Here is a 55,398-nt window from a genome sequence, read left to right as displayed (position 1 = left end):
CACCACGGCGTCCACCGCGTCCTCGTGCACCCGCAGGATCGACAGCCGGGTATGCCCGAGCGAGTCGAACGCACCCGCCTTGGCCAGTGACTCGATGACCCGTTTGTTGCAGGCCACCAGCGCCGACTTGTCGAGGAAGTCGCCGAACGACGCGTATTTCCCCTTCTCCCGCCGTGTCGCGATGATCGATTCGACGACGTTCGCGCCGACGTTGCGCACCGCGCCCAGCCCGAACCGGATCGCGTCCCCCACCGCCGAGAACCGGAGCCCCGATTCGTTGACGTCCGGCGGCAGCACCTTGATCCCCAGCCGACGGCATTCCGAGAGGTACACCGCCGACTTGTCCTTGTTGTCCCCCACCGAAGTCAGCAGGCCTGCCATGTACTCGGCGGGATAATTCGCCTTCAGGTACGCGGTCCAATAGCCGACCAGGCCGTAGCCCGCGGCGTGGGACTTGTTGAACGCGTACCCGGCGAACGGCAGGATCGCGTCCCAGAGCGCCTGCACGGCATCGAGGGAGAACCCGTTGGCGAGCATGCCGTCCCGGAATCCCTCGAACTCCTTTTCCAGTACCTCTTTCTTCTTCTTGCCCATCGCCTTGCGCAGCACGTCGGCGCGGCCCATGGAATAGCCGGCGACGTCACGCGCGATCCGCATGATCTGTTCCTGGTACACGATCAGGCCGTGCGTCTCGGCCAGGATCTCGCGCAGCGGCCCGGCCAGCTCGGGGTGGATCGACTCGATCGGCTGCCTGCCGTTCTTGCGGTCCGCGTAGTTGTTGTGCGTGTTCATCGCGATGGGGCCGGGGCGGTACAACGCGTTCACCGCGATGATGTCGCCGAATCCGGTCGGCCTCAGCCGGCGTAGCAGATCCCGCATCGCGCCGCCGTCGAGCTGGAAGACGCCGAGACTGTCACCGCGGGCGAGCAGTTCGTAGGTCGCCGGATCCTCGACGCCGAGCGTGTCGAGGTCGATCTCCTCGCCGCGGTTGGCCTTGATGTTGTCGAGCGCGTCGCCGATGACGGTGAGGTTCCGCAAGCCCAGGAAGTCCATCTTCAGCAGGCCGATGGCCTCGCACGACGGGTAGTCCCAGCCGGTGATGACCGCGCCGTCGTCCCGCCGCCACAAGGGGATCGCGTCGAGCAGCGGCTCACTCGACATGATGACGGCGCAGGCGTGCACCCCGGCGTTGCGGATCAGTCCTTCGAGCCCGCGCGCGGTGTCGAAGATCTTGGCCGCCTCGCCGTCTCCTTCCAGCAGCGCGCGGACCTCCGCCGCTTCGGCATAACGCTCGTGGCCGGGCTCCACGATCCCCGCCAGCGGGATGTCCTTCGCCGCGACAGGCGGCGGGAGCGCCTTGGAGATCCGGTCCGCGATCGCGTAGCCGCTCTGTCCATAGTGGACGCGGGCGGAATCCTTGATCGCCGCCTTCGTCTTGATGGTACCGAAGGTGATCACCTGGGCGACGTGCTCGGCGCCGTACTTGTCGGTGGCGTACCGGATCATCTCGCCGCGACGACGGTCGTCGAAGTCCATGTCGATGTCCGGCATGGAGACCCGTTCGGGATTGAGGAACCGTTCGAAGAGCAGCCCGAGGTCGATCGGGTCCAGATTGGTGATGCCGAGCGCGTACGCCACGAGCGAGCCGGCCGCCGAACCGCGGCCGGGCCCGACGCGGATGCCGACGCGGCGGGCATGGTTCATCAGGTCCGCGGTGATCAGGAAGTACGCGGGGAAGCCCTTTTCGGCGATCACGCCGATCTCGAAGTCGGCACGGGCGAGGTAGGCGTCAGGAACGCCGTCCGGCAGGCGGCGGCGAAGCCCGGCCGCGACCTCTTCGCGCAGCCAGGATTCCTCGTCGTGTCCCTCGGGGACCTCGAAGGCCGGCATGCGGTCGACGTGCCGGTAGACGTCGTCGTAAGGCTCGATCCGTTCGGCGATGAGCAGCGTGGAATCCGCCGCGCCCGGGACTTCCGTGTCCCAGTACCGGCGCATCTCCTCCGCGGACTTGAGGTAGTAGCCGTCGCCGTCGAACTTGAACCGGCCGGGATCGTCGAAGGTCTTGCCGGACTGGACGCACAGCAACGCGGAATGCGCCGCCGCCTGATCCTGGGTGACGTAATGCGAATCGTTGGTGGCCAACGGTTTCAGGCCGAGCCGACGGCCGATGTCGAGCAATCCGTCCCGCACGGACCGCTCGATCGGAAGACCGTGGTCCATCAGTTCCAGGAAGAAGTCGTCAGCGCCGAAGATGTCGCGGTAATCCGAGGCCGCCTGGATCGCCTCTTCCCGCTGGCCGAGCCGGAGCCTGGTCTGCACCTCGCCGGACGGGCATCCGGTGGTGGCGATGATGCCTTCGTGGTGCCGCGAAAGGAGTTCGCGGTCCATCCGGGGTTTGCGGTAGTAACCCTCCAGGCTGGCCAGCGAGGACAGTTTGAACAGGTTCCGCAGCCCTGTCGCGTTCTCCGCGAGCATGGTCATATGCGTGTAGGCGCCGCCGCCGGAGACGTCACCGCCGTCGCCACGCCGCCCCCAGGACACCGGCTTCTTGTGGAAGCGGGACTCGGGCGCGAGGTATGCCTCGATACCGATCACCGGTTTGAGCCCGGCCCGGACGGACTGCCGGTAGAACTCGTCGGCGCCGTACATGTTCCCGTGATCGGTCATGCCCACCGCGGGCATGCCGAGCCGATGGGCCTCCTCGAACAACGGCGCGATCTTGGCCGCGCCGTCGAGCATCGAGTATTCGGTATGAACGTGCAGGTGCACGAAGGAGTCCACCGGCCACTCCCCACGGTTGTACGATTCCGGTCCGACGCGGCGATTGGACCCAAGGCGCACAGGCGTTGTCCAACAAGCGACACGCGGCGATCGACAACCGGAAGTTGTAGGGGGAGACAGTGGAGCTGGACCTGGGCGCGGTGCGCGCGTTCGTCGCGGTGGCCGAGGACCGGTACTTCGGCGAGGCGGCGATCCGGCTGGAGGTCAGCCAGCAGGCGATCTCGAAGCGGGTCGCGAAGCTCGAAGCCGATCTCGGCGTACGTCTGCTGGCGCGGACACGCGGCGGCGCCGAGCCGACCGAAGACGGCGAGGAGTTCCTCAAACACGCTCGCGCGCTGATCAACCTGGCGGATCAGGCCGTCGAGCGGCTTCACGGCAGGCGCCGTCCCCTGCGTGTCGACGTCCTCGGCACGCGGCTGGCGACCATGGAGGTGATCCGGGCGTTCCACGCCGACCACGACGACGAACTGGAGCTGGTCACGCCCGGGCTGGGCGCGGTGCGCCGGTCGATGCTGCCCGAGACCGTCGATGCCGCCTTCGCGCGCGTCAGCACCGCGCCGGAACCGGGCATCGGCCGCACGCCCGCCTACCTGGAGCCGGCGAACCTGCTGGTCGGTCGGCGGCATCCGCTCGCGCGGCGGCGGCGGGTCGCGATGGCGGAACTCGACGGCATGACGGCGTGGATGCCCTACAACGCGCGGGCCAGCGAATGGGCGGAGTTCTGGCAGGAACTGTGCCCCGAGTTCGGCATCCTGGTCGACACCGACGGCCCGAACTTCGGGCTCGAACACCACATCGAGGTACTCGGCACGTCGAAGGACCGGCTGGGTTTCGTCGGCGCGAAGATGCACGTGCCCTGGCATCCGGACGTCGTCCAGATCCCGCTCGCCGACCCGACGCCGGTGTACCCGTTCTCCCTGCTGTGGCGGCACGAGAACCGGCACCCCACGCTGCCGCTGCTGATCGAGCACGTGCGGTCCGGGTACCGGCCGTTCGACCCGGAGCGGCAATGGCTCCCGGCGTCGGATCGGGAGGCGATGAGCGCGGGTCAGTGAGGTCGGCTCCGGGATCGGCGCGCCTTCACGGACGACGATGGAGGAATCGGGACACTGAACGTCCCACTTCCTCCATCGTCGTCCGTGAAGGCTCAGCCGACGATGTCGATCTCGAAGTCCACGTTCGAGCTGTACTCGAAGTCGGCCCACACCGCGCCCGGCAGGTGGTACCGCCGGTGCGAAACCGTCTTCGGGTTGAATCCGGGCGTCTGCATCGGATTCCCGCCGACTCCCACCTTGTCGCTGCCCCAGGCGTAGATGTTGCCCTGCCATACGGGTGCGTCGGTGATGCCGTCCCCGTCGACTCGCGGGCGGACGATGATCGCGGCCGTCTCGCTGCCGGAGAGCAGCAGCCGCACGGACGTGACGGACGGGCTGGCCGGAATGGTCCTGCGTTCCATGAGTTCTGTCGTCGCCTTCCGCTTCGGGGCGGCGCCGCCGCCGGTCAAGTGGGCGTTCGTGTAGGACTCGTTGAGGTCGACACTGCTCGCGCGGATGCCGGGCACCTGGCCGGCGTCCGAGTACTGGTGCACGTCGTAGTGGCCCGCGGCGGCATCCGGTTTGGCGCCGTAGCGCGCGATCCAGATGACGAGGTCCCGCACGCCGAATCGGTCCGGGCGCAGCATCTTGGCGAGCGAGTTGTTCAGGTAGATGCCTGGCCGGAACCCGTGTCCGGCCACGCGGTTGCAGAACCTGATCGAGAAGTCGCGCTTGCGCGCGTCGGGGATGTTCGGCGTCCCCGAACCGGGCGGGTTGTCCTCGAGGTCGAGCATCGGGACGCATCCGGTCGCCCCGAGCCGCCGGACCTCCGCGATGAACACGTCGGCCTGCGCCTCCGGCGACGGACTCGCCTGAGCGAAGTGGTAGCCGCCCACCGGGATCCCTGCGGATCTGGCTCCGGCCACCAGGGCATCGCCGGTGTTGCGGCCGCCGTTCGGCAATCCACCACCGTCGGTGAGCTTGACGAAGACGAACGTCACGCCATGATCCTTGACGGCCTGCCAATTGGTAACGGACTGAAAGCGGCTGTAGACATCTATTCCCAGCGCCATCGTTACAGCCTGGCGGGTGTACTGGTTGGGCAAAAGGGCCTAGTGGGCGATAACTGGTACGTCCGATTCGCCCTTTTGGGCGGCCACTCCTCGGCTGACGCGGCTCACCCGTACCCGTACTGTGACGACATGGCGTCTCGAAGCCCCTTTCGCTGGATGACCCGGTGGGCGGACTGGTTCGAAGAGCGCGGCGTCTACGTCCCCGGCGAGGAGAGCCGGGCGGTCGATCCGATGCGCGATTTCGGCTGGCTGATCGTGGCCTGGGTGTCCGGTCTGGCGATCTTCATCCTGTTCTTCGCCTTCGCCGTCTGACCGTCGCCGGTGTGCCACCGAGGTGACGACTGTCACTAGCCGTACCCTTCCGATCACGGATCGGCCACGGCTGTACACCAGGTGCGCCTCAACCCGGCCGTGCCGCTCCTCTCGGCTGCGGAAGACCGTCACTCTGGACTCTTCGGCACTAATACCTACCTCGAACGGCCCACTCGCACCTCCGACTGGAGTAACCGCACATGGCGCCCCCGCGCACCCCGAAGCTCTTGATCGCCGCCTGCTCACTGATGCTGGCGGCCGCCTGCGGGGTTCCGGCACCGGAAAAAGGGGCCGCCGCACTCGGCGCGGACGCCCCGAAGCAGGGAGTCGCCGCCACTCTCACGGAAGGTGATCTCGCGTTCGGTGCCCCGCATCGGTTCGCGACCGGGGTCACGATCTCCGTGTCCGCACCGAATTCGTTCCGTCCCAGCGCGTCGGCGTACCCGCAGAGCCCCCGCGCGGTGGCCTTCGGCATCGACGTGACGAACGCGGGCGACGGCACGTACCGGCTCTCCGGCCTGTCCGTCGCGGGCGAGATCGACGGGGAGACCACGGCGGTCAAACAGGTCGTCGACCCGGTGCAGGGCTACAACGGCGTCGCGGACGCCGGCAAGGACGTGGCGCCGGGCCGGTCGGTCCGGCTGAATCTGGCGTTCGCCGTTCCGGACAAGCCGGTGCGGCTGCGCCTCCAGGTGCGGCCGAGCCCCTCGGAGCCCGTCGCCGCGAAGTACTGCGGGAAGGTCTGACGCCGCCGGTTCGCTACCGTGTGCGTCATGACCGAGCAGCGACTCTCCCCCGGCGACAAAGCGCCCGACTTCACCCTCCCCGACAGTGAGGGCAACGACGTCAAGCTCAGCGACTTCCGCGGCGAATCGGTCGTCGTGTACTTCTACCCGAGCGCCGGCACGCCAGGCTGCACGAAGCAGGCGTGCGACTTCCGGGACAGCCTCGCGCAGCTCAACGACGCCGGTTACCGCGTGCTCGGCATCTCGCCGGACAAGCCCGCCAAGCTCGCGAAGTTCGTCGAGGCGGAAGGGCTGACCTTCCCGCTGCTGTCCGACACGGAAAAGACCGCGCTCAAGGCGTACAGCGCCTTCGGCGAGAAGAAGAACTACGGCAAGGTCTACGAAGGCGTCATCCGCTCGACGTTCGTCGTGGACCCCGAGGGCAAGATCGCCGTGGCGCAGTACAACGTGCGCGCCACCGGCCACGTCGCGAAGCTTCTCCGGGACCTTTCCCTGGCGTCCTGACGATGACGGGGCTGGAGGGACCCGCACTCAAACTGGGCGGCAGTATCGCCACGCACGCGGCGAAATCCTGGCTGCGACGACGGCGTAAGAAGACCGAGCGCGAGTCGAGCCTCGCCGAACTGGCGACCGACGAACTCAAGGGGCCGCTGGAGAAACGCAAGCTCGAGAACCTGGTGGAGACGATCGGCCTGCAGGTGGCCGAGGAGCTGAAGCCGGTTCTCACCGCACGGTTCTCGACACTGCCTGAGAACGAGATCACCGCGGCGTTCCTCGCTGTCGAGGACACGCTCGGCAAGGTCGATCTCTCCGATGAAGCCCTCTTGGCGGACGACGCCGACCCGGAACTCCTGGCCCGGCGCGTCCGCGAACAGTTCCCCGCTCGCTCGGCCCTGCTCGCCGAGCGGGCGGCGGACCTGTACGAACTGGCGCTGGACCAGGCATGCCGTCACCTCGTGCTGGTGGTGCGGCATCTGCCGTCGTTCCAGCCGGCAACGCTCGCCGAAATCTTGGGACGCCTGTCCCGCCAGTCGGACCAGCTGGACCAACTCCTCGCGCGGATCCCGAAAACGAGCCTCACCGCACCGACCGGGACCAACCATGACGAGGAGTTCCGGGCCGAGTATTTGAGCCTGATCGCGCGGAAGCTGGACAAGCTCGACCTGCTCGGGCTGACCAAGGACGACCAGCCAACGCTACCGCTGACGGTCGCCTACCTCAGCCTTTCCGTCTCCTCGGAAAGATCGCGCGACGACGACCGGCCGAAAGACTGGTTCGAGAAGCACCCCGGTCGCCGCGACGGCACGACGATGCGGGCGGAGAGCGCGATCGGCGAAGAGCATCGGATACTGGTCCGAGGCGAAGCGGGTTCCGGCAAGACCACCCTGCTGAACTGGCTCGCGATCAGCGCCGCGGGCAGCCGATTCACCGGGAAGCTGTCGTCCTGGAACGGATTCGTCCCGTTCCCGATCCGGCTGCGGAGCTTCACCTCCGGCGAGCTCCCCGGCGCCGAGCACTTCGTGGCCCACGCCGCCCCCACGCTCGCCGGACGCGCACCCGCCAACTGGGCGGACCGTGTGCTGCGAAGCGGGAAGGCGATGATCCTGGTCGACGGTGTCGACGAGGTCGAAGCGCCTCGCCGCCGGAAGGTCAAAGACTGGCTCCAGGAACTCGGGTTGACATATCCGGAGGCACGGTTCGTCGTCACCTCGCGGAGCGCGGCCGCCGACCATCGTTGGCTGTACCAGGAAGGCTTCGGTTCCGTTCTGCTGGAACCGATGAGTCCCACCGACATCCACGCCCTCGTCGACAAATGGCACGAGGCGGCCGTTTCGGTCCGCCCGGAAGAAGATCTCGACGGTGCACGGCGACGGCTGCTGAGCCAGCTGAACAACCGTCCACATCTGCGCACGCTCGCCTCGAGTCCGTTGCTCTGCTCGATGTTGTGCGCGTTGAACTGGGCGCACCGCTCGGAACTGCCGCGTGACCGGATGGACCTGTACCGCAAGGCGCTGTCGATGTTGCTGCACATGCGGGACACCGCGCGCAACATCACCGTCCTGCTCACCGAACAGCAGAAGCAGATCCTGCTCGGGCATCTGGCCTGGCGGCTCACCTCGGGCGGCAAGGTGGAACTGCCGAAGGACGAAGTCCTGGAGCACATCGCCTATCGGCTGCGCTGGCTGCCTCATGTCGACCACAGCCCCGAAGAAGTCTTGGCGCATCTCCTCGAACGCAGCGGAGTCCTGCGAGAACCGGTGAGCGGCCGGGTGAACTTCGTGCACCGGACCTTCCAGGAGTTCCTCGCCGCCAACGAAGCCACCGAGGCACGCTATCTGGACACCCTGATCGCGAACGCGCATCGGGACACCTGGCGCGAGACCGTGATCATGGCCTGCGGTCACGCCAAACACCATCAGGCCGACAAGCTGCTCACCGAGATCCTCGATCGCGCCGAAGCCGAGTCACGGCACACCCGTCGCTTGCGGCTGCTCGCGGCGGCCTGCTTGGAAACCGTCAGCAACGTCGATCCGGCGGTGATCGAACGGGTCGAACAGGTCATCCGAGTACATCTCGTCCCGCCACGCGACCTTCGCGAAACCCCGTCTCTCGCGTCTGTCGGCCCCCGGCTCCTGCGCTATCTCCCGGAAACCATCGACGGGCTCAGCGACGCGGCCGCCGCCGCGACCGTCCGGGCGGCCACGCTCACCGCGGGCGACGACGCTCTCCCGCTTCTGCGCACCTACGCCCGGGACGACCGGGAGGGAGTCCAAGAGCAACTCAGTGAGGCATGGCAATACTTCGACCCGGAACGGTTCGCCAAAGAAGTCCTCGCCGATTCACCCTTGCGGAAAGGAAAAGCGCGGGCTCGCGCCGGCAGGCTGGTTCCCCATGCGAAGCTGCTTCACCATCTCACTCATCTCTCGGTGGATCTGCCCACTTCGGAGGAACACGTCGACCTCGGGTTGATTTCCGGAGCGCCTGCCCTGCGCGAGCTGGACATCACCTTCGACGACAAGACGGTCGTGGACTTGGCGCCACTGGCGGAACACCCGGAGCTGACGAAAATCAGCCTGCTCTTCGCGAAGAAATACACGGGTCTGCGAGTCCTGAAGTCCTTGGAGAAGCTCGAAGAACTGACACTCTTTCGCGACACACCGTGGCGAGGGCTCGACGCGATCGGGAAGCTGTCACAGGTGAGAGACCTGTCTCTCGACCGGTTGCAGTCGGTCCCCAGTCTCGACGCACTCGCGTCGATGAAATCACTCAAAAGCTTGTCGATATGGGAATGCTCCGCGCGTACCCTTCGGGCGACCCGTCAACTGCCCGACATCGATGATCTGGCGATATACGCGAACGAAAGTTCAGGAATCACTCCACAGATTCTCGCTGAAACCTTCCCGCGGTTGAACCATCTCAGGCTCAGTTCCATGATGACAGGCGACATCGCCTGTTTGGCCGACTTGCCTCTGATCGCACTTCACATCACTTTGTGCAGGCGGACTGATCTGCGACCACTCGCCGCGCATCCCACGTTGAAGTACTTGGCCGTGGTGGCCAACAAGACCTTACTGGACGTCAGCCCGCTGGCGGAGCTGGAAATAACTCTTCACCTGCGCCATGCGGGCAAAGTGACCGGCCTGGACGAACTCGGCCCCGGCGTGACGGTGATCCGCTGACGAGTCGTGAGTGACGTTTCGGGTCAGAACCCGAAACGCCACCCACGACCAGCTCAACCAGCCAGCTTCCGAAGCTCTCCCAGCAACGCCCGCAACGCCTTCCCCCGGTGCGAAGCTTCGTCCTTTTCGGACGGTTCCAGCTCAGCCGAAGTCCGCGTCCCACCCTCGGGCACGAAGATCGGGTCGTAGCCGAATCCGTTGGCACCCCGGCGTTCCCGGATCAGTGTGCCGCGCCATTCCCCGCGTACGACGGTTTCGTCGCCACCGGGGACGACGAGCGCGGCCGCGCAGACGAAGGCCGCGCCCCTGCGCTCGTCGGGGGTGTCGGACAGCTGCGCCAGGACGAGGTCCAGGTTCGCCTCGTCGTCGCCGTGTTTGCCCGACCAGCGGGCCGAAAGCACGCCCGGCATGCCGTTGAGCGCGTCGACGGAGATGCCGGAGTCGTCGGCGATGGCCGGGAGACCGGTCGCGGCGGCCGCGTCCTGCGCCTTCGCGAGCGCGTTGCCTTCGAAGTCCGGAGCGGTTTCGGGCGCTTCGGGGAACTCGGGGACGTCGGCGAGTCCGATGACCTCGATGCCCTCGATCCCCTCCGCCACCAGGATGCGCCGGAGTTCGCCGAGCTTCTTCGCGTTGCGGGTGGCGAGAAGCAGCTTGGTCACTTCGCGCCCTTCTTCTTGTCCGGGCGCGGCTCGGGAAGCTCGCCGGGATACGGCAACGCGAGGGCTTCGGTCTGGAGCCGGGTCAGCTCTTCGCAACCCGCGAGCGCCATGTCCAGCATCGTGTCCAAAGTGGACCGCGCGAAGGTGGCGCCCTCACCGGTGCCCTGCACCTCGATCATGGTGCCCGCGTCGGTGGCGACGACGTTCATGTCGACCTCCGCGCGCGAGTCCTCTTCGTACGGCAGGTCGAGGCGCACACGGCCGTCGACGACGCCCACGCTCACCGCCGCGACCGAGGCCGAAAGCGGCTGCGGGTCGGCGAGGCGGCCCGCAGCGCCGAGCCAGGTGACGGCGTCGGCGAGTGCGACGTAGCCGCCGGTCACCGCGGCCGTGCGGGTGCCGCCGTCGGCCTGGATGACGTCACAGTCGATGACGATCGTGTTCTCCCCCAGCGCCGCCAGATCGATGCAGGCGCGCAGGGACCGGCCGATCAGCCGGGAGATCTCGTGCGTGCGGCCGCCGACGCGGCCTTTGATGGATTCGCGATCGCTGCGGGTGTTGGTCGCCGACGGCAGCATCGCGTACTCGGCGGTGACCCAGCCGAGGCCGGAGCCTGCCCGCCAGCGGGGGACGCCTTCGGTGACACTCGCCGCGCACAGCACCCGGGTGTCGCCGAACTCGATCATCACCGAGCCCGCGGGCCACCGCTGGAAGCCGCGGGTGATCTTGATGTCGCGAAGCTGGTCGTCGTTCCTGCCGTCTTTTCTCGCCACGGCCGCCACTCTAGAACCCCGCGTCAGAGGTCGTAGACGGCGCCCTGCTCGACCAGCTCGGCCTCGGGGAACGCGATGGCCGCCTCGGCGAGGACCACGTCGCGGTCGGTCCAGGGCGCGACGTGGGTGAGCAGCAGCCGCCCCACCCCCGCCTTACGGCCCAGCTCTCCCGCTTCCTTGCCGGACAGATGGACGCCCGGAGGCCGGTCGGGCGAGTCGGTCCAAGACGCTTCGGACAGCAGAACGTCGGCGCCGCCGGCGAGGTCGGTCAAGGTGTCGCAGACGCCGGTGTCACCGGTGTAGGCGAGTGTTTTGCCGCCGTGCGAAACGCGCAGGCCGAACGCCGGGGTCGGATGGTCGACCGGGACCGCGGTGACCTCGAACGGCCCGATCTCCATGGTGCTTTCCCGCAGGACGTCGAAGGCGAAGACGTCGGAGAGATCGGTGGTCGCCCGCTCCGCCTCGTTCGCCGCGTAGGCGTGGGCGAGCCGCTCGTGCACATCCGAGGGCCCGTACACCGGCAGCCGTCGCGGCCTCGCCGGATACGGCAGCTCGGGGTGGTAGCGCCGCAGCACGGTGAGCGCGCTGACGTCGGCGCAGTGATCGGGATGAAGGTGAGAAAGGATCAGCGCGTCCAGATCGAACGGGTCGCGCAGGGCCTGCAACCTGGCGAGCGTCCCGTTGCCGAGTTCGAGCCCCAGGACGAACCCGTCCGCCTCGATCAGATAGCCGGACGCGGCGGCGTTGGGCCCGGGGATGCTGCCGGAGCAGCCGAGGATCGTGAGACGCACTGTGACACCTTAAGCACGGAATCGGCGTTTTTACGCGCTGGTGGGAGCCAGCACACCCGGAGCGAAACCCATGAACCGCTGAGCGAGCCTCGTGAACGGCTCGGCGGATCCGGTGGCGACGAACTCGTGCCGCGGCGGGGTGTCGCGCTCGGCCAGGAGGTCGGCCTCGGTGAGGACGCGCACGAGGTCACGCGCGGTTTCCTCGGCGCTGGACACCAGCGTGACGTCCTGGCCCATGACGATCTGCAGCACCCCGGACAGCAACGGGTAGTGCGTGCAGCCCATGACCAGCGTGTCGACCTGCGCGTCCAGCAGTGGTTCCAGATAGCCCTGCGCGAGCCCCAGCACCTGGCGCCCGGTGGTGATCCCGCGTTCGACGAAGTCCACGAACCGCGGGCACGCGACGCTGGTGATCTCGACGTCCTGTGCGGCGTTGAAGGCGTCGTCGTAGGCGCGGGACCGGACGGTGCCCTCGGTGCCGATCACCCCGATGCGGCCGGAACGCGTGGCGGAAACGGCCCGCCGCGCGGCCGGGAGGACGACCTCGATCACGGGGACGTCGTAGCGCTCCCTCGCGTCGCGAAGGCAGGCGGCGGAAGCCGTGTTGCACGCGATGACCAGCGCCTTCACCCCGCCGTCGACGATGTCGTCCAGTGCTTCCAGCGCGTACTGGCGTGCCGTCGCGATGGGAAGCGGACCGTACGGGTTGCGGGCGGTGTCGCCGACGTAGCGCAACTGCTCACCGGGCAACTGCTCCAGGATCGCCCTGGCGACGGTGAGCCCGCCCACTCCGGAATCGAAGACGCCGATCGGGGCGTCGGCGCTCGGCTTGGTCACCCGGCGAGGCTACCGGGACCGGTCGCCTTCCTGGCTTGGGACCTGTCCATCCGCGCCATCACCCAGGCCGCGAAGACCCCGGACAGCGCGCCGAACAGGTGGCCCTGCCAGGAGACGTTCGGAGTGCCCGGAAGCAGGCCCCAGAGCATCCCGCTCCAGATGCCCAGCAGCACCACGGCCACCAGGATCTGCCCGACAGCGCGGTTGAAAATGCCGCGGACCAGCAGGAACGCGAGCCAGCCGAAGGCGACGCCCGAAGCGCCAACGGTCACCGTGCCGCTCGGCGCGATCAGCCAGACGCCGACGCCGGAGAGCACCCAGATGATCGCGGTGACCAGCACCCACCGGCCGATGCCCGCGGACATCGCGAGGAAGGCGAACACCAGCACCGGGACGGTGTTGGAGAACAGATGCCCCCAGCCCGCGTGCAGCAACGGCGCCCAGATCACGCCGTCGAGATCGGAGATCTCACGGGCGACGATGCCGCCGCTCTGGTCGAGGTCGGCGGGCAGCACGACGTCGACCAGTTCGACCAGGTAGAGGAGCGCGGTGAAGGCCAGCGCGACGATCGCGGCGGCCTTCGGGTTCGGCGGCAGGACGCGTTTGGCCGGGTCCGTACCGGGCTCGCTCGCCGGGACCGGCTGGGGAGGCAAAGGGGTCACCTCCCCAGGCTACGACGGCGAGCGGCGGGATCGCCTCCGTGAGAACCCTGAATTGTCGGTGGGGGCCGCTACCGTCGAGCACATGGGGACTTCTTCTTCCGAGCACGTCGACGTGCCCGCCTACCTCGCGCGACTCGGCCTCGAGCAGGAGCCGCCGGGCCTCGACGCGCTTTTCCGGCTCCACGCGGCGCATGTGGAGCGGGTGCCGTACGAGGATTTCGAGGTCCAGCTCGGCCGGGTGACCTCGCTGGATCCCGCGGTGTCGTTCAGCCGGATCGTCACCGGTCGCGGCGGCTACTGCTATCACCTCAACGGCGCGTTCTCGGCGCTGCTGCGGGCGCTCGGTTACCAGGTCACCCGGCATCCGAGCGGGGCGCAGCTCCCGGGAGATCCCGCCGGGATCCACCTCAACCACCTCGCGCTGACGGTGACCGGGCTGCCGGAGACTCCCGAGGTCGGCTGGCTGGTCGACGTGGGGCTCGGGGACGGCATCCACGAGCCGCTCCCGCTGCGTGAAGGCGAGTACAAACAGGGGCCGCTGGTGTTCCGCATACGGGCTTCGGACGTCACGCCCGGCGGCTGGCGCTTCGACCACGATCCGCAGGGCAGTTTCATCGGGATGGATTTCGCGCCGGAGGCGGCCGTGATGGCGGACTTCGCCGAAAAGCACGTCGAGCTGTCCACGTCCGCGGAGTCCGGCTTCGTCCGCACGCTGGTGTTGCAGCGGCGCGACGCCGAGGGCGTGGATTCGCTGCGCGCGCTGACCTTGAGCGGTCTGCCGGGCGGCAAGACGGTGCTGGAGTCACCGGCCGAATGGTGGTCGGCGATCGAGGACGTCTTCGGCGTGCCTCGCGCCGGTTTCACCGGTGAAGAACAGGACAGGCTGTGGCGGCAGGCCGTCTCCCAGCACGAGCGTCACACCGCCGGAGGGAGTGAGGCCTCGCCCAGCGCGTAATCCACGGCCGCTTCGGCGTGCAGCCTCGTGGTGGGGAAGGTGGGCACCGGGCTGTCTTCGGGACCGACGAGCAACTCGATCTCGGTGCACCCGTAGACGACGCCTTCCGCGCCCGCCTCGACAAGCCTCGCGATGACCTCGCGGTACCGCTCACGGGAGCCCTCGGTGACGACGCCGTGGACGAGTTCGTCGTAGATGACCCGGTGCACCGTCTCGCGGTCTTTCTCGTCCGGGACGAGCACGTCGAGGCCGTGCGCGGCGAGACGTTCGCGGTAGAACGGCTGGGCCATGGTGAAACCGGTGCCCAGGAGTCCGACCCTTTTGATGTCGCCTGCCTTGATCGCGGCGGCCGTGGTGTCGGCGAGGTGCAGGAGCGGGATACCCAGGCCGTCCGTGAGCCGGTCGGCGACCTTGTGCATCGTGTTGGTGCAGAGGACCACGAAGTCCGCTCCGGCGGCTTCGAGGCCGCGGGCGGCCGTGTTCAGTTCCCGCCCGGCCTCGTCCCAGCGGCCTTCGGCCTGCATCGCTTCGATTTCGGCGAAGTCCACGGAGTACAGCACGGTGCGCGCGGAGTGGTAGCCGCCGCGCAGCTCACGGACGCGCTCGTTGACCAGCCGGTAGTACTCGGCCGACGATTCCCAGCTCATCCCGCCCAGCAGCCCGATGACCTTCATGCCCGCCATCGTGCCAGCGCCCCGCTGCAATGAAGGGGCCTTTCATAGCAAATTTTGCTATGAAAGGCCCCTTCATTGCAGTCGCGATCGTTGCGGCCGCGCGTCGGCCCCAAATGTGATGAAAGGGTCGTTCAGGACAAAAAACGTCCTGAACGACCCTTTCATGACATCCCGAAAACCAGAGTCAGGCCCAGAGCTGCCCGTCGAGCCTTTCGGCCGCTTCGTCGAGCGAGCCCGAGTACGCGCCCGTCGAGAGGTACTTCCACCCCGCGTCGGCGACCACGAAGGCCACGTCGGCGGGCTTGCCCGAAGCGGCGGCCTTCTCGGCGACGGCCAGCGCCGCGTGCAGCACGGCGCCGGTCGAGATCCCCGCGAAGATGCCTTCGTGCTCCAGCAGCTCGCGTGTCCGGCGAAGCGCGTCGTACGCGCCGACGGAGAACCGGCCGTTGAGCACGCTCGCGTCGTAGAGCTCCGGGACGAAGCCCTCGTCGAGGTTCCGCAGGCCGTACACCAGCTCGCCGTAGCGCGGTTCGGCCGCGATGATCTGCACGTCCGGCTTCGCCTCGTGGAGGTAACGCCCGACGCCGACCAGGGTGCCGGTGGTGCCGAGGCCGCCGACGAAATGCGTCAGCGTCGGCAGGTCCTTGAGCAGTTCGGGCCCGGTGCCGCGGTAGTGCGCGTCGGCGTTGGCCGGGTTGCCGTACTGGTAGAGCATGACCCATTCCGGGTTCGCCTCGGCGAGTTCCTTCGCGCGGCGCACGGCCTCGTTGGACCCGCCGGCGGCCGGGGAGAAGACGATCCGCGCGCCGTACGCCTGCAGCAGCTGCTTGCGTTCGGTGGAGGTGTTCTCCGGCATCACGCACACCAGCCCGTAGCCCTTGAGCTTCGCGGCCATGGCGAGCGAGATCCCGGTGTTGCCGGAGGTCGGCTCCAGGATCGTGGAGCCGCGCCGGAGGATGCCTTCACGCTCGGCGGCCTCGATCATCGCCAGCGCGGGGCGATCCTTGATCGAGCCGGTCGGGTTGCGGTCCTCCAGTTTCGCCCACAACCGCACGTCGTGGGTGGGCGAAAGCCGGGGAAGACCGACCAGCGGGGTGCCGCCGAGCGTGTCGAGCAGCGACTCGTAGCGAGCCATCGATCAGCCACCGGCCACGGCGGGCAGGATGGTCAGGGTGTCGCCGTCCTTGACTTCGGCTTCGAGGCCGCCGGAGAAGCGGACGTCCTCGTCGTTGACGTAGACGTTGACGAACCGGTGCAGCTTCTCTTCCTTGACCAGGCGGGCCTTGAGGCCGCCGTGGCGGGACTCGATGTCGTCGATCACCTCGAGCACGGTCTTGCCGGTCGCCTCGACGGACTTCTCGCCGCCGGTGTGCGTACGCAGGATGGTCGGGATGGACACGGTCACGGCCATGGTTTTCTACCTCCGGTGGGTTCTCTGCTACGCAGACGTTCGGTCCGGGCCGGGTTATTCCCGGGGCCGGGTTCAGCCGATGATCTCGACGGGCTCCTCGGTGATCTCCCCGTCCACGATCCGGTACGACCGGAACTGATGCGAATCGGGGTCCTTCGTGGAAACGAGCACGTAGTGCGCGTCGGGTTCCGAGGCGTACGAGACATCGGTGCGGGACGGGTAGGCGTCGGTCGCGGTGTGCGAGTGGTAGATGACCACCGGCACCTCGTCGTTGGCGTCCATCTCGCGGTAGAGCTTGAGCAGGTCACCCGAGTCGAACTCGTAGAACGTGGGCGAGCGCGCCGCGTTCAGCATCGGGATGTACCGCTCGGGGCTGTCCGATCCCTCGGGACCGGCGATCACCCCGCACGCCTCATCGGGATGGTCACGACGGGCATGGGCGACGATCTCGTCGACGAGTTCACGGCGGATCCGGAGCACGTCGCCCATCTTAGGTGCTGGACGGGGCGGGTCCATACTCTGAGATTGCCGCCACTCGGACCACGCCCGGTCAGGAGAAGGCTTCGGGCCAGACGTCGCGGTACGCGCGCATATCCCCGGCGGAAGTGGCGTTGAGCACGCCGTGCACCATCGCCCGCCCGAACACCCGCGCGGCCGCCGAGCAGAGCGTGTCCAGCACCATCGCGCGCCGGGTCGCCGCGACGGGCCCGGCGCCACCGGGCAGCTCCCGGTCACCGGTCGCCAGCGCGAACACCGTGTCGCCGTCGAACATCGTGTGCGCCGGGCGGACCGCCCTGGCGAGACCGTCTTGCGCGGCCACCGCGAGCCGTCGCGCCTCCGCCTTGGACAGCGCCGCGTCGACCGCGACCACGCCGATGGTCGTGTTGAGCCCCGACGCCTTCGCCTCGACATCGCCGGGCCGATCGGGCCAGCGGACGCCGAATTCGCCGTCGACCTCGTGATCCGCCGCGAACGCGCGGCCGGTCGAGAGGTCAACGGCCTCGCCGGCGGCGTTCACGGCGGCGACGACGCCGACGGTGAACTCCCCGACCTTCTCCGAAGCGGTCCCGATCCCACCCTTGAGTGATCCCGCCTTCGCCCCGGCGCCCGCACCGACGGTCCCCAGCCCGACCGGGCCGGCGACAGCCGCTTCACAGGCCTCATAGCCGAAAGAGGCGTCCGGCCGGTTTCCCCAGTCGCCGCGCGGCAGGTCGAACAGCACCGCGGCGGGCACGATCGGCACCACCTCGTGCGGTTCGGTCCCGACCGGGATGCCCAGGTTCCGCTCGGCGAGCCAGCGCATGACGCCGTCCGCCGCGGCCAGGCCGTACGCGCTCCCGCCGGACAGGCAGATCGCGTTGACGTGCTGGACCAGGTTCTCCGGCTCCAGCAGGTTGGTCTCGCGGGTGCCGGGCGCGCCGCCGCGCTGGTCGACGGCTCCGACGGCGCCGCCGGGGACCAGCACGACCGTCGTCCCGGTCGCCCAGCCGTCGCCGACCCGCTCGTGATGCCCGACCAGCACCCCCGGCACGTCGGTGATCATGACGTCAGTGACTGGATGAGGGTCTCCTGCACCCAGGTCAGCCAGTGGTAGACGCCGAGATGCGGCGCACGCGGATCGTCCTCGGGCAGCTCGTCGGGCATGTCTTCGGTGACGTCGAGCGCGGTGCCCAGCGCGAGCCGGACGTCGTTGAGCGCGCCGAGCCAGGCGTCGGCCTGCTCGAAGGTCAGCCGCACGTTCCCGCCGTCACGCGGCAGCGTGTCCAGCACGATCTTGGCGACGCCGACCTTCTTGTCCAGCAGTTCGGGCTCGTGGATCGACCGCATCGCGGCGGCCGAGTCGATGTCCTCGCGGGTCGGGTTGTCCGGGTCGAGCTTGTGGAAGTCCGGCAGCAACCGGGAAAGCACCGGATCGTCCGGCGATTCGGTCGGGCCCATCCGGATACCGGTCAGCTCGGCCAGCTCGTCCTGCGGCGCCTCCTCGGCGCGCGCGGTGAGCATGTCCTCCAGCTGGCTGACCAGACCGCGCAGGACCGCGGCCTCCTGTTGCTCGAACCCCGCGACGATGGTCTCGCCCTTGCGGCGCCATCCGTTCATGAAGGCTGCTCCATCGTCGCCCAGAGACCGGCGGCGTGGAGTTTCGCGACGTCGGTCTCCACCTTCTCCTTGGAACCGGAGGACACGATCGCCTTGCCCTTCTGGTGTACGTCGAGCATCAGCTTCGTCGCGTGGTCCCGGCTGTAACCGAACAGCTTCTGGAACACGTACGTCACGTACGACATGAGGTTCACCGGATCGTTCCAGACGACCGTCCGCCAGGGTTTGTCCTCAGAGACGACCTCTACTCCCTGTGGATCAACCTGCGTCTGCTCGGATGCGACAGGCGTGGACATGCACTCCATGGTGTCACGGGCCTGTTCCGGTATGGGCTGGCAGGTCCGGCCATGTGGGTGAATAGGCTGGTGCCATGGGTTTCCCCGAGGCGGCCACTGGCGCCAGCACCGCGCTGCTCACCGACCACTACGAGCTGACCATGCTGGCCAGCGCCCTGTCCGACGGGACCGCGGACCGGCCATGCGTCTTCGAGGTCTTCGCACGTCGTCTGCCGGACGGCCGCCGCTACGGCGTCGTCGCGGGCACCGGGCGGGTCCTCGACTCGATCGCGGACTTCCGGTTCACCGACGCCGAGCTGAGTCAGCTGGAAGCGACGGCGGTCGTCGACGACGCCACCCTTTCGTGGCTCGCGGACTACTCCTTCTCGGGGAACATCGACGGCTACCCCGAGGGCGAGCTCTACTTCCCCGGCTCCCCGATCCTGACCGTCACCGGCTCCTTCGGCGAGGCCGTCGTGCTGGAGACGCTGATCCTCTCGATCCTCAACCACGACAGCGCGATCGCGTCCGCGGCGGCACGGATGTCGGGCGCCGCGCACGGCAGGCCGATCATCGAAATGGGCGGGCGCCGCACGCACGAGTACGCCGCCGTCGCCGCCGCGCGGGCCGCGTACCTCGCCGGGTTCGCCACGACCTCCAACCTCGAAGCGGGCCGCCGGTACGGCATCCCGACGCGGGGCACCGTCGCGCACGCGTTCATGTTGCTGCACGACAGCGAAGAGGCGGCGTTCCGCGCGCAGGTGGACAAGATGGGCACCGACACCACCCTCCTGGTGGACACCTACGACATCACCAAGGGCATCGAAACGGCCGTCCGGGTGGCCGGGACCGAACTGGGCGCGATCCGCATCGACTCCGGCGACGTCGGCCCGCTGGCGCGCAGGGCCCGCGAGCAGCTGGACGCGCTCGGCGCCAAGGACACCCGCATCGTGGTGTCCGGCGACCTCGACGAACACGCCATCGCGGCGCTCCGCGCGGAACCAGTCGACGCGTACGGCGTCGGGACCTCGGTCGTCACCGGTTCCGGCGCGCCGACCGCCGGGATGGTCTACAAGCTCGTGGACGTCGACGGCAGGCCGGTCGCCAAGCGCAGCGCGCACAAGGAGTCCCGCGGTGGCCGGAAATCCGCGCTGCGGCGGCACCGAGAGACCGGCACCGCCGTCGAAGAGGTGATCTGGACGGCCACCTCGCAGGTCCCGGAACGGGGACCGAACGACCACGAATTGCAGATTCCGCTGGTCCGGGACGGCCGGACGGTGGATGATCTGCCCACGCTGGACGACGCGCGCCAGCGGCTTCGGCGGGCGCTGGTGAGCCTTCCGTGGGAAGGCCTCAAGCTCTCGCACGGGGAGCCCGCCATCCCGACCGTATTCGTCTAACGAGACTCAGGAGCAACACATGGGGACCGCCTTGATCGTGGTCGACGTGCAGAACGACTTCTGCGAAGGCGGGTCGCTCGGCCTGCCGGGTGGCGCAGCCGCCGCCGAAGCGATCTCCAAGCAGGCCGCGGAAGGTGGCTACGCGCACGTCGTCGCCACCCGCGACTACCACATCGATCCGGGCGACCACTTCAGCGAGACGCCGGACTTCAAGGACAGCTGGCCGCGTCACTGCGTCGCGGGCACGTCCGGCGCGTCGTTCCACCCCGCGCTCGACGTGGTCCCGATCAGCGAGGTCTTCTCCAAGGGCGAGTACACCGCCGCGTACTCCGGTTTCGAGGGCAACGCGCGCGACGGCAAGACGCTCGACGCGTGGCTGAAGGAGCACGACGTCACCGAGGTCGACGTCGTCGGCATCGCGACCGACTTCTGTGTCCGCGCGACGGCGCTCGACGCGGCGAAGGCGGGCTTCAAGGTCCGGGTGCTGCTGGACCTCACGGTCGGCGGCTCGCAGCCGACCGTCGACGCCGCGCTCAAGGACTTCGACGAGGCGGGCGTGACCTACACCGGGAAGGCGCCGGTCCCCGCCGCATGATCCAGCACGGCCTCCAGGACACCCTGATCGAAAACCGGCTCGTCGCGATCCTGCGAGCCGCGGACGCGAGCCGGTTCGCCGACGCGGCCACGGTGCTGCACGCCGCCGGGGTGCGGGTGCTCGAAGCGGCGTTGACCACGCCGGGTGCCACCGACGCCATCAAGACCATCCGCAAGAAGCTCGGCGACGACGCGCACATCGGCGCCGGGAGCGTGCGCGAAGTGTCCGATGTGGACATCTCGGCGGACGCCGGCGCGACCTTCCTGGTCACGTCCACGGTGAACCCGCTGGTCATGGAACGCGCGCACGAACGCGGGCTGCCGGTGATCTGCGGCGCCCTGACGCCGACCGAGATCGACCAGGCGTGGCGTCTCGGCGCGGCGGCGGTGAAGGTGTTCCCGATCGCGGCCGTCGGCGGGATCGCCTACCTGCGGGCGATCCGGGCGCCGATGCCGGACATCCCGCTGGTGCCGACCGGCGGCGTCCACCTCGCCGACGTCGGGAAGTACCTCGATGCGGGCTCGATCGCCGTCGCCGCCGCGACGCCGCTTCTCGGCGACGCCCTCACCTCGAGCGGGTCGCTGACGGACCTGGCCACCCGGGCGAGTGAGTTCGTCGCGGCGGCCGCGAAGTACGTCTCGCGCCTCTGACACCCGCCCGCGATTCGTCACCTACTTGCGATCTTCGATCTCCGCAAGTAGGTGACGAATCGCGGGGGGTCAGGGCTTCTTCTTGCCGTACGGGTCGCAGCGCGCGGTCCCGAGGTAGATGTCGCCCTTCGCCGGGCCGCCGCCCTGCGGGAACAGCTTGATGTGCAGCATGTGCGTCACGAGGCTGCCGTCGGGCGGCGTCGGCGTGACGGTCTCGTTGACCGTCAGCGACGCCAGCGCCGTCCCGCCCTTTCCGCCGGCGATGGTCAGCCGGTAGTTCTGCGGGATGTTCTCCGGCAACGTGAACCCGGAGACGTCGCCGAACTCGATGTAGCCGAGGCTGCCGTCCTTGGTGGTGCTGCATTTCGCCATGAACGTGCGGACCTTGATCACCGGGCCGCCGAACCGTTTGAGCAGCGTGGTCTCGAATCGCCGCCCGGCCGCCTCGGCGACGGCCACCGCACCGTTCCGGCCGCAGCGCGACTCACCGCCGCCGAACCGGGCGAAGTCGCCGGTGGCGCCGCCCTTGGTCGTCGCGCTCAAGGGGCCGTCGACGTCGCACGGCGCCAGCTCGCCGGTGACCACGTGCTCGTCGCCGATCTCCACATCGAGCGAACCGACCGACGCGGCCGCCGTCGCGGGCGCGGGGTCGGCCGACGCGATCGCCGGTCCTCCTCCCGTCACCAGCGCCCCGGTCAGCAACGTCACCGACAACAGCCTCGAAACGGGTTTCTTCATGTCCGGCAGCCTCCACCACCTGCCTTTCCCGTGCAGGGTCATGCCACCCGGTCGAGTGGATCGTGAGGTGCCCGACATTCGGTCCGCCGCCCGCCGTCTGGCGTTAACCTCGGTTCACATTCGTGTACTCATAGGAGGTCTGAGTGTCTTCGCTGTCCGTGGCCGGCCCCCGTCCGGTCCTCGCCGACCTCGTTCCCGGTGCCCTCGTCCGCGACGCGGTCCTGGTCGCCGGTGGTGCCGCCCTGACCGGCGCGGCCGCGCAGATCCTGCTCCCGGTGCCCGGCTCGCCGGTGCCGATGACCGGCCAGACGTTCGCCGCCCTGCTGGTCGGCGCCGCGCTCGGCTGGAAGCGCGGCGCGCTGTCGATGGCGCTGTACCTGGCCGTCGGCGCGGCCGGCTTCGGCTGGTTCCAGGACGGCTCGTCGGGCCTGTTCGGCGCCAGCGCCGGCTACATCGTCGGGTTCGTCTTCGCCGGCGCACTGGTCGGCGCGCTCGCCGGCCGCGGCGGCGACCGCACGCCGCTGCGCATGGCGGGGACGATGGTGCTGGGCAACCTCGTCATCTACTCCTTCGGCGTGCCGTGGCTGGCGGCCTCGCTGGACGTCAGCCTGTCGACCGCGCTGGCGAAGGGCGTCGTGCCGTTCCTCATCGGGGACGCGCTGAAGATCGCCGTCGCGGCCGCGCTGCTTCCGGGCACCTGGGCGCTCGTCTCCCGCTTCCGCAAGGAGTCGTGACCGGTCCTTTCACGGCCCCACGAGCTGCAATGAAGGGGCCTTTCATAGCAAATTTTGCTATGAAAGGCCCCTTCATTGCACGGGGCGGACGATCTTGACGGTGCCCCCGGCTATCGTCTTGTCCCGTGCCTTCCCGTGCTGACTTCCCCGGTGTCCTCGAACTCCTGACCCACGCGGTCGAGTCCGTGGGTGGTGCCGAGCGCGAGGGCCAAGTGCAGATGGCGGACGCCGTCGGCCGCGCCATCCGCACCGGCGAGCACCTGGCCGTCCAGGCGGGCACGGGCACCGGGAAGTCGTTGGCGTACCTCGTTCCCGCGATCCGCCACGCGGTCGAGAAGGAGGCCACGGTCGTGGTCTCCACGGCCACCATCGCCCTGCAGCGCCAGCTGGTCGACCGAGACCTCCCCCGGCTGGCGAAGGCGCTGAAGAAGCCCCTCGGCCGCGAGCCGACCTTCGCGATCCTCAAGGGCCGCCGTAACTACCTTTGCCTCCACCGGCTCGATTCCGGCGCCCCGGACGAGCCGGAAGACCAGCAGTTGTTCGACCCGTTCGCCGTGTCCCGGCTCGGCAAGGAGGTCACGAGGCTGCGGGAATGGTCGTCCGACACCGAAACCGGCGACCGCGATGAGCTGGTCCCGGGCGTGTCGGATCAGGCGTGGCGGCAGGTGTCCGTCACGGCCAAGGAATGCCTGGGCGCCTCGCGCTGCCCCATCGGCACGGACTGCTTCGCCGAACGGTCCCGCGCCGAGGCGGGCAAGGCCGATGTCGTGGTCACCAACCACGCGCTGCTGGCGATCGACGCCTTACAGGGCTACCAGGTGCTCCCCGAACACGACCTCGTGATCATCGACGAGGCGCACGACCTCGTGGACCGCGTGACCTCCGTGGCGACCGGCGAGCTGACCAGCGGCATGGTCTCAGCCGCCGCACGGCGCTGCGGCAAACTGGTCGACGACGAAGTGGCCGACCAGTTGCTGGAGGCGAGCGACGGGCTGGCCCTGATCCTCGACGACCTGCCGTCGGGCCGCATGGACTCGCTGCCCCAGGCCCTCACCGGCGCGATCCCCGCGGTCCGCGACGCCGCGCACCGCTGCCTCACCGCGCTCGGCAAGGACCGGAAAGAGGACGTCGACGAGGCCACGGCCCGCAAACTGGCGCGGTCGCTGCTCGAAGAGGTCCACGACACCGCCGTCCGGCTGCTCGAGGCCTTCGACGACGACAAGGCGCATCAGCGCGACGTCGTGTGGCTGACCGGGGACCACTTCTCCACGAACCCGCGTCCGCACGCGCTGAAGGTCGCCCCGCTCGGTGTCGCCGGGCTGCTGCGGGAGCGGGTCTTCAACCAGCACACCACCGTCCTCACGTCGGCGACGCTGACCTTGGGCGGCACGTTCGACACCATGGCCCGCCAGTGGGGTCTCCCGCCCGGCGGCGCGAGGGTGGAGAAGGCACCTGGCGCGGCGACGGACAAGGCCGCTCCCGCCGACAGCGACGATGCCGACGGCCCGAAGTGGACCGGCCTCGACGTCGGCTCCCCGTTCGACCACAAACGCAACGGCATTCTCTACCTGGCCAAGCATCTTCCGCCGCCGGGACGGGACGGATTGCAGCCCTCGACCATGGATGAGCTGGCCGAGCTGATCGAGGCCGCCGGCGGGCGCACGCTCGGCCTGTTCTCCTCGATGCGCGCGGCGAAGCAGGCCACCGAGGAGATGCGGGAGCGGCTCGACCTGCCGATTCTCTGCCAGGGCGACGATTCCACCGGTCTGCTGGTGCAGAAGTTCTCCGAGGACGCGCGCACCTGCCTGTTCGGCACGCTGTCGTTGTGGCAGGGCGTCGACGTGCCCGGTCCGTCACTCCAGCTCGTGGTGGTCGACAGGATCCCGTTCCCCCGCCCGGACGATCCGGTCTCGTCGGCGCGGCAGCGGGCCGTGGAAGCCAGGGGCGGCAACGGTTTCCTCACCGTCGCGGCCACGCACGCCGCGCTGCTGCTCGCACAGGGCACCGGACGGCTGCACCGTTCGGTCACCGATCGCGGCGTCGTGGCGATCCTGGACTCGCGGCTGGCCACCGCCCGCTACGGCGGATTCCTCCGCGCCTCGCTGCCGCCGTTCTGGCCGACCATGGATCCGAAGGTCGCCCGCGACGCGCTGCGCCGCCTCGACGCCGCCGCCCCGGCCTGAGTGGCCTGGAACACGGCCGAGTACCGTTAACGGAACGCCGAAGACAGGGAGAACCGGTTGTCCCACGAGTCGCCCAACGCACAATCCCGGACCGTCAGCGTCGATGACACCGGAGTGCGGCGCCAGCTCGCGGACGGAAGCGAGGAAGCCGTCACGTGGTCCGAGCTGTCCGCGGTGGTGGTCAGAGTGATCCCTGAAGGCCCGTGGAAAGAAGACGTCTTCTTCATGCTCGCGGGCGCCGACGGGAAGGGCACCGCGATCCCCAGCGGCGACCCGGCCGCCGACGCCTTGATCGAGCGGCTCCAGACGCTGCCCGGCTTCGACAACGAAAAGTTCATCGAGGCCATGACCACCGACGCCGACGAGGCGTACGTGGTCTGGAGCGCCGAAGGTCACGCCGCCAAACACTGAGCCCAAGTGCAATGAAGGGGCCTTTCATAGCGAATTTTGCTATGAAAGGCCCCTTCATTGCACGCGAGGACGACCTACTCGACCGGGAAGCTCTCCGTGACCGGGACGCCCTTCTTCAACGTCCGGCTCACCGTGCACAGCCGCTCGATGGCCCGGTCCACCGCCGCCGCGAGCGCCTCGCGCTCCGAAGCGGGCAGAGAAGACACGTCGACGTCGAAAGCCACATGGACCGCGTCGAGCTCCGAAGCGCCTTCGCGCCTGTCCGCGGTCACGCCGACCCGGAACTTCGAGTCCTCGCCGATCCGGCGCGTGATGAGGTTCTCGGCGGTGACGGCCGAGCAGCCCGCCGCCGCGATCTGAAGCAGTTCGGCCGGCGAGAAGGCGCCCTCGGCGCCCTTGCGGCCGATCACGACCTCAGCGCCGCGTTCGTTGCGGCCGACGAAGCGGTGCTCACCGTCGCGCTGGACTTCCAAGGACACGGTTTTCCCTTTCAGAGTGGCGGCAGCCTGGGGGCGATCTCGCCGGCGAGCCGTTCCGCGGCCGGGCACATCTCCTGCGGCTTCTTGACCTTGTCCGCGACGTAGATCTCCACCGTCTCGATCATGGCACGACCGTTGCCGGTGAAGGTCCGGTGCGGGATCTCGGCCTGGCAAGCCTCCCACTCCGGCGAGATCTCGACGAAGGCCTCCCGCGATCCGAGAGCGACGCGCCTGCCGTCGTCTTCGAACGGCGCCCGCTCCCGCTCGAACCGGATCGTCACCTCCGTCTCGCGATGGTTCCAGTAGCACTCCCAGTTGCCGAAGACCGGATCCGGCCTGGCCGGGCCGCCGACGATCGCCTGCGGCAGGGTCCCGCCCAGCGCGCAGGCGTCGAGGCTTCCGAGCGAATCGGCGGGGAACGGAGCTGGACGCCGTTCGACCGGCTCCCGGTTCAGCACGTCCGCCGCGTGCGTGGCCACCGGATCGACGTAATCGCACAGATGCGCGTGCCAGTTCCGGATGTGCCGGGCGTGCACCCACACCTGGTTGCCGTCCGGCAGCGGGATACCCCGCGCGCATTTGTCTTCGGAGTCGCTCGGGATCTCGCGCACGATCAGGTGCCCTGGTGCCGGCTTGTCCAGCAACGGTGACGTCGGCGTCGTCAGTTCGAGCCGGATGTCGACGATGTCCTCCTCGTCGGGGCTCAGGCGCAGCAGGACACCGCAGGAGTTGAAGTTGCCACCGGCGGTGTCCGGTTCGGGCGTCCCGAGATGCTTCAGCACGGCCGGATCCACCAGCGCGCACGGATCCGCCGTCCGTCGGTCACCGATCGAATCGACGGGCGGTGTGGCCGCCATCGACGCCGGTTCCCTCGTGGCGTAGAGCAGCCCTCCGAGCAGCACCAGCACCGCCGCGACGGCGCCGATCGCCATGGCCCGCCTGGTCACCCGGAACCGCCGTGCCCGCACGGGAACGGCGACATCCGCGATTCCGGACAGCAGCTCGGCCGCGCGGACGGCGTCCGGACGGCCGGCGGGTTTGCGGCGCAGCAGTTCGGTCAGCACCGGTGCCAGCGGTCCCGCCCGCCGGATCGGCTCCAGGGAGTACGACGTCGCCCGCCGGAGCTGGACGAACGGCCCGACGCTCGCGTCTCCCCACACCGAAGTGCCCTCGACGGCGGCGAACAGGGTCGCGCCGAGCGAGAACACGTCCGCCGCGGCGCCCGCCTGGCGCCCTTCGGCCATTTCGGGCGCGACGTAGCCGGGAGTGCCGACGTCGAGGCCGCCGCCGGTGCGGGTCACCTCCGCCCACTGCGCGATGCCGAGGTCGGTGAGTTTGGCGGTGCCGTCGTCGGCCACCAGGACGTTGCCCGGTTTGAGGTCGCGGTGGACCATGCCCTTCTCGTGCATCGCCGCGAGCGCGGCGGCGAGCTGGACGCCGATCTTCGCCACCTTGCCGGGTGACAGCGGCCCGTCGGTGTCGATGACGTCGGCGAGGTTGCGCGAAGGCAGGTACTCCATGACGAGCCAGCGGTCGTCACCGTCGATCACGGCGTCGAAGACGGTGACGACGTTCGGATGATGCAGACCCGCGCCGATCCGCGCCTCGCGCCGGATCTGGCCGCTGTCCCCGGCCTGCGAACGCTTGAGGGCGACGACCCGGCCGAGGTCCAGATCGGTGGCACGCCAGACCACGCCCATACCCCCGGCGCCGATCCGCTCCTCCAAGCGATAGCGCCCGGCGATCAGCCGGTCACCCATATGGGGAGTATAGGAGGCTAGGCCCTTTGGGCTAGGACCGTGACGGTTCCGGGATCGACTTCGGTGAACCCGGCATCCCGGACCGCGACGACACCGTCACGGCGCCACGAGCCCTCCGGATCCTCGATCGGGCACAGCGCCTTCCAGGTCGCGACCGGCGGCGTCCGCACCGAGCACCGGAACCCGGTCTCGGCCCAGGCCGCCCGTTCGGCTTCGTCCAGCAGCGAGGCCAGGATCATCGTCGCGTGCCCGACCTGGGCGGCGCCCTTGCCGACGGTCATCGTGACCTCGGGGTTCAGCAGCAACCGCGGAAGACCGTCCGGCGTGGGCCCGGGCTCGTCGGCCGGGAGCTCGCTCCCGGAGATCTGCAACCGCGAGACCTCTTTCGGGGTGTCGACCACGCGGGCGGGCAGCAACGCCCGCGCCTCGGCGCCGTCCACCTCGATCGTGATGCCGGGCAGCTCCTGGACGGCCTGCCAATGCGCGCCGCGCGCACGCCGGGCGACCTTGCGGATCCGGCCGTCGACCCACGCCTTGAGCGGCTCGTGCCATTCGCCTTCGGGCTCGGCGCGTTCGTCGAGGCAGACCGCGACCGCGGCCGCCGCGGCGGCCTCCAGCAACGCGGTCCGCGACGGCGGTTCGGCGCGTTCCATCCGCAGGATCACCGGCATGGCGCGGACCTCGGCGGGGTCTTCGTCGGAGGTGTCCACCGTGTCCTCGGCGGGCAATCCCAGCCAGTACGCGTAGCGCGCGGCCAGCGGCTCCAGCACGCTCATGGCCGCGAAAGCTCGAGCCCGTCGGCCGCGTCGGCGGCCTCGATCTCGGCCCTGGTGACCCCGAGCAGGAACAGCACGGCGTCGAGATACGGATGCGAAAGCGCGGTGTCGGCGACCTCGCGCAGCGCGGGCTTCGCGTTGAAGGCGACACCCATTCCGGCGACCGACAGCATGTCGATGTCGTTCGCCCCGTCACCGACGGCGACGCACTGCTCCAGCGAGATCTCGTACTCCTCGGCGAACCGGCGCAGCGCCGTCGCCTTGCCCGCGCGGTCGACGATTTCCCCGACCACCCGGCCGGTGAGCTTGCCGTCGACCACTTCGAGCTCGTTCGCGGCGGCGAAGTCGAGGCCGAGGTCGTCCACAAGGGACTGGATGATCTTGGTGAACCCGCCCGAAACGACCCCGCAGCGGAACCCCATCCGCTTCAGCGTGCGGATGGTCGTGCGCGCGCCGGGGGTGAGCTCGATGGTCGCGGCGACCTCGTCGAGCACCGTCTCCGGGAGCCCTTCCAGCAGCGCGACGCGGCGCTCCAGCGACTCGCCGAAGTTCAGCTCGCCGCGCATCGCGGCCTCGGTGATCTCACGGACCTGCGGTTCGACGCCGGCGTGCGCGCCGAGCATCTCGATGACCTCGCCCTGGATGAGCGTCGAATCCACGTCGAAGACGACCAGTCGCTTGGCGCGGCGGGCGAGCCCGGCCCGCTCGACCGAGATGTCGATCCCGGCCTCGACGGCGGCATCCGCCAGCGCGGTGCGCAACGCGGCGTCGGCTTCCGGGGTGTCCTGGGCGAGCGAGGTGTACAGCTCCAGCCCGGTGACCGGATAGTCGGCGACACTGCGGATCGAGTCGATGTTGACGTCCAGCGCGGCGAGGCGGCGCGCGACGTCGGAGAACGCCCGCGCGGTGACCGGGCGGCCGAGCATCAGCAGGACATGCGTCGAGTCCTTCTGCCCGATGGCGAACGGGTCGGCGCCGATGGCCGAGCCGATCTTCACCTCGACCTGCATCCCGACCGAAGCCATCGCCTGCTCGACGTATTCCTGCAGGCCTTCGGGGTCGCGATACACCCCCGCGAGCACGCCGAGCACCAGCTGGCCGCGGATCACGACCTGCTCGACGTCGAGCACGTCGACGTCGTGGCGCGACAGCACGGCGAACAGCACCGAGGACACACCCGGCTTGTCGGGACCGGTCGTGGTGATGAGAACTGGTGTCTGCGTCACGGGGTCAGTCTCCCTCAGCTGCACAAGAAAAAGGCGCGTGCCTTGCCCCTGTGTGAGGCAAGGCACGCGCCGATTCCGCTTATCGGGTCACTTCTCGCTGGAGTTGTCCTTGGAGTGATCACCCGGCATGGCCGCCTCGGTGAGCACCTGGGACGGCGCGCGGTGGGTGTTGACCTTCTGCTTCCCGAAGAAGCCGATCTCACCCTCCTTGTGGATGCGCTCGACCATATGCGGGTAGTGCAGCTCGAACGCCGGCCGCTCGGACCGGATCCGCGGCAGCTCGGTGAAGTTGTGCCGCGGCGGCGGGCAGGACGTCGCCCATTCGAGCGAGTTGCCGTAGCCCCACGGGTCGTCCACCGTGACGATCTCGCCGTACCGGTAGCTCTTGAAGACGTTCCAGATGAAGGGCAGCGTCGAGGCACCGAGGATGTACGCGCCGATCGTCGAGATCGTGTTCAGCGTGGTGAACCCGTCCGACTGCAGGTAGTCCGCGTACCGGCGCGGCATGCCTTCGGCACCCAGCCAGTGCTGCACGAGGAACGTGGCGTGGAAGCCGATGAACGTGGTCCAGAAGTGCCACTTGCCGAGCTTCTCGTCCATCATGCGGCCGGTGATCTTCGGGAACCAGAAGTAGATCCCGGCGAACGTGGCGAACACGATCGTGCCGTAGAGCACGTAGTGGAAGTGCGCGACGACGAAGTAGCTGTCGGACACGTGGAAGTCGATCGCCGGCGCGGCCAGCATGATGCCGGTCAGACCACCGAAGAGGAACGTGACGATGAAGCCCATCGAGAAGATCATCGGCGTCTCGAAGGACAGCTGGCCCTTCCACATCGTGCCGATCCAGTTGAAGAACTTCACGCCGGTCGGGACCGCGATCAGGAAGGTCATGAAGGAGAAGAACGGCAGCAGCACGGCGCCGGTCGCGTACATGTGGTGCGCCCACACGGCCACCGACAGCGCGGCGATCGCCAGCGTCGCCCAGACCAGGCCCTTGTAACCGAAGATCGGCTTGCGGCTGAAGACCGGGAAGATCTCCGACACGATCCCGAAGAACGGCAGGGCGACGATATAGACCTCTGGATGGCCGAAGAACCAGAACAGGTGTTGCCAGAGGATCACGCCGCCGTTCGCGGGGTCGAACACATGCGCCCCGAGATGCCGGTCCGCCAGCAGGCCCATCAGGGCCGCGGTCAGGATCGGGAACGCCAGCAGGATCAGGATGCTGGTGACCAGGATGTTCCAGGTGAAGATCGGCATCCGGTACATCGTCATACCCGGGGCGCGCAGGCAGACCACCGTGGTGATCATGTTGACGCCACCGAGGATGGTGCCGAGACCGGAGACGACCAGACCGGAGATCCACAGGTCGGCACCGACGCCGGGCGAGTGGATGGCGTCCGACAGCGGGGTGTAGGCGAACCAGCCGAAGTCGGCGGCGCCACCCGGGGTCAGGAAGCCGGACATCACGATCAGGCCGCCGAAGAGGTACAGCCAGTACGAGAACGCGTTCAGCCGCGGGAAGGCGACGTCGGGCGAACCGATCTGCAGCGGCAGGATGAAGTTCGCGAAACCGAAGAGGATCGGCGTCGCGTACAGCAGCAGCATGATCGTGCCGTGCATGGTGAACAGCTGGTTGTACTGCTCCTGCGAAAGGAACTGCTGCCCGGGACGTGCCAGCTCGGAGCGGATCAGCATCGCCATCGCGCCGCCCACCATGAAGAAGGCGAACGACGTGACCAGATACATGATGCCGATTTGCTTGTGGTCCGTCGTGCGGAACAACCGCAGCAGGTACGAACCCTTAACCGACTCCCGCGCGGGATACGGGCGCGTGGCGATCGGCTTGGGGGCTACGGCCGTCACTCCTGCCTCCAACACTCAAACCTTGTGGTGGTCAATGTTCTGCCGTCGGCCGGGGTTCGAGACCCATTCCGGCGGCTAATGGGGATCGTAGCCCTCACTACCGACAGTCGCGCGCACCGGCTGGCAAGATCGCGCCGTGACCGACGAACACACCCGTGCGGGAGTGGCCGCGGCGATCGCCGTCGGTGCCCGGCACGGGCTGCCGACCGGTGCCCCCGATGTCCTGCATTTCAAGTCGAACGTGCTGGTGAGACTGGGTCCGGTGGTGGCGCGGGTGCCTGGCACGACGCGCCTCGCGCGCTCCTCCCCCGAAGACTGGCTCGCGCGCGACGTCGAGCTGTCGAGGTACCTCACGGAACGTGGTGTGCTCGTCGTCTCACCGACCACGGATCCCCCGGCAGGACCGCATTTCGCCGACGGCCTCCCGGTCACTCTCTGGCACTACACACCGCACGAACCGGGGCACACCCTGTCGCCGCGCGAGGTGGCGATCTCGCTGGCCCGGGTGCACGCCGCGCTCGCGGACTACCCCGGCGAACTCCCCGAACTCGGACCGGTCCGTGAACTCCGGACGTTGCTCGACCGGCACGGTTCCGTCATGGGTGGCGCGGCACCCCGGTTGCGCGAAGAACTCGAACGGGTCGCGGCGGCGCTCCCGGCGGACGAGGTCCGGCCGCTGCACGGGGACGCCCATCGGGGGAACGTCATCGCGACGGCGGCCGGACCGTGCTGGCTCGACTTCGAGGACACCTGGCGCGGGCCGCTCGGCTGGGACCTCGGCGTGCTCTACGCGGAGGCCGGCCCCGCGACGCTTTCGGCGTATCCCGCCGACGTGCCGCCCTCGTCGCTGGAGCCGTTCATCGCGTTGCGGCGGTTGTTCGAGGTGCCGTGGCGCTTCGTGATCGCGCGGCGGTTCCCCGAGCGGCTCCCCGAGGCCGAGGCCGCCCTGGAGCGCTACCTCGCCCGCAATTAGTCACCTACTTGCGAAGGGGGTGCCACGCAAGTAGGTGACTGATTGCGTGGGTCAGACGGCGTCCAGCAGGAGTTTCGCCGCCACGTCGACGCCGTCCGTCCGCACCTCACCGCCGATCTGACGCGCTCGCGAGGCGACTTCGGGGCGGAGCACCTCGCCCAGAGCGAGCGTCAGCGCTTCGGGGGAGGGCTCCCCCGTGATCGACGTCCCCACCCCGAGCTCCCGCACACGCTGCGCGAAGTAGGGCTGGTCGAACATCTGCGGCACCAGCACCTGCGGCACACCTGCCAGGGTCGCCGCCGTCGTCGTGCCGGCGCCGCCGTGGTGCACGACCGCCGCGACCCGCGGGAAGAGCGCCTGCTGGTTGACGTCCCCGATGGCGAGGCAGTCGGGTTCGTCGTCGATCAGCGCGAGTCCGGTCCAGCCCCGGAACACGATCGCCCGCCGTCCGTGCGCCCTCGCCGCCTCGATCATCGCCTTCGCGATCGCCTCCGGGGCGCGGATGCTCCCGAAGCCGAAGTAGACCGGCGGTTCCCCGTCGTCGAGGAAAGCCTCCAGCTCCGGGGACAACAGGCTGTGGTCCGGCAGGATCCAGGCGCCGGTCTGGTGCACGTCCAGCGCCGACGGTCCCCGCCACGGCGCCAGCACCGGATCGGCGGCCAGCCACGGGCTCTCGGTGAAGATGTGCCCGCGAACGTCGTCGACCGGTGGCAGGCCGAGCCGTTTCCGCTGCGCGTTCAGCACCCCGCCCCACTGCTCGTTCCACCGTTCCGCGTCGTCGGCCCACAAGGCCGGGATGGCGGCATCGGGATTCTTCGGCGCCCATCCCGGGAAAACGGGCGGACGATGGTGCAGCGAAGGCAGCGTCATCGGGCAATAAGCGGTGAAGAAATAGGGAATCCCTTTTCGCTCGGCCACCGAATGGGCGGCGATGTTCAACGCCATTCCCGCGACGACGGCGTCGCAGCCCTCGGCCACTTCCGGCATCGTCTCGAACTGGCCGACGACCATGGCCTCGGCCATCTTCCGCCGTCCCTCCGGCGTGGCCATCGCCTTGGTCATCGCGGAATCCGGCTTCGCCGTCGGCCGGAGCTCCGGCCCCAACGGCGCGAAGGAGATCCCGAGACCTTCCGCCCAGTCACGGAAATCCGGCGGCGCGCAGAGCCGGACGTCCTGGCCGAGTTCCCGCAACCGCACCGCCAGTGCCACCAACGGCTGCACCTCACCCCTCGTCCCGATAGTGGACAGGAGTACACGCATGGGAATCCCCCTTCGGCAAAAATGTGAAGGAGGGAATTGTGAACCGGGAATGGGGGCTTGCCGCAAGTCCCCCTGTCCGCTATACCTTTGAAGGGGCGAGGGAAACGTTTCTCACGCGGGGTACCAGCCCAGGATCGCTTCGACGACTCCGGCCGGATCCTCCAGCGGCGTCAGATGTCCCGCCTCCGGCAGTACGACCAGGGTCGCGTCCGGCAGCGTTTCCACCAGGGTGTTCGCCGCCTCCAACGGGGTCAGGCCGTCCTCCTCGCCGACCACCACCAGCGCCGGCACGTCCGCCGCCCGCAGCGTTTCGAGCGAATCGGGCCGGGCCGCCATCGCGCGCGCCGCCCACGCGATCCCCGACGGCGGCTGCGTCGTGATCAATTCGCGAAGCCGCCCGGCCACTTCCGGGTCGGCCTTCTCGGCGAGCAGTCCTGGCGTGACGGCGTCGGGCATCCATCCGGCGCCTTCCGCCTCGACCCGGGCCGCGACGTCGTGCCGGGCCTGCGCGGCTTCGGGGGTGTCGGCCGTCGCCTTCGTGTCGATGAACACGAGCCCGCCCACCCGTTCCGGCGCGAGGCGCAGCACCGCCATCGTCAGGTAGCCGCCCATCGAGCAGCCGCCGAGGACGACCTTGTCGAGTTCGAGCCGGTCGAGCAGCGCCACGACGTCGCGGGCCGCGTCGTCCAGATCCGGTTCCCGATCCGTCTCCGGCAGCGGGCTGCGGCCGAGGCCGCGCTGATCCGGGGTGATCAGCCGCAGCCGTTCCGCGAGCGGCGCGCGGACCGCGTCCCACATGCGGGCGTCGACGGGGAAGGCGTGCAGCAGTACCAGCGGGAGATCCTTCATGGCGTAATTCTGTCGCACCCTGGGGCTACCGTCAGATCCGTGCTGACAGAGATCAAGACGGAGAGGCTGCTGCTGCGGCGGCTGCGCGAGGCGGATCGCGAGAACATCGTCGCGCTGCAGGCCGATCCGGAGACGAACAAGTTCAACGTCGTGCCGCACACCGTCGAGGGTGCGCGGGAGCTGTACGACGCCTGGATGAAGCAATGGGCCGAGCACGGGTTCGGCTATCTCGCGGTGTCCGCCTTGGACGATCCCGAGGTGATCGTCGGCTTCGGCGGCGTCCGATATCACGAATGGAACGGCGAGCGCGTGCTGAACCTCGCGTACCGCTTCTGGCCGTTCGCCTGGGGCAACGGCTACGCGACCGAGATGGCGGCCGCCGTCGTCGAATGGGCCGAACGGGCGATCCCCGGCATCCCGGTGATCGCCAACATCATGGTGTCCAACGAGCCGTCGGTCCGGGTCGCCGAGCGGCTCGGCTTCAAGATCCACACGGAGGAGGAGTTCGAGGGAGCGCCCTCACTGCACATGCGGCGCTGAGTCGGTCACCAGCGGCCGGGACGGCGCCGGGACCGCGCGCCCCAGCACGCCTTGTGCCAATGACGGCGGTCGGCGACCCCGCCGGTGTCGTCGGCGGGCCAGGCGACCACATGCGGGGTCCCCTGCCGGATCTCGTGGTCGCAGCCGGGACAGCGGTAGTCCTTGGTGGCCTGCGCGCCGGGCACGGTGCGCACCAGCCATTCGCCGTCGGCGGCGGTTTCGGAGCTCGCCCAGCCGGTCGACGCGCCGAGGTCGGGGCGCTTACCGCGTTCGGGCCGGTTACGTCGTGGCACGCCGAAACGGTATATGGCCTAGTACGGGGTGATCCCGCTCTCTCGAGATTCGGTCGCGTGATACGCCTTCGACCACGCGAGTTCCGCCTCCAGACACGCGAGTTTCGCCTGCGATCACGCGTGATCCGCCTTCCGTCACGCGTGATCGGGCGGACGACACGCGTGTCTGAAGGGTCGGCACGTGGCGGAGCCGGGCCGTAGGCGTAACTCGCGTGTTTGGGGGCGGAACTCACGTGATTGAAGGCGTAACTCGCGGGGCTAGCCGCCGAAGTACGCGCCCGGCGTCACACCGACCGCCCGGCGGAAGGCGGCGACGAAAGCGCTCGGCGAGGAGTAGCCGATCCGGCGGGAGACCGCGGTCAGCGGCATGCCCTCGGCCAGCAGCGGCAGGGCCGCGCGCAGCCGGGCCTGCACCCGCCACGCGCCGAACGTCGTCCGGCATTCGGTGAGGAACAGCCGCGCGAGCGTGCGTTCGCTCGCGCCCGCGGCGTGGGCGAAATCCGCGAGACCGCGGCGGTCCGCCGGATCGGCGATCACCGCCCGCGCGACGGTGAGCGCGCGCCCGTCCGACGGCATCGGCACGGTGATCGGCACGACGTCCACCGGTTCGAGCAGGTCGAAGGCGACGGCCTCGGCCCGGCGGCGCGCGTCGTCGCCGAGGCCGGCCGCGCCGAGGTGCTCCAGCAGTTCGCGCAGCAGCGGGCGGACGGCGACGAGCGTCGGTTCGCGCCAGCGCACCGGGCACCGGTCTCGAGCGGCGTAGATCCCCCGCAACACGGTCTGCGCGGTGGCGCCGGTGCGGTGCACGACACCGGCCGGGATCCACAGCGCGCGCGTCGGCGGCAGCACCCAGTGCCGCTCGCCGACGTTCACGCTCAGGATCCCCCGCGCCGCCCAGGCGAGCTGGTGGCCGTCGTGCTCGTGCCACGGCAGCCACGTACCGGCCGGCAGCTCCATCTCGCCGAGCACCATCGCCGTCGGCATCGGGGGAAGGAGTCCGATTCTCGACATCACTTGGCAGCCTATCGCCTACCGGTCACGGCTAGCTTCGGGTTCATGCCGATGAACCTGGTGCACCGCAAACTCTGCAGTTCCGCGCTCTGGGCGAAAGCCGTCGCCGCCGAGATGCCGGGCAACGTCGCCGGTTTCGACCTCGGCGACTCCGTGCTGGAGATCGGGCCCGGCTTCGGCGCGACCACGCGCGCGCTCGTCCGGCTCGTCCCCCGGCTCACCGCGGTCGAGATCGACGAGGCCTCGGCGGAGCTGCTCAAGCGGGAGTTCGACGGCCGGGTGCGGATCGTCCACGGCGACGGCGCGGCGATGCCCTTCGAGGACGGCGAGTTCTCGGCGGTCGTCTGCTTCACGATGCTGCATCACGTGCCGACGACGGCGTCGCAGGACGCCATCTTCGCCGAGGCGTTCCGGGTGCTCCGCCCCGGCGGCGTCCTGCGCGCGATCGACAGTCTGGCGAACGTGCCGTTCCGGTTCTTCCACCTCGGCGACACGATGAACGCGCTCGACCCGGTTTCGCTCTGGCCCCGCCTCACCGCCGCCGGGTTCACCGACATCGACGTCGAGCACGTGCCGAAACGCAGCGTGAAGTTCTCGGCCAGGAAGCCCGCCTGACGCATTTAGTCCTCTGAATGCGGGGTCAGCCGCGCGCGAGGACCAGCGGGACGAGTTGTTCGGCCGGGGTCAGCGAGCCGTGCTGGCCGACCAGGGAGGACTCGACGGCCTCGGCCAGTTCCCGCACGAGCCCGAACCGTCCCTTCGCCGCCACGACCACGTCGCCGATCCGCGGCCGGACCCGGTCGGAGACCGGCCCGAACCAGCCCGCCTCGGCGGCCTCGTCGCGCGAAAGGATCCACGCCCGGTCGCCGATCACCTCGCGCCAGGCCGCCAGCACGTCGGCCTCGGCGCCCGGTTCGCTGTAGACGTGCCTTGCCCGGACCTCGCCACCGATCGCCCGGACGCCGCCGAGCAGCACCGGTGTCTCGTCGATGTCGAGCGCGCCCTCGACGGTCACCATGCCGTGGTCGGCCACGACCGCGAGGAGCGCGCCGGACGGCAATCCGTCCACAATGGACTCTACGAGCCGGTCGACGTGGCGCAGCTGCATCCGCCATGGCGCCGAACCGGGGCCGTAGATGTGGCCGAGCATGTCGAGTTCGCTGTGGTAGCCCCAGCAGAACGCCGGCCGCGTTTCGAGGCAGTGCAGGATGCAGGCGGCCAGGTCACCGAGCGCGTGGACGCCGACATAACGCGCGCCGGACTGTGTCGCGCGGGTGAGCGCGGTGTCGGCGAACTTCGCCGAAGACACCACGCTGGTCTTGATCCCGGCGGCCGCCGCGCGTTCGAACGTCGTCGGCAGGGGCTGGACCTCGCGCGGCGGCAGAGCGCCGCGGAGATCGCCGCCGTCCACGTGGCTGGTCCAGCGCAACGCGTTCAGGACGCCTGTCCCCGGCACCTCGAAGCTGTACCCGACCAGGCCGTGTTCCCCCGAGGCGAGCCCCGTGCCGATCGCGCCGAGACCGGCCGCCGTCGTCGACGGGAAACCGACCCGCAGCGGCGACTTCGCCAGCTGGGTGAGCACGGGCGCGTCGGCGGCGTGCTCGGCCAGCAGTTCCCAGCCGAGACCGTCGATGAGCAGGACACACGCGCTGGACGCCTCCGCCAGGCTCAGCGAATTCGCGAACCCAGCGGTGCCGAGGGCGGACAACACGGACGGGACGACTTGGCCGAGGTGCGGCACATGCGCCGCGACAGGCATATCCACCAGGCCAGCTTGCCATCCCGGAGCCGGCGAGGAGATGGGATAATGGCGGACATGCCGACTTACGCTTACCGCTGCCGCGAATGCGCGGGAACCTTCGAACTGCTGCGGCCGATGAGCGAGTCCGGTGCGCCCGCGCCGTGCCCGGAGGGTCACCAGGACACCGTCAAGCTGCTGACGACCGTCGCGCTGACCGGCTCCGCTTCCGGTCCAGCCCCCGTTCCCGCAGGTGGGGGCGGCTGCTGCGGAGGCGGCTGCTGCGGTTGACCCACCCGTTCGGGTGGCGCAACGTGTGATCGCCCGAATGGCGGGTACCCCCCTCCCACCAGCCTGGAAGCTCCAGTGGTGGAAGGGAGAACGTCCAGTGGCCACATCAGCACTGGCGGCCGTCGACTTCGGTCAAGGCGTGTCGAGCGCCTGGAGTTCGGTCGCCACCTTCGTCCCGAAACTGCTCGCGTTCCTGGTCATCCTGTTCATCGGCTGGCTGATCGCGAAGGCCCTCGCCAAAGCCGTGAGCATGGTGCTCGAGAAGGTCGGCTTCAACCGGCTCCTCGAACGCGGGGGCTTCAAACAGATGCTCGCGCGCAGCCAGTTCGACGCGTCGAACATCATCAGCAAGATCGTCTATTACGCGATCCTGCTGATCGCGCTGCAGTTCGCGTTCGGCGTGTTCGGCCCGAACCCGGTGAGCTCGCTGCTCAACGAGATCGTCGCCTGGCTGCCGCGCGCCATCGTCGCGATCATCATCGTGGTGATCGCCGGCGCGATCGCCAAGGCGGTCAAGGACCTGGTCGCCAACGCCCTCGCCGGCGTTTCCTACGGCAAGGTGCTCGCCACCATCGCCTCGGTGTTCATCTGGGGTCTCGGTGCGATCGCCGCGCTGAACCAGATCGGCGTGGCCACCGCGGTCACGCTGCCGGTGCTGATCACCGTGCTCGCCACGGTCGGCGGCATCGCCGTCGTCGGTGTCGGCGGTGGTCTCATCAAGCCGATGCAGCAGCGCTGGGAGACCTGGCTCGGCCGGGCCGAGGCGGAGATCCCCGCCGCGAAGGCGCAGGCCGAGGCCTACCAGCGCGGTCGCGAAGACGCCGGCCGCTCCGGCGACGTGCCGACCGAGCGCACGACGGTCAACCAGCCGGTGTCCGCCGGGCACCACGCGGCCGACCCGAACCGAGTGGGTCAGCAGCCGACGCAGCACCAGCAGTTCCCGCCAAGCCAGGGCCAGGTGCCTCCGCACCAGGATCCCGGCCAGCGGCCCCCCGGTGGAAACATGCCCCCTCCGCCGGAGTACCGCTGACCTTCCACGGGAGCGGGTGGGGCATCCGGCCGCCCTACCCGTTCCCGGTCGGCCGGTCGTCGATCGTGGCGGCCAGTGAGCACACGCCGACCAGCCGCGCGGTCATCCAGTCACTGGTGGTCCAAGCGGACAGATCGGCCGGAGCACGGAACGTCCACCCCGTGGTCTTCGCCTCGTCGAGCAGCCCGCGCGCGTAGCCGGCGAGGAGGACAACCCCGGCGACCGCCGCCGAGCCTTCGACCCCCGCCGCGAGGATGTCCCGCACCGCGGCGGAGTGCTGATCGAAGACGGCCGACAGCCCGGGCAAGGCCGCCGCCGCGGCCAGCCCGGCGACACCGATCTGCTGGTGCAGCCGGGAAAGCGTGCTACGAGCCGAAGATTCCACCCAGGACGAGACCAGATCTTTCACCCGACCAGGTTAGCCACGCCGGACGATTTGTCGACATCCCGGTGACGACGATCGCAGAACTCAGCACGCCTTGAGTGCCTGATCCAGGTCGTGCCACAGGTCCTCGACGTCCTCCAGCCCCACCGACATGCGGATGAGCCGGTCGGTGACCCCCGCGCCGCGCCGGTCGTCCTCGGCCACGATCCGGTGACTGATCGAGGCGGGATGCTGGATGAGCGAGTCCACGCTGCCGAGGCTGACGGCCGGGGTGATCAACCGGACCGCGCCGATGAGCGCGTGCGGATCCCCGTCGACCTCGAACGCGATCAGCGGACCGCCGACGGCCGGGTAGTGCACGGCGCTCACGTTCGCGTGACCGCGAAGCCGCTCGACGAGTTCGGCGGCCGTCGCGGACGCGGCGTTCACGCGCAGCGGGAGAGTCGAAAGGCCGCGAAGCAGCATGTACCCGGCCAGCGGGTGCAGCACGCCTCCGGTGGCGAAGCGAATTTGCCGCAACATCCCCGCGTCTTCGGCGCTACAAGCGACCACGCCGCCCATGACGTCACCGTGGCCACCGAGGAACTTGGTCGCGCTGTGCAGGACGAAGCGGGCGCCGTGCCGTCCCGGCCGCTGGAGCACGGGAGTCGCGAAGGTGTTGTCGACCAGCACCGGAACCTCGCCCGCGGCGCGCACGATCTCGGCGATGTCGACCTCGCGCAGGGTCGGGTTCGCGGGGGTTTCGAGCAGCACGAGGCCGGTGTCGGGCCGCAGCGCCGACGCGACGCCTTCCGGATCGGCCCAGGTCACCTCGGTGCCGAGCAGACCCGACGTGAGCATGTGGTCGGTGCAGCCGTAGACCGGCCGGACGGCGACGACATGCCGTTTGCCCTGCGCGACGGCGGCGAGCAGCGAAGCCGACACCGCGGCCATGCCGGTGGCGAAGGCGACGGCGTCGTCGAACCCTTCGAGTTCGGCGAGCGCCTTCTCGAACCGTTCGACGGTCGGGTTGCTCAGCCGCCCGTAGACCGGCAGCCCGGACAGCGAACCCGACGCGGCGAATTCATCGATGCGGCTTGCCTCCTCGACGCTGTCCCGCGACGGGTACGTCGTGGACAGGTCGAGCGGAGCGGCGTGGACGCCGAGGTCCGTGAGATCGTCACGGCCGGCGTGGACGGCTCGGGTGCGCAGCGTTGCGGTCATGCCCAGATGGTGCGTTTTTCTCCGGATCCTCCGCAATATCCTCGGATATCATTCGCCGATGTCGGATTCTGTCGAACTGAGTACGGTTGATCTTCGAATTCTGCGGCTTCTCCAGAACGACGCCCGGATCTCGAACAAGGATCTGGCCGCCGAGGTCGGTATCGCGCCTTCGACCTGTCTCGACCGCGTCAACCGGCTGCGCGAGCTCGGGGTGATCACCGGCCAGCGCGCGGAGGTGGACGCCGCCAAACTCGGCCGCCCGCTCGAAGCACTCCTGTTCGTCCAGGTCCGCCCGCACCGGCGGGCGCTGGTCGACTCGTTCGTCGAGCATCTGCTGGCGCTGCCCGAGGTCCGCGCGGTCTACCACCTGACCGGCCCGGACGACTTCCTCGCGCACGTCGCCACCGCTTCGGCGACCGAGCTGCAACGGCTGGTGCTGGACGAACTGACCGCCCGCGACGAGGTCGCGAGGGTGCACACGAACCTGGTCTTCCAGCACTGGAGCGGGGGACCTTTGCTACCGCCTAGTCGATCCGGACCTTGAACGGATGCGTGACGTCGGTGGGGCAGGTGAAGATGTTCAGCGCCCCTTGACGGCGGAACGTCCAGCCCGCCGGCTCGCCTTCGCCTGCTTCGCATCCGCAGCCGACCTCATGCTCCTCCGTGGCCAGCGCGATCGTCTGGCGCAGTTCGGCGCCGCACTCCCGGCAGCCCAGCTCGGACCGATCGGTCGCGTCCCAGGCTGTCCAGCCGCCGATCTTCGAATAGTGGCCCAGCTCGGGCCAGCCCTCCGGCTCGTCGCCAGCGCCTTCGGGGATACCGAGCGCCGAGCGGGTCTCCGCCGGGAAGTCGCAGAGCCGGGGCAGTTCGTCGATCGAGCACGGTTCGAAAACGCAGGGTTCCGGCAGGTAGGAAGCTTCGGCGCCCTCGGGAGCGGGCGGCGGGTCCGCGATGTCCCGCACCTCGCCCGAATCACGCCAGATCAGCCGGACCGCGGGCCCCCGGTGATGAAGGCTGTCGTGTTCCATCGGGCAGAACAGCATCTGCAGGACGTCGGTGCCCTCCGGGAAGGGCAACTCCGGGAAGTCGTCGCGGAAGAACTGCGCCGCGGCGACCATCGCCGGAACCGGCTGGTCGAGCGGATGCCCGACCGTCCACGCGTCGTCGGAGGCGTCCGGGTCGGGCGGCCAGGTCACCGGGCACTCCGGCCACGGTTCGTCGGACGGCCAGAGCAGCGGGCCGCCGAAGTGGCTTTCGTCCGGACCGGGCACCCCCGGGGCGGGGTGCAGCCGGATGGCCGTCCGGACCAGGTCGTTCAGGCCGGGGATGGGCATCCCGTCGTATGTGAGCTGACGCACTCACGCGAGCTTAGAGGTCCGGCAGCGGATCTTCAGGTTTTGCCCGCAGGATCTCGGCGTCGGCCGCGTGCACCACCGCGGCGTACTCGTCGTCGATCTCGTAGTCGATGCCGTTGAACTTGAACCACGGGACGGTCGACGTGTCGACCGGTCCGATCCGCTGGTTGCGCAGTGTCACCGAGACGACCCGTTTCGGGGTCTTCCGGCTCAGGTGCCCCGTGGTGAGGATCGTGATCGTCTTGCGGGTCACCGCGAAGAACACGCTGGGATTGGTACTGCCGAGGATGTCGGCCGGGAACACGTAGTGGATCTCGTCGTCCGGATCGAGGAGTTCCTTGATCCGCTTCCTGACCCCCGAGGAAACCGGCATGTCGCTCAAGTTACCGACGCGGGGCGCCGTGCTGCCAGGTCGAGTGTCAGGAAAGGGTCGTTCAGGACGTCTTTCGTCTTGAACGACCCTTTCCTGACATCCGGGGGCCTACCGGGCCGAGTAGTCCTTGAAACCCTTCCCGGTCTTCCGCCCCAGCCGTCCGGCGGTCACGAGGTGCTCCAGCAGCGGCGCGGGCGCGAAGCCCTCTTCACGGAACTCGTTGAACAGGGTCCGCTGGATCGCCAGCGAAACGTCCAGCCCGACGACGTCGAGCAGTTCGAACGGGCCCATCGGCAGCCCGCAACCCACCTTCATCGCGGTGTCGATGTCGTCGGCCTCCGCGTAGTGCGCCTCGAGCATCTTCACCGCGTCGTTGAGGTACGGGAACAGCAACGCGTTGACGATGAACCCGGCCCGGTCGCCGCAGTGCACGGGGTGCTTCCCGACCGCCGCGCAGACGGCGTCCACGGTCGCGATCACGTCGGGCGCGGTGGCGATGGTCGAGACGACCTCGACGAGTTTCATCACCGGCGCCGGGTTGAAGAAGTGCACGCCGACCACGTCCGAAGGTCGCGAGGTGGCGGCCGCGCATTCGATGACCGGCAGCGAGGACGTGGTCGTCGCCAGGACCGCGCCCGGCTTCACGACGTCGTCGAGCGCGGCGAAAACGGCCTGCTTGACGGCCAGATCCTCGGCCACCGCCTCGACGACCAGGTCCACGTCGGCCAGTTCCTCGAACTCCACCGCCGGCGAGATCCGGCCCAGCGCGGCGGCGGCGTCCTCTTCGGACAGTTTGCCCTTGACGACGGCCTTGTCCAGCGACTTCTTCACCCGCGCGACGGACGCCGCGGCCTTCTCCGCGCTGCGCGCCCGCAGGATGACCTCGTAGCCGCGTTTCGCGAACACCTCGACGATGCCGGTCGCCATGGTCCCGGTCCCGACGACACCGACCTTGCGCACCTCCCGCGCCGAGGCGTTGTCCACTGTGGACTTGGTGACGGCGTCGGTCACCGTCGGCGAATCGGGCTCGTCGTAGGTGTAGAAACCCTGCCCCGTCTTCCGGCCGAGCAGTCCGGCGGTGATCATCTGCTTCAGCAGCGGCGCCGGCGCGTGCAGCCGGTTGCGCGACTGGTGGTACATCGTGTCGAGGATCTCGTACGCGGTGTCCAACCCGATGAGGTCGAGCAACGCCAAGGGCCCCATGGGATATCCGCAGCCGAACCGCATCGCCGCGTCGAGATCCTCACGGGTGGCGTAGCGCTGCTCGTACATCCGCACCGCGTGGTTGAGATACCCGAACAGCAGGGCGTTCGCGATGAACCCGGCGCGGTCACCGATCACCACCGGGGTCTTGCCGAGGCGTTCGGCGAACGCGACGACGTCGGTGATCACGTCGGGTTCCGTGACGACCGTGCGGACGATCTCGACCAGTTTGAGGATCGGCGCCGGGTTGAAGAAGTGCATCCCGACGACCTTGCCCGGCCGCGCGGTGTGCACACCGATCTCGGTGATCGACAGCGACGAGGTGTTCGAGACGAAGATCGTGTCCGGACCGGTGATCTTGTCCAGCTGCGCGAACACGTCGGATTTCGCTTCGAGGTTCTCCGGGATCGCCTCGATCACCAGGTCCACATCGGACAGTTCGGCCGGCGAAGTGGTGTACCGGATCCGGCCGAGCAGCGCGTCGCGTCCATCGGCGTCGAGTTTGCCGCCGGACACCGCACGTTCGGTCGAATGCTCCAGATGACCGCGCCCCCGGCTCACGCCGTCGTCGTCGATCTCCACCGCGACGACGGACACGCCGCTCCGCGCGAGCACCTCGGCGATCCCGGCACCCATGGTGCCGAGACCGATGACTCCCACACTCGAGATTTCCCGCGCCACAACCGGCCTCCGGAGGTTACTCGCTGGTAGTTTCTCCGATCGTGCCATGCCGGGGCGCGGAAAGCAGCGGCTGTCACCCTCCGAATCGAGTAAGTGTCACTCGCGGACGAGGTCCCGCGGGGACTTTCCCCCGCGTCCGGCGACGCCTGATGCCTCGCACGCCGTGAAGGCCCCCTTGAGGGACCCAGAGTCCGTGAGGGCCTCCTTCACTACCTTCACGGTAGGCAAGGAGGCCCTCACGGCACGAGGCACGAGACCCTCAGCTCACTCGCCGAAGTTCTGATCGACGAGGTCCTTCACCTTGGTGAGCGCTTCTTCGGCCTGCGCGCCCTTCGCGCGGACCTCGATCCGGTCGCCCTGGCGGGCGCCGAGCGCCATCAGCGCGAGCACGCTGTTGGCGTCCGCGGTCTCGTCGCCGAGCCGCACGGTGACCTCCGCGTCGAGCCCCGCGATGCTCCGGACCAGGACGGCGGCGGGCCGCGCGTGCAGCCCGACCTCGTTCCGCAGCGTGAGTTCGACACTGCTCTCGCCGTCCTGCACTCCTTCGTCGAACGTCAGGTCCGGCGGGGCGCCCGCCGAAGCGGCGGCCGCGGCGACGGCGTCGCGATCCGCCCCGCCCTGTGCCGCGACGGCGGCGGCGATCGCGCCTTCGACCAGCGGCGCGTCCACGACGACAGCGGCCGACGGGTCGGCGAGCGATTCGACGGCCAGTTCCGCGGTCATCTGCGCGCTGCCGAGGTCGTACAGCAGGACGACGCCCGCTCCCGCGTCGGCGCGCTGCGTCGCGGCGACGACCTCGTCGTAATCCGTTCCGATCCCGCCTTCGGCCAGGCCGCCCGCCGCCGCGATGGTGACGTCCGGAGCCATTTGCGCGGCGAGTTCCGCGAGCCCTTCGGCGAGCTTGGCGCTGTGGGACACGAGCACGATTCCGACGCTCACTTGGCGGCCTCCGCGAACGCGCGCAGCAGCAGCGCGGTCGAACGGGCACCGGGATCCATATGCCCCTTGGCGCGTTCACCGAGGTACGACGCGCGGCCCTTGCGGGGTACGAGATCCACAGTGGACTCGGCGCCCTTGTCCGCGGCGTCGGCGGCCGCGGACAGGATCGCCGCGACGTCGGAGCCGGAGGCCTCCTCGGCGGCGGAGACGGCGGGGATCAGGGCGTCGACCATGGTCGCGTCTCCCCCGACGGCCTTGCCGCGCGCCTGCACTCCTTCGAGCGCCGCGCGCAGGGCCTCCACGAGCAGTGGGCCGTCCACTTCGGCCGCGTCGCCCAGTTTGACCGACGCGCGCAGGAAAGCCGTGCCGTACAACGGGCCCGCCGCACCGCCGACCTTCGAGATCAACGTCGTGGCGGCCAGTTTCGCGACCGCCGCGGGGGTCTCGGGCGTCGCGTTGTCCAAAGCGGACACGATGGCGGTGAACCCGCGGTCCATGTTCTCACCGTGGTCGGCGTCGCCGATCGCGCGGTCGAGGTCGACCAGTTCGGCGCGATGCTCGGCGATCACCGCGGCCGCCGCCCGCAAGGCGGCGGCGAGCGTCTCGGCGGTGCAGGCCATCAGACTCCCCACCTCAGTGCCGGGGTGTTCACCGGCGCGTCCCACAACTCGGTCAGCTCGTCGTCCAGTTTCAGCAACGTCAGGCTCATCCCCTGCATCTCCAGGCTGGTGATGTACGGCCCCACCAGCCGCCGTTCGACCACGATCCCACGCTCGGCGAGCAGCCGCTCGGCGATCCCGTGGGCGAGGTACAGCTCGACCAGCGGGGTCCCGCCCATCGAGTTCGAGAACAGCAGGACCTTGTCGCCCTCGCCGAAGGGCAGGTCCGTGACCACCGCGTCGACCATGCGCGCGACGAGTTCGTCGGCGGACAGCGCCGGTGTCCTCTCGATACCCGGCTCGCCGTGGATGCCGATGCCGAACTCGATCTCGTCGTCGGCGAGGTCGAAACTCGGCTCGCCCGCGTGCGGCACCGTCGGCGCGGTGAGCGCGACGCCGATCGACCGGACCTGGCCGATCACCTTGCGCGCCAACGCCTCCACCGCGTCGAGCTTGTCACCTCGTTCGGCGGCGGCGCCGGTGATCTTCTCCAGCAGCACCGTGCCGCCGACACCGCGACGGCCGGCGGTGTAGGTGGAGTCCTTGACCGCGACGTCGTCGTCGATGACCACGCTGCGCACGTCCAGCCCCTCGGCGGCGGCGAGTTCCGCGGCGGTCTCGAAGTTGAGCACGTCGCCGGTGTAGTTCTTCACGATCAGCAGCGCGCCCGGGTCCCCGGTGGTGGCCTTGACCGCGGCTTCCACGGCGTCCGGCGTCGGCGAGGTGAACACCGCGCCGGGTACGGCGGCGGAAAGCATGCCCTGTCCGACGAAGCCACCGTGCAGCGGTTCGTGCCCGGAGCCGCCGCCGGAGATCACCGCGACCTTCCCGGCCAGTGGCGCGTCCACGCGCACCACGATCGCCGGGTCGTCCTCCACGCGCAGGACGTCCGCGTGCGCCGCGGCGAGTCCGCGCAAGGATTCCGCGACCACCGTCTTCGGGTCGTTGATGATCTTCTTCAAAGCGGCCTCCGACACGTCGGCGGGTGAGGTGTCCCCTTCCTACCTCGCCCGGCCGGATGCCGCCAGCGTCAGGGCTTCGGCAGCTTGGAGATCACCGATTTGGCGATCTTCACCGCCTTCGCGCAGGACGCCGCTTCGTCCTTCTTCTCGTCATAATTCTTGTAGATCACGCTGACGATCTCGGCCTCGTCGTCGGCCCACGGCTTGTGCTGCCATTCGACCTTGCACTCGGCGTCGCTGCCGCTGCCGCCCTTCTGGTACGCGGTGACGCCGTCGATCTCGACCTTCGTGCTGCCCTCGCGCTGCTCCGGCGGCAGGCCGGGGCGGAAGCCGATGGAGATCCGCGGGTTGGAGCCCGGGGTCCAGTCGCAGGAGTGGAAGGTGGTCAGCGTGGTGGCACCGTGCGGCACCACTTCACCGAGGACGGCGGGGTCAGCCGCGGTGCACGGGTCGACGGCGGTCAGCGTGCCCGCGCTGGAGGGGTACTTCGCCGGTGAGGCGTGCAGGCTCTTCACGGCCTTGGCCGCCACCGCGCGACCGGTCGCGCAGGGGTCCCCACCGTCGTAAGTGACCGAGAAGCTCACCCCGCGTTCAGGCTTGCGCAGCGTCATGATGCCGACGTCGCAGCTCTTGCCGTCCTTGCTCTTCCGCTCGATCTGCGGAAGCCCTTCGACCGCGGAGACGGTGACGCCACTGGTCGAGACGTACGTCGACGCGCCGATGTCCACACCGATCGTGAGTTCCTTGCCACCGGCGTCGACGACCTTCGTCCGGCAGCTGCCGAACGAGATGGTCGAAGGCCGCGGGTCCTCCGGGGTGCCGAGGCTGCTCAACGCCTCCTTGCCCACCAGCGGACACGGATCGATCGTGCGCATCACCACGGGGGTGACCGCCGGGTCGTTGATGTCCCCGTCGGGCACCGGACCGGAACCGGAGCCCGCTTCGGCGGCGACGGTGGTACGGGCGAAGTTGGACTTGCCGAGGTTCTGACCGCAGGCCGACAGCGCGCCGAGTGCGGCGACCAGGGCCAGCACGGACGCGATCCGGCGACGTCGAGCGTTGAGCGACACGACGTGCACGGTAGCCGGACCGCCTCGCGCCTGTCCGGACAACCCGGCTATTCGCCGCTCTCGCCGTCGGTGCCGGTCGGCACCACGATGGGCCGCAGCTTCGCCCACAGCATGAACAACGCCGCGAACACCAGCATGCCGATGCCCGCCCACAGGTTGATGTTGACGTCGGCGGCCTTGGCCAGCTCCTCCTCGGTGGTGAACCACAGGCCCATGATCGTGAGCACCAGCCCGTAGCCGCCGATGAGCAGGGCGATGATCAGCCGGATGTCGAAGACGCCGGCCTTCTTCGGAGCTTGGGACGCAGCCATCTCCGGCCTCCTAGAAGATGATGTTGAGCACGATGGTCAGGATCAGCACGATGCCCGCGAGCAGGCCCGGCTTGCGGTACCAGCCCGCGTCGTCGCCGGTTTCGTCGTGCTTCAGCGACTCCTTCGGGGTGAGGGAGTACACGAGGCCGACCAGCTGGGCCTCCGGCTTCGGCGCGGTGGCGAGCGAGACCGCGACGCTGACCACGATGTCGACGACGAACGCCGTACCGGCGGCCACGAAGCTGATGCCCTGCCCGGTGAGCCCGAGGACCCCGGCCTGTGACAGCAGCCAGACCGTGATCGCGGAGGCGGTACCGGACACGAGGCCGACCCAGCCCGCCGTCGGCGTCATCCGCTTCCAGAACATGCCGAGGATGAAGGTGGCGAACAGCGGCGCGTTGAAGAAGGAGAACAGGTCCTGCAGATAGGTCAGGATGTTCCCGGAGTTCGACGCGATGAACGCGGTGCCGATCGCGAGTACGGTGCCGACCGCGGTGACCAGGCGGCCGAGCCGGAGGTAGTAGCCGTCCGACTCGTTCTTCTTCACGTACGACTGCCAGATGTCGTAGGTGAACACGGTGTTGAACGAGCTCAGGTTCGCGGCCATCCCGGCCATGAACGAGGCGAGCAGACCGGCGAGCGCGACCCCGAGCATGCCGTTGGGCAGCAGGTCGCGCATCAGCAGCAGGATCGCGTTGTTCGCGGTGACGCCGCTGGGCGCTTCGCCGCCGTCGAGCAGGACCTGCTTGTCCTGGACGTACTCCGACACGGTGACCGCGGCGATCATGCCGGGGATGATCACGATGAACGGGACGAACATCTTCGGGAACGCGCCGATGATCGGCGTCCGCCGCGCGGCCGACATGCTCTTCGACGCCATCGCGCGCTGGACCTCGACGAAGTTCGTGGTCCAGTAACCGAAGGACAGCACGAAACCGAGGCCGAAGACGAGACCGAGGATCGAAAGGAAGCTGTTGCCGAAGCCGGTGAGGTTGTCGCCCGGCCACGAATGCAGCTGCGCCTCACCGCCGGGGCTCGCGGTGACCTTGTCGACGAGGCCCTGCCAGCCACCGACCTTCACCAGGCCGACGATGGTCAGCGGCAGCAGCGCCGCGACGATCACGAAGAACTGGAGGACCTCGTTGTAGATCGCGGCGGAGAGGCCGCCGAGCGCGGTGTAGGAGAGCACGACCGCGGCCGCGACGATGATCGACACCCACAGCGGCCAGCCGAGCAGGAGGTTCACCACGCTGGCGAGCAGGAACAGGTTCGCGCCGGCGATGAGGATCTGCGCGCTCGCGAAGCTGATGCCGTTGACCAGGTGGGCGGGTTTGCCGAACCGGCGGAGCATGAACTCCGGGACACTGCGGACCTTCGAGCCGTAATAGAACGGCATCATCACGATGCCGAGGAACAGCATCGCCGGGATCGCGCCGATCCAGAAGTAGTGGACCGTCGGCAGGCCGTAGAGCACGCCGTTGGCCGACATGCCCATGATCTCGACCGCGCCGAGATTCGCCGAGATGAAGGCGAGACCGGTGACCCAGGCGGGCAGCGAGCGGCCGGAGAGGAAGAAGTCGAGGCTGCTCGAGACCGACCTTCGCGCCATGTACCCGATGCCGAGCACCAGTGCGAAATAGAAGGCGAGCAGGACGTAGTCGATCGGACTTGCGTCGAGCCGCAGGTTCGCATCGGCCAGCACGTGCAACCGACCCACCTCCATTAGTGAATACGTTCACGAGAAACGCCGGTATCGCGTCAATCGCGGACCATACTGCATGGATTCAGGAACGGCAGTGCGGGTGGGCGAGGTCGGCCCGGATGTGTACGAAAGGGCAGTTTTTGACAATTCTTGTCCGCTCCGAGCCCGCTAGAAGCCCGAGCACGGTTGTCGTTCATCCGGCAGAACTGCCGTGTTCGCTCCCGGCTCGGCCCGCTTCACTACGCGGGTGCCTTGGGAGTGGATCGAACGGTTGTCCTGGATCGCGGGCATCCTCAGCGCGCTGGTCGCGGTTCTCACGGCTTGGGCGGCGTACCGCGCCGCCAAGGGGACGGCACGCGATTTCGCCTTGCTCATCTCGGCGGCCACCGACGACCCCGGACTGCTGGAGAAGGTGGAGGCGGCGGCGCGGAAGCGGGCCGAGACCGTGCGACGGCGAGTGCGCGCGGTCCTGGCGGCGGCGGTGAACGCGGTCGTGTTCATCGCCATCGGCGGCGCGTTCAGCCTCCTGTTTTCGACCATATCGGACCACGTGGACACCGAAGTCGTCGGCGGCGACGCTCCCCTGACACAGCGGGAATGCGCCAACGCGAACGAGGCGACGGTATGCGTCCCCGTCCACCGGTACGCCTTGTTCCGGGGACAGAAGGTGGAGACCCCGTTCGCGGGTGTCCACCGGTCGGCGCGACGAGGCGTGGGGACCCTTTCCGTCGAACTGCCCGGCTGCGCGGCGGAAGTGCGGTGGCACGTTTCGGTCGGCGGCGTGGTGACCGCCGAAGCCGTGTCCCGCGACAGCCTGGTGCGGGTCGAGTTCCCGATGGACGGCGACCAGGGATACACGTTCACCGCGGAACGCCCGGCCGACTCCGGCTGCCCCCGGACCGAACTGCGGGTACGGACCGGGATCACCTTCGACCGTCGGTAACGGGGAAAGGGCCGCTCCGGCTCTCGCCAGGAACGACCCTTCCCGTGACCGGTGGGGGTTTACCGGTCCGTGGGCAGGCCGACCTCGCCGTCCTCCTCGATCAGCCGGGCGAGGACGTCGTCCGGCATGTACGTGCGGTGCGGGTAGCCCGAGCCCCATGAGTTGAGGAACGGCACGGCGCCGAGTTCGTCGGCACGCGGGTTGCCCAGCACCGCGTGCACCTCCTCGACCGTCTTCGCCCAGCGGTAGGCATGGAGGCCGTTCTTGGCGTCGGGCGTGTAGGCGGCCCGCTTGACGTGATCGTCGTCGGCGTAGGTCTCCGACCACGGGACGTGCCCCAGTTCGAGCAGCACCTCGGCCGCCGCGCGGACGGACGTGCCGTTGTTGTCGCCGGGGTTCGTCTCGCCCCATTCGTCACGCAGCTTCGACTGGTCCCACAGCCACCGCGCGGCGTAGAGGTCACCGTTGAACAGCGTCATGCACCGCGACCAGCCGAAGCCGACGCAAGCGCCTTCCTTGCCCTGGTCGTAGAAGGAGTACTGGGTGTCTCCGTCGGTCGATTCACCGGGTTCGAGGCAGACGCAGTGCCCGCCGCGGATCCTGGTGAGCGTTTTGGCGCCGCCCTTCGCGACGAAGAACTCGCCGGACTTCTCGTCCTTTTCCGGGACGTCGAATTCCTTGTACCAGTTGACGCCGATGACGACCGGAGACCGGGTGGGCCGGTCCTCCGTGGCGAGCGCGGTCAACGGATAGCGCTCGATGTGACGCCAGTCGTCCGGGACGAACCGGCCGAGGCGGCCGTCCGCCGGGTCACTGCCGATCGGGCGATAACGCATGGGATCCTCCTATCCCTCATCCCACCGGAATACCGCCGGCGAGTTCACTGCGGCACGATCTTTTCCAGAAACCGCCGCGCGGCCTCCCGCCCGCTTTCGAAGAGGCGCTTCTTCTCCTCTTCGCCGAGCCCGAAGTCGACGGCGGAAATCCCGGTCGTGTCGACGTAGACCGTCCTCCGGTTCACACCTTCCTCGTGCAACCGGTAACGATTCCAGTCCGACAGCAGGGTTTCGAGCGAACCGATGGCGATCCGCAACGCACTCTTCACCGGTTTGTCCCTGCCGCCCACGGGTTCCCCGGAAAGCTTCACTCCCCAGGTCGGCCACCGCGGCTTCTTCGTGTCGGTCCGGTCGAAGACGGTGATGGGGAAGTTCGACAGCAGGCCGCCGTCGACCCAGGTGACCGTGCCCTCCGGACGGACGTCGAACTGCACCGGCCGGAAGTAGAGCGGGATCGACATCGACGCGCGGACGGCGTCGACGATCTTCTCCGCGCCGGGGTCGCGGCCGTACTGGGAATAATCCCAAGGCAACCGGACGAGGACGCGACGGGTCAGGTCGCTGACATGGACGACCAGGGAATACCGTTGGTACGGAAGCAAAGTACTTTCGGGATCCTCGATGGCGAGATCGGCGAAAGTGCGCACACCGACCTCTTCCAGCAACGGCGTGAGCCATTCGACGAGATAATCACCGGAATGCATCCCGTCGTGCAGGAGCAGATCGACGCCGTCGCCGATCGGGCCGGTGACCTTGTCGAGCAGGGACTGGTCCTGGAACCGGCGGCAGTCCATGTCGTTCATCACCGCTTCCAGACCGCCGAGATCCTTCCCCGCCTTCTGATAAGCGGCGACCAGCGTCGCCACGATCGCCCCTGCGCTCGTCCCGGCGATCCGCGGGAACGAATAACCGGCTTCGTGCAACTCCAGCACCGCACCCAGCAGCCCGATGCCTTTGACGCCGCCGCCTTCGAGAACGAGATCGACGTGTTTCCGAGAATCACTCATGGCGCATCACCCCTGCGACCACCACCGGATGTCGGTGGTACCCCTCGCGGAAATCGAGTGTGGCACAGCGTGAGACGGAGGAATCCGCCGTTCACCCGAATGGCACGGAAACAGCTGGTTCTTTTGCGAGAGAACCCGAGTTCGTTAATTTCCCGCCGCCCTTAAGGGCATTCTGTGGCGCGGGAAACAATGCAGATACAAAACCGAGGACTCGATTCGGTATCGGCTGTTCAGCGTCGCGTTCAGTCCTCTGGATGCGAGCGAGCACGTAACACAACGCCGTCGGCGATCGACTTCGCAGCATGAACCGTGCCGTGATCGCGTTCCTCGTCGTGGTTCTCGCCGTGCTCACAGCGAGTTGTGCCGAACAGCGAGGCGCTTCTCCGGCGACCACGGGCAAGTCGACTTCATCCGCAGTGACGACATCGACACGGCCACCGTCTTCAAGCCCCAGTCCGACCAGCACGATCGTCTCGACGACGCAGCCGAGCGAGTACCCGAAATTCGTTCCCAGGTCGAAGGTCGACAAGCGGTACACCCAGTACGTCACAGGCGACAAGATGGTGATGCTCGCGCCGGGCGTATACGCCGAGCCTTCTCCGGACGCGGTACTGGGCACCCTCGACGATTACAGCTCCTACCTGGGCAACTGCACTGCGATCAAACGCTACTCGGAAACTCACCCGGGTGGACACACCTGCTGGTGAGCTTCGCGGCCCACGACCCCACCGCATTTGGTCCTCTGGATGCGATACTTGCGCGTGCAAGTACCGCATCCAGAGGACTAAACGCGAGTGAGCGTGCTCAGAAGAGGCGGAACTCGTCCGACTCGATGCCGCGCAAAGCGTCGTAGTCCAGCGTGAGGCACCGGATACCCCGGTCCTCGGCCAGCACCCGCGCCTGCGGCTTGATGATCTGCGCCGCGAAGACGCCCTGCACCGGCGCCAGCAGCGGGTCACGGTTGAGCAGTTCGAGGTACCGCGTCAGCTGCTCGACGCCGTCGATCTCGCCGCGCCGCTTGATCTCGACGGCGACGCTGGCACCGTCGGCGTCGCGGGCCATGATGTCGACCGGGCCGATCGCGGTCGGGAATTCCCGCCGCACCAGGGTGTAGCCGTCACCGAGGGTCTTGATGTGCTCGGCGAGCAGTTCCTGCAGGTGCGCCTCGACGCCGTCCTTCTGCAGTCCCGGTTCCGCGCCGAGTTCCTGGGCGTGGTCGTGGAAGATCTCGTCGATGGTGATGACGAGCTTCTCCCCCTGCTTGTTCTCGACGATCCACAGCTTGCCGTCCTCGATCAGCCAGCATGGCGGGCTCATCCAGTTCAGCGGCTTGTAGGCGCGGTCGTCCGAGTGCACGGACACCGAGCCGTCGGCCTTCACGAGCAGCAGCCGGGTGGCCATCGGCAGATGGGCGGTCAGACGGCCGGCGTAGTCGACCTGGCAGCGAGCGATCACAAGGCGCACCACGCGAGGGTAGGACAAGCATGGCGATACTGTGCGCATGGACCCCGTTCAGCGTGTCAGCTCGCGTGAGGTGTACCGGAACAACTGGATGACCGTGCGCGAGGACGCCGTCCGGCGGCTCGATGGTTCCGAGGGGATCTACGCCGTCGTCGACAAGCCCACCTGCGCCGTGATCATCCCCTTCGACGGCGCCCGGTTCCACCTGGTCGAGCAGTTCCGCTATCCGCTCGGGCTGCGGCGATGGGAGTTCCCCATGGGCACCGCGCCCGACCGGGCCGACCTCCCGGCGCACGAACTCGCCGCCCGCGAACTGCGCGAGGAGACCGGGTTGCGCGCCGGCTCGATGACCGACCTCGGCGTGACCGACGTCGCCCCCGGCATATCGAGCCAGCGCGGCCGCGTGTTCCTGGCCACCGATCTCACGCAGGGTGAAGCCCAGCGCGAGGTCGAGGAGCAGGACATGCGGACGGCGTGGTTCGAGCTCGGCGAGTTCGAGAAGATGATCGCCACGGGTGACATCACCGACGCGCAGACGCTGGCCGCCTACACGCTGCTGCTCATGCGCGAACGCGCGCTCTGACCCAGCTCCCCCGTGCAATGAAGGGGCCTTTCATTGCAAAATTTGCTATGAAAGGCCCCTTCATTGAGCCTTTTTCATCCTGGTGACGGGGTGGGTGTGTTGGTGCTGTGAACGTGGCGAAGCTCCTGGTAGATGGATCGTCGACCAAGATCAATCCAGGAG

The 55,398-nt window shown here is 68.8% G+C and carries 60 protein-coding genes (1 of these 60 only partly in view); 20 read left to right on the top strand and 40 right to left on the bottom strand.

Annotated elements, in window-relative coordinates:
- Positions 1–2,781 carry the 5' portion of a DNA polymerase III subunit alpha gene (gene dnaE / locus ACIHAO_RS35460; protein ID WP_396565371.1) on the bottom strand. 726 nt of this gene lie to the left of the window's left edge, so the window shows 2,781 of its 3,507 coding nt (coding positions 1–2,781); the start codon lies at positions 2,779–2,781; its stop codon lies beyond the left edge, outside the window.
- A gap of 119 nt (positions 2,782–2,900) precedes the next feature.
- Here dnaE and ACIHAO_RS35455 point away from each other — a divergent pair, with 119 nt between their 5' ends.
- Positions 2,901–3,836, top strand: coding sequence for a LysR family transcriptional regulator (locus tag ACIHAO_RS35455; RefSeq protein WP_396565369.1), 936 nt, complete (start codon positions 2,901–2,903; stop codon positions 3,834–3,836).
- 92 nt (positions 3,837–3,928) lie between these two features.
- Here the strand turns inward: ACIHAO_RS35455 and ACIHAO_RS35450 are convergent, their stop codons facing one another.
- A complete protein-coding gene (locus ACIHAO_RS35450; RefSeq protein ID WP_396565367.1) occupies positions 3,929–4,888 on the bottom strand; it encodes a glycoside hydrolase family 25 protein in 960 nt (319 codons plus the stop codon).
- Positions 4,889–5,017: 129 nt separating this feature from the next.
- On the opposite strand from ACIHAO_RS35450, the gene ACIHAO_RS35445 reads away from it, so the two are divergent.
- The 4 genes from ACIHAO_RS35445 to ACIHAO_RS35430 all read left to right on the top strand — a co-directional run bounded on the left by ACIHAO_RS35445 (position 5,018) and on the right by ACIHAO_RS35430 (position 9,626).
- Positions 5,018–5,200 carry a hypothetical protein gene (locus tag ACIHAO_RS35445; RefSeq protein ID WP_026466904.1) on the top strand — a complete coding sequence of 61 codons (183 nt, stop codon included), beginning with the start codon at positions 5,018–5,020 and terminating at the stop codon, positions 5,198–5,200.
- Positions 5,201–5,400: 200 nt separating this feature from the next.
- Entirely contained in the window at positions 5,401–5,946 is a 546-nt protein-coding gene (locus tag ACIHAO_RS35440) for a hypothetical protein (protein ID WP_396565365.1), read from the top strand.
- Between the two features lie 27 nt (positions 5,947–5,973).
- The gene (bcp, locus tag ACIHAO_RS35435) at positions 5,974–6,450 is read left to right on the top strand and encodes a thioredoxin-dependent thiol peroxidase (RefSeq protein WP_396565363.1); all 477 of its coding nucleotides are present in this window, start codon (positions 5,974–5,976) and stop codon (positions 6,448–6,450) included.
- Positions 6,451–6,452: 2 nt separating this feature from the next.
- On the top strand, positions 6,453–9,626 hold the full coding sequence (locus ACIHAO_RS35430) for an NACHT domain-containing protein (RefSeq protein WP_396565361.1): 3,174 nt from the start codon (positions 6,453–6,455) through the stop codon (positions 9,624–9,626).
- Positions 9,627–9,679: 53 nt separating this feature from the next.
- On the opposite strand, the gene rdgB is transcribed toward ACIHAO_RS35430, so the two are convergent.
- The 5 genes from rdgB to ACIHAO_RS35405 are packed head-to-tail and all read right to left on the bottom strand — an operon-like array spanning position 9,680 to position 13,339.
- The gene (gene rdgB / locus ACIHAO_RS35425; RefSeq protein WP_396565359.1) at positions 9,680–10,285 is read right to left on the bottom strand and encodes an RdgB/HAM1 family non-canonical purine NTP pyrophosphatase; all 606 of its coding nucleotides are present in this window, start codon (positions 10,283–10,285) and stop codon (positions 9,680–9,682) included.
- Complete coding sequence (gene rph, locus ACIHAO_RS35420) at positions 10,282–11,058, bottom strand: ribonuclease PH (protein ID WP_125785069.1); 777 nt, start codon at positions 11,056–11,058, stop codon at positions 10,282–10,284. The genes rdgB and rph overlap by 4 nt, the downstream gene beginning before the upstream one ends.
- Positions 11,059–11,081: 23 nt before the next feature.
- Complete coding sequence (locus ACIHAO_RS35415) at positions 11,082–11,849, bottom strand: MBL fold metallo-hydrolase (protein WP_396565356.1); 768 nt, start codon at positions 11,847–11,849, stop codon at positions 11,082–11,084.
- A 30-nt stretch (positions 11,850–11,879) separates the two neighbouring features.
- Positions 11,880–12,686 (bottom strand): glutamate racemase, encoded by an 807-nt coding sequence (gene murI, locus ACIHAO_RS35410; RefSeq protein ID WP_125785071.1) that lies wholly within the window; start codon positions 12,684–12,686, stop codon positions 11,880–11,882.
- Entirely contained in the window at positions 12,683–13,339 is a 657-nt protein-coding gene (locus tag ACIHAO_RS35405; RefSeq protein ID WP_396565451.1) for a rhomboid family intramembrane serine protease, read from the bottom strand. Before ACIHAO_RS35405 ends, murI begins: the two co-directional genes overlap by 4 nt.
- A 91-nt stretch (positions 13,340–13,430) precedes the next feature.
- On the opposite strand from ACIHAO_RS35405, the gene ACIHAO_RS35400 reads away from it, so the two are divergent.
- On the top strand, positions 13,431–14,303 hold the full coding sequence (locus ACIHAO_RS35400) for an arylamine N-acetyltransferase (protein WP_396565353.1): 873 nt from the start codon (positions 13,431–13,433) through the stop codon (positions 14,301–14,303).
- Here the strand turns inward: ACIHAO_RS35400 and ACIHAO_RS35395 are convergent.
- From ACIHAO_RS35395 to clpS, 7 genes are all read right to left on the bottom strand, one after another.
- Positions 14,264–14,977 carry an aspartate/glutamate racemase family protein gene (locus ACIHAO_RS35395; RefSeq protein ID WP_396565351.1) on the bottom strand — a complete coding sequence of 238 codons (714 nt, stop codon included), beginning with the start codon at positions 14,975–14,977 and terminating at the stop codon, positions 14,264–14,266. The genes ACIHAO_RS35400 and ACIHAO_RS35395 overlap by 40 nt on opposite strands.
- 184 nt (positions 14,978–15,161) lie before the next feature.
- Complete coding sequence (locus tag ACIHAO_RS35390; RefSeq protein ID WP_396565349.1) at positions 15,162–16,112, bottom strand: PLP-dependent cysteine synthase family protein; 951 nt, start codon at positions 16,110–16,112, stop codon at positions 15,162–15,164.
- Positions 16,113–16,115: 3 nt separating this feature from the next.
- Entirely contained in the window at positions 16,116–16,388 is a 273-nt protein-coding gene (locus tag ACIHAO_RS35385) for a MoaD/ThiS family protein (RefSeq protein ID WP_005165659.1), read from the bottom strand.
- A 72-nt stretch (positions 16,389–16,460) separates the two neighbouring features.
- Entirely contained in the window at positions 16,461–16,877 is a 417-nt protein-coding gene (locus tag ACIHAO_RS35380; RefSeq protein WP_016336788.1) for a Mov34/MPN/PAD-1 family protein, read from the bottom strand.
- Between the two features lie 61 nt (positions 16,878–16,938).
- Positions 16,939–17,931: a P1 family peptidase gene (locus ACIHAO_RS35375; RefSeq protein ID WP_396565346.1), complete on the bottom strand. Its 993-nt coding sequence runs from the start codon at positions 17,929–17,931 to the stop codon at positions 16,939–16,941.
- Entirely contained in the window at positions 17,928–18,485 is a 558-nt protein-coding gene (locus ACIHAO_RS35370) for a DUF2017 domain-containing protein (protein ID WP_396565344.1), read from the bottom strand. Before ACIHAO_RS35370 ends, ACIHAO_RS35375 begins: the two co-directional genes overlap by 4 nt.
- Positions 18,482–18,781, bottom strand: coding sequence for an ATP-dependent Clp protease adapter ClpS (clpS, locus tag ACIHAO_RS35365; protein ID WP_005165655.1), 300 nt, complete (start codon positions 18,779–18,781; stop codon positions 18,482–18,484). Before clpS ends, ACIHAO_RS35370 begins: the two co-directional genes overlap by 4 nt.
- Positions 18,782–18,855: 74 nt before the next feature.
- Here clpS and ACIHAO_RS35360 point away from each other — a divergent pair, with 74 nt between their 5' ends.
- From ACIHAO_RS35360 to ACIHAO_RS35350, 3 genes are read left to right on the top strand one after another with little or no spacing between them, the layout of a single operon-like run.
- Positions 18,856–20,160 carry a nicotinate phosphoribosyltransferase gene (locus tag ACIHAO_RS35360; RefSeq protein ID WP_396565342.1) on the top strand — a complete coding sequence of 435 codons (1,305 nt, stop codon included), beginning with the start codon at positions 18,856–18,858 and terminating at the stop codon, positions 20,158–20,160.
- 19 nt (positions 20,161–20,179) lie between these two features.
- Complete coding sequence (locus tag ACIHAO_RS35355; protein WP_007028267.1) at positions 20,180–20,755, top strand: nicotinamidase; 576 nt, start codon at positions 20,180–20,182, stop codon at positions 20,753–20,755.
- Positions 20,752–21,405 carry a bifunctional 4-hydroxy-2-oxoglutarate aldolase/2-dehydro-3-deoxy-phosphogluconate aldolase gene (locus ACIHAO_RS35350; RefSeq protein WP_396565340.1) on the top strand — a complete coding sequence of 218 codons (654 nt, stop codon included), beginning with the start codon at positions 20,752–20,754 and terminating at the stop codon, positions 21,403–21,405. Before ACIHAO_RS35355 ends, ACIHAO_RS35350 begins: the two co-directional genes overlap by 4 nt.
- Positions 21,406–21,474: 69 nt before the next feature.
- Here the strand turns inward: ACIHAO_RS35350 and ACIHAO_RS35345 are convergent, their stop codons facing one another.
- Positions 21,475–22,143 (bottom strand): choice-of-anchor P family protein, encoded by a 669-nt coding sequence (locus ACIHAO_RS35345; RefSeq protein ID WP_396565338.1) that lies wholly within the window; start codon positions 22,141–22,143, stop codon positions 21,475–21,477.
- A gap of 143 nt (positions 22,144–22,286) precedes the next feature.
- Here ACIHAO_RS35345 and ACIHAO_RS35340 point away from each other — a divergent pair, with 143 nt between their 5' ends.
- The 3 genes from ACIHAO_RS35340 (at position 22,287) to ACIHAO_RS35330 (ending at position 25,471) form a co-directional block, all read left to right on the top strand.
- Positions 22,287–22,877 carry a biotin transporter BioY gene (locus ACIHAO_RS35340; RefSeq protein ID WP_396565336.1) on the top strand — a complete coding sequence of 197 codons (591 nt, stop codon included), beginning with the start codon at positions 22,287–22,289 and terminating at the stop codon, positions 22,875–22,877.
- Positions 22,878–23,002: 125 nt separating this feature from the next.
- Entirely contained in the window at positions 23,003–25,060 is a 2,058-nt protein-coding gene (locus ACIHAO_RS35335) for an ATP-dependent DNA helicase (RefSeq protein WP_396565334.1), read from the top strand.
- 57 nt (positions 25,061–25,117) lie between these two features.
- Positions 25,118–25,471 carry a hypothetical protein gene (locus ACIHAO_RS35330; protein ID WP_007028272.1) on the top strand — a complete coding sequence of 118 codons (354 nt, stop codon included), beginning with the start codon at positions 25,118–25,120 and terminating at the stop codon, positions 25,469–25,471.
- A gap of 74 nt (positions 25,472–25,545) precedes the next feature.
- Here ACIHAO_RS35330 and ACIHAO_RS35325 read toward each other — a convergent pair whose 3' ends face one another.
- The 5 genes from ACIHAO_RS35325 to ctaD form a co-directional block, all read right to left on the bottom strand.
- Entirely contained in the window at positions 25,546–25,950 is a 405-nt protein-coding gene (locus tag ACIHAO_RS35325; RefSeq protein ID WP_396565331.1) for an OsmC family protein, read from the bottom strand.
- Positions 25,951–25,961: 11 nt separating this feature from the next.
- Positions 25,962–27,710, bottom strand: a complete 1,749-nt coding sequence (locus ACIHAO_RS35320) for a serine/threonine-protein kinase (RefSeq protein ID WP_396565329.1) — start codon at positions 27,708–27,710, stop codon at positions 25,962–25,964.
- 17 nt (positions 27,711–27,727) lie between these two features.
- A complete protein-coding gene (locus ACIHAO_RS35315; protein ID WP_396565327.1) occupies positions 27,728–28,486 on the bottom strand; it encodes a peptidyl-tRNA hydrolase in 759 nt (252 codons plus the stop codon).
- Positions 28,483–29,712, bottom strand: coding sequence for a phosphoserine phosphatase SerB (gene serB, locus ACIHAO_RS35310; RefSeq protein ID WP_396565325.1), 1,230 nt, complete (start codon positions 29,710–29,712; stop codon positions 28,483–28,485). The genes ACIHAO_RS35315 and serB overlap by 4 nt, the downstream gene beginning before the upstream one ends.
- 87 nt (positions 29,713–29,799) lie before the next feature.
- A complete protein-coding gene (ctaD, locus tag ACIHAO_RS35305; protein WP_034308844.1) occupies positions 29,800–31,578 on the bottom strand; it encodes a cytochrome c oxidase subunit I in 1,779 nt (592 codons plus the stop codon).
- 136 nt (positions 31,579–31,714) lie between these two features.
- Between ctaD and ACIHAO_RS35300 the strand changes: the two genes are divergently transcribed.
- The gene (locus ACIHAO_RS35300) at positions 31,715–32,551 is read left to right on the top strand and encodes a phosphotransferase (RefSeq protein ID WP_396565323.1); all 837 of its coding nucleotides are present in this window, start codon (positions 31,715–31,717) and stop codon (positions 32,549–32,551) included.
- Positions 32,552–32,602: 51 nt separating this feature from the next.
- Here ACIHAO_RS35300 and ACIHAO_RS35295 read toward each other — a convergent pair whose 3' ends face one another.
- Together ACIHAO_RS35295 and ACIHAO_RS35290 are read right to left on the bottom strand one after the other, a co-directional pair.
- On the bottom strand, positions 32,603–33,811 hold the full coding sequence (locus ACIHAO_RS35295) for a glycosyltransferase (protein WP_396565321.1): 1,209 nt from the start codon (positions 33,809–33,811) through the stop codon (positions 32,603–32,605).
- Between the two features lie 111 nt (positions 33,812–33,922).
- Positions 33,923–34,660 carry an alpha/beta fold hydrolase gene (locus ACIHAO_RS35290; protein ID WP_396565319.1) on the bottom strand — a complete coding sequence of 246 codons (738 nt, stop codon included), beginning with the start codon at positions 34,658–34,660 and terminating at the stop codon, positions 33,923–33,925.
- Between the two features lie 39 nt (positions 34,661–34,699).
- On the opposite strand from ACIHAO_RS35290, the gene ACIHAO_RS35285 reads away from it, so the two are divergent.
- On the top strand, positions 34,700–35,200 hold the full coding sequence (locus ACIHAO_RS35285; RefSeq protein ID WP_396565317.1) for a GNAT family N-acetyltransferase: 501 nt from the start codon (positions 34,700–34,702) through the stop codon (positions 35,198–35,200).
- Positions 35,201–35,205: 5 nt separating this feature from the next.
- Here the strand turns inward: ACIHAO_RS35285 and ACIHAO_RS35280 are convergent, their stop codons facing one another.
- Together ACIHAO_RS35280 and ACIHAO_RS35275 are read right to left on the bottom strand one after the other, a co-directional pair.
- Positions 35,206–35,493 carry a hypothetical protein gene (locus tag ACIHAO_RS35280; protein WP_396565315.1) on the bottom strand — a complete coding sequence of 96 codons (288 nt, stop codon included), beginning with the start codon at positions 35,491–35,493 and terminating at the stop codon, positions 35,206–35,208.
- A 258-nt stretch (positions 35,494–35,751) separates the two neighbouring features.
- Positions 35,752–36,504: an AraC family transcriptional regulator gene (locus ACIHAO_RS35275; RefSeq protein ID WP_396565313.1), complete on the bottom strand. Its 753-nt coding sequence runs from the start codon at positions 36,502–36,504 to the stop codon at positions 35,752–35,754.
- Positions 36,505–36,555: 51 nt separating this feature from the next.
- Between ACIHAO_RS35275 and ACIHAO_RS35270 the strand changes: the two genes are divergently transcribed.
- On the top strand, positions 36,556–37,119 hold the full coding sequence (locus tag ACIHAO_RS35270) for a class I SAM-dependent methyltransferase (protein WP_396565449.1): 564 nt from the start codon (positions 36,556–36,558) through the stop codon (positions 37,117–37,119).
- A 25-nt stretch (positions 37,120–37,144) separates the two neighbouring features.
- Here ACIHAO_RS35270 and ACIHAO_RS35265 read toward each other — a convergent pair whose 3' ends face one another.
- Positions 37,145–38,269, bottom strand: coding sequence for an alkaline phosphatase family protein (locus ACIHAO_RS35265; RefSeq protein ID WP_396565311.1), 1,125 nt, complete (start codon positions 38,267–38,269; stop codon positions 37,145–37,147).
- Positions 38,270–38,320: 51 nt separating this feature from the next.
- Here ACIHAO_RS35265 and ACIHAO_RS35260 point away from each other — a divergent pair, with 51 nt between their 5' ends.
- Both ACIHAO_RS35260 and ACIHAO_RS35255 read left to right on the top strand, forming a co-directional pair.
- A complete protein-coding gene (locus ACIHAO_RS35260; RefSeq protein ID WP_016336811.1) occupies positions 38,321–38,533 on the top strand; it encodes an FmdB family zinc ribbon protein in 213 nt (70 codons plus the stop codon).
- A gap of 97 nt (positions 38,534–38,630) precedes the next feature.
- Positions 38,631–39,563: a hypothetical protein gene (locus ACIHAO_RS35255; RefSeq protein ID WP_396565309.1), complete on the top strand. Its 933-nt coding sequence runs from the start codon at positions 38,631–38,633 to the stop codon at positions 39,561–39,563.
- Between the two features lie 34 nt (positions 39,564–39,597).
- On the opposite strand, the gene ACIHAO_RS35250 is transcribed toward ACIHAO_RS35255, so the two are convergent.
- Together ACIHAO_RS35250 and ACIHAO_RS35245 are read right to left on the bottom strand one after the other, a co-directional pair.
- A complete protein-coding gene (locus ACIHAO_RS35250) occupies positions 39,598–39,972 on the bottom strand; it encodes a DUF6401 family natural product biosynthesis protein (RefSeq protein WP_396565307.1) in 375 nt (124 codons plus the stop codon).
- 60 nt (positions 39,973–40,032) lie between these two features.
- Complete coding sequence (locus ACIHAO_RS35245; RefSeq protein ID WP_125785098.1) at positions 40,033–41,151, bottom strand: PLP-dependent aspartate aminotransferase family protein; 1,119 nt, start codon at positions 41,149–41,151, stop codon at positions 40,033–40,035.
- Between the two features lie 58 nt (positions 41,152–41,209).
- Here ACIHAO_RS35245 and ACIHAO_RS35240 point away from each other — a divergent pair, with 58 nt between their 5' ends.
- Entirely contained in the window at positions 41,210–41,695 is a 486-nt protein-coding gene (locus tag ACIHAO_RS35240; protein ID WP_125792206.1) for an Lrp/AsnC family transcriptional regulator, read from the top strand.
- Here ACIHAO_RS35240 and ACIHAO_RS35235 read toward each other — a convergent pair.
- The 9 genes from ACIHAO_RS35235 to ACIHAO_RS35195 form a co-directional block, all read right to left on the bottom strand.
- Positions 41,676–42,509 (bottom strand): hypothetical protein, encoded by an 834-nt coding sequence (locus ACIHAO_RS35235; RefSeq protein WP_396565304.1) that lies wholly within the window; start codon positions 42,507–42,509, stop codon positions 41,676–41,678. The two genes, ACIHAO_RS35240 and ACIHAO_RS35235, sit on opposite strands and share 20 nt — an antisense overlap.
- Before the next feature lie 10 nt (positions 42,510–42,519).
- On the bottom strand, positions 42,520–42,879 hold the full coding sequence (locus ACIHAO_RS35230) for a hypothetical protein (protein WP_396565302.1): 360 nt from the start codon (positions 42,877–42,879) through the stop codon (positions 42,520–42,522).
- Positions 42,880–42,987: 108 nt separating this feature from the next.
- Entirely contained in the window at positions 42,988–44,763 is a 1,776-nt protein-coding gene (locus ACIHAO_RS35225; protein WP_396565300.1) for a 3-hydroxyacyl-CoA dehydrogenase family protein, read from the bottom strand.
- 264 nt (positions 44,764–45,027) lie between these two features.
- Positions 45,028–45,702 carry a dihydroxyacetone kinase phosphoryl donor subunit DhaM gene (gene dhaM, locus ACIHAO_RS35220; protein ID WP_396565298.1) on the bottom strand — a complete coding sequence of 225 codons (675 nt, stop codon included), beginning with the start codon at positions 45,700–45,702 and terminating at the stop codon, positions 45,028–45,030.
- Complete coding sequence (gene dhaL / locus ACIHAO_RS35215; protein ID WP_125792201.1) at positions 45,699–46,322, bottom strand: dihydroxyacetone kinase subunit DhaL; 624 nt, start codon at positions 46,320–46,322, stop codon at positions 45,699–45,701. Before dhaL ends, dhaM begins: the two co-directional genes overlap by 4 nt.
- A complete protein-coding gene (dhaK, locus tag ACIHAO_RS35210; protein WP_396565296.1) occupies positions 46,322–47,323 on the bottom strand; it encodes a dihydroxyacetone kinase subunit DhaK in 1,002 nt (333 codons plus the stop codon). The genes dhaL and dhaK overlap by 1 nt, the downstream gene beginning before the upstream one ends.
- A gap of 68 nt (positions 47,324–47,391) precedes the next feature.
- Positions 47,392–48,393, bottom strand: a complete 1,002-nt coding sequence (locus ACIHAO_RS35205; protein ID WP_396565294.1) for a DUF3558 domain-containing protein — start codon at positions 48,391–48,393, stop codon at positions 47,392–47,394.
- A gap of 47 nt (positions 48,394–48,440) precedes the next feature.
- On the bottom strand, positions 48,441–48,704 hold the full coding sequence (locus tag ACIHAO_RS35200; protein WP_396565292.1) for a hypothetical protein: 264 nt from the start codon (positions 48,702–48,704) through the stop codon (positions 48,441–48,443).
- 10 nt (positions 48,705–48,714) lie between these two features.
- Complete coding sequence (locus ACIHAO_RS35195) at positions 48,715–50,412, bottom strand: sodium:solute symporter family protein (RefSeq protein WP_396565447.1); 1,698 nt, start codon at positions 50,410–50,412, stop codon at positions 48,715–48,717.
- 241 nt (positions 50,413–50,653) lie between these two features.
- Between ACIHAO_RS35195 and ACIHAO_RS35190 the strand changes: the two genes are divergently transcribed.
- Complete coding sequence (locus ACIHAO_RS35190; RefSeq protein ID WP_396565290.1) at positions 50,654–51,349, top strand: hypothetical protein; 696 nt, start codon at positions 50,654–50,656, stop codon at positions 51,347–51,349.
- 59 nt (positions 51,350–51,408) lie between these two features.
- Here the strand turns inward: ACIHAO_RS35190 and ACIHAO_RS35185 are convergent, their stop codons facing one another.
- The 4 genes from ACIHAO_RS35185 to nucS all read right to left on the bottom strand — a co-directional run bounded on the left by ACIHAO_RS35185 (position 51,409) and on the right by nucS (position 54,656).
- Complete coding sequence (locus ACIHAO_RS35185) at positions 51,409–52,185, bottom strand: hypothetical protein (protein WP_396565288.1); 777 nt, start codon at positions 52,183–52,185, stop codon at positions 51,409–51,411.
- Positions 52,186–52,229: 44 nt separating this feature from the next.
- Entirely contained in the window at positions 52,230–53,192 is a 963-nt protein-coding gene (locus ACIHAO_RS35180; RefSeq protein WP_396565286.1) for a patatin-like phospholipase family protein, read from the bottom strand.
- A gap of 91 nt (positions 53,193–53,283) precedes the next feature.
- Positions 53,284–53,742 carry a hypothetical protein gene (locus ACIHAO_RS35175; RefSeq protein ID WP_396565284.1) on the bottom strand — a complete coding sequence of 153 codons (459 nt, stop codon included), beginning with the start codon at positions 53,740–53,742 and terminating at the stop codon, positions 53,284–53,286.
- Between the two features lie 254 nt (positions 53,743–53,996).
- Positions 53,997–54,656, bottom strand: coding sequence for an endonuclease NucS (gene nucS / locus ACIHAO_RS35170; RefSeq protein WP_034308895.1), 660 nt, complete (start codon positions 54,654–54,656; stop codon positions 53,997–53,999).
- A gap of 37 nt (positions 54,657–54,693) precedes the next feature.
- On the opposite strand from nucS, the gene ACIHAO_RS35165 reads away from it, so the two are divergent.
- Positions 54,694–55,236: an NUDIX domain-containing protein gene (locus ACIHAO_RS35165; protein ID WP_396565282.1), complete on the top strand. Its 543-nt coding sequence runs from the start codon at positions 54,694–54,696 to the stop codon at positions 55,234–55,236.
- Positions 55,237–55,398: the final 162 nt, after the last annotated feature.

The organism is Amycolatopsis sp. NPDC052450, assembly GCF_044547565.1.
GTDB lineage: Bacteria > Actinomycetota > Actinomycetes > Mycobacteriales > Pseudonocardiaceae > Amycolatopsis.
Note: the sequence above shows the minus strand (reverse complement) of the source record. Positions and strands in the feature narration are given on the sequence as shown.

What these genes read in the sequence shown, in the direction of transcription:
- ACIHAO_RS35450 (WP_396565367.1), bottom strand. Translation starts at nt 4,888, where the DNA reads ATGGCGCTGGGAATAGATGTCTACAGCCGCTTTCAGTCCGTTACCAAT.
- ACIHAO_RS35445 (WP_026466904.1), top strand. Translation starts at nt 5,018, where the DNA reads ATGGCGTCTCGAAGCCCCTTTCGCTGGATGACCCGGTGGGCGGACTGG.
- ACIHAO_RS35440 (WP_396565365.1), top strand. Translation starts at nt 5,401, where the DNA reads ATGGCGCCCCCGCGCACCCCGAAGCTCTTGATCGCCGCCTGCTCACTG.
- bcp (WP_396565363.1), top strand. Translation starts at nt 5,974, where the DNA reads ATGACCGAGCAGCGACTCTCCCCCGGCGACAAAGCGCCCGACTTCACC.
- ACIHAO_RS35430 (WP_396565361.1), top strand. Translation starts at nt 6,453, where the DNA reads ATGACGGGGCTGGAGGGACCCGCACTCAAACTGGGCGGCAGTATCGCC.
- ACIHAO_RS35400 (WP_396565353.1), top strand. Translation starts at nt 13,431, where the DNA reads ATGGGGACTTCTTCTTCCGAGCACGTCGACGTGCCCGCCTACCTCGCG.
- ACIHAO_RS35395 (WP_396565351.1), bottom strand. Translation starts at nt 14,977, where the DNA reads ATGAAGGTCATCGGGCTGCTGGGCGGGATGAGCTGGGAATCGTCGGCC.
- ACIHAO_RS35390 (WP_396565349.1), bottom strand. Translation starts at nt 16,112, where the DNA reads ATGGCTCGCTACGAGTCGCTGCTCGACACGCTCGGCGGCACCCCGCTG.
- ACIHAO_RS35385 (WP_005165659.1), bottom strand. Translation starts at nt 16,388, where the DNA reads ATGGCCGTGACCGTGTCCATCCCGACCATCCTGCGTACGCACACCGGC.
- ACIHAO_RS35380 (WP_016336788.1), bottom strand. Translation starts at nt 16,877, where the DNA reads ATGGGCGACGTGCTCCGGATCCGCCGTGAACTCGTCGACGAGATCGTC.
- ACIHAO_RS35375 (WP_396565346.1), bottom strand. Translation starts at nt 17,931, where the DNA reads ATGATCACCGACGTGCCGGGGGTGCTGGTCGGGCATCACGAGCGGGTC.
- ACIHAO_RS35370 (WP_396565344.1), bottom strand. Translation starts at nt 18,485, where the DNA reads ATGAACGGATGGCGCCGCAAGGGCGAGACCATCGTCGCGGGGTTCGAG.
- clpS (WP_005165655.1), bottom strand. Translation starts at nt 18,781, where the DNA reads ATGTCCACGCCTGTCGCATCCGAGCAGACGCAGGTTGATCCACAGGGA.
- ACIHAO_RS35360 (WP_396565342.1), top strand. Translation starts at nt 18,856, where the DNA reads ATGGGTTTCCCCGAGGCGGCCACTGGCGCCAGCACCGCGCTGCTCACC.
- ACIHAO_RS35355 (WP_007028267.1), top strand. Translation starts at nt 20,180, where the DNA reads ATGGGGACCGCCTTGATCGTGGTCGACGTGCAGAACGACTTCTGCGAA.
- ACIHAO_RS35350 (WP_396565340.1), top strand. Translation starts at nt 20,752, where the DNA reads ATGATCCAGCACGGCCTCCAGGACACCCTGATCGAAAACCGGCTCGTC.
- ACIHAO_RS35345 (WP_396565338.1), bottom strand. Translation starts at nt 22,143, where the DNA reads ATGAAGAAACCCGTTTCGAGGCTGTTGTCGGTGACGTTGCTGACCGGG.
- ACIHAO_RS35320 (WP_396565329.1), bottom strand. Translation starts at nt 27,710, where the DNA reads ATGGGTGACCGGCTGATCGCCGGGCGCTATCGCTTGGAGGAGCGGATC.
- ACIHAO_RS35315 (WP_396565327.1), bottom strand. Translation starts at nt 28,486, where the DNA reads ATGAGCGTGCTGGAGCCGCTGGCCGCGCGCTACGCGTACTGGCTGGGA.
- ACIHAO_RS35295 (WP_396565321.1), bottom strand. Translation starts at nt 33,811, where the DNA reads ATGCGTGTACTCCTGTCCACTATCGGGACGAGGGGTGAGGTGCAGCCG.
- ACIHAO_RS35290 (WP_396565319.1), bottom strand. Translation starts at nt 34,660, where the DNA reads ATGAAGGATCTCCCGCTGGTACTGCTGCACGCCTTCCCCGTCGACGCC.
- ACIHAO_RS35275 (WP_396565313.1), bottom strand. Translation starts at nt 36,504, where the DNA reads ATGTCGAGAATCGGACTCCTTCCCCCGATGCCGACGGCGATGGTGCTC.
- ACIHAO_RS35270 (WP_396565449.1), top strand. Translation starts at nt 36,556, where the DNA reads ATGAACCTGGTGCACCGCAAACTCTGCAGTTCCGCGCTCTGGGCGAAA.
- ACIHAO_RS35260 (WP_016336811.1), top strand. Translation starts at nt 38,321, where the DNA reads ATGCCGACTTACGCTTACCGCTGCCGCGAATGCGCGGGAACCTTCGAA.
- ACIHAO_RS35245 (WP_125785098.1), bottom strand. Translation starts at nt 41,151, where the DNA reads ATGACCGCAACGCTGCGCACCCGAGCCGTCCACGCCGGCCGTGACGAT.
- ACIHAO_RS35240 (WP_125792206.1), top strand. Translation starts at nt 41,210, where the DNA reads ATGTCGGATTCTGTCGAACTGAGTACGGTTGATCTTCGAATTCTGCGG.
- ACIHAO_RS35230 (WP_396565302.1), bottom strand. Translation starts at nt 42,879, where the DNA reads ATGCCGGTTTCCTCGGGGGTCAGGAAGCGGATCAAGGAACTCCTCGAT.
- dhaL (WP_125792201.1), bottom strand. Translation starts at nt 46,322, where the DNA reads ATGGCCTGCACCGCCGAGACGCTCGCCGCCGCCTTGCGGGCGGCGGCC.
- ACIHAO_RS35200 (WP_396565292.1), bottom strand. Translation starts at nt 48,704, where the DNA reads ATGGCTGCGTCCCAAGCTCCGAAGAAGGCCGGCGTCTTCGACATCCGG.
- ACIHAO_RS35185 (WP_396565288.1), bottom strand. Translation starts at nt 52,185, where the DNA reads ATGCGTTATCGCCCGATCGGCAGTGACCCGGCGGACGGCCGCCTCGGC.
- ACIHAO_RS35180 (WP_396565286.1), bottom strand. Translation starts at nt 53,192, where the DNA reads ATGAGTGATTCTCGGAAACACGTCGATCTCGTTCTCGAAGGCGGCGGC.
- ACIHAO_RS35165 (WP_396565282.1), top strand. Translation starts at nt 54,694, where the DNA reads ATGGACCCCGTTCAGCGTGTCAGCTCGCGTGAGGTGTACCGGAACAAC.